The sequence below is a fragment of the Clostridium sp. CTA-5 genome (genome assembly GCF_054768135.1).
Genome location: NZ_BAAAAT010000014.1, coordinates 1 through 57671 on the forward strand (window position 1 = coordinate 1; position 57671 = coordinate 57671).

45 protein-coding genes, 2 tRNA genes and 1 other RNA gene (1 of these 48 running past the window's edge) are annotated in these 57671 nt (G+C 27.6%); 8 read left to right on the forward strand and 40 right to left on the reverse strand.

All coding sequences use genetic code 11. The features are described from left to right. Nucleotides 1–1011: 1011 nt before the first annotated feature. Nucleotides 1012–1512, forward strand: coding sequence for a PTS sugar transporter subunit IIA (locus ACYUET_RS17355; RefSeq protein ID WP_219781033.1), 501 nt, complete (start codon nucleotides 1012–1014; stop codon nucleotides 1510–1512). A gap of 463 nt (nucleotides 1513–1975) precedes the next feature. Here ACYUET_RS17355 and ACYUET_RS17360 read toward each other — a convergent pair whose 3' ends face one another. From ACYUET_RS17360 to ACYUET_RS17395, 8 genes are all read right to left on the reverse strand, one after another. After that, entirely contained in the window at nucleotides 1976–3625 is a 1650-nt protein-coding gene (locus tag ACYUET_RS17360) for a PTS transporter subunit EIIC (protein ID WP_460281728.1), read from the reverse strand. Nucleotides 3626–3871: 246 nt separating this feature from the next. Continuing rightward, entirely contained in the window at nucleotides 3872–4723 is an 852-nt protein-coding gene (locus tag ACYUET_RS17365) for a BglG family transcription antiterminator (protein ID WP_460281730.1), read from the reverse strand. Nucleotides 4724–4960: 237 nt separating this feature from the next. After that, complete coding sequence (locus tag ACYUET_RS17370) at nucleotides 4961–5908, reverse strand: GNAT family N-acetyltransferase (protein WP_460281732.1); 948 nt, start codon at nucleotides 5906–5908, stop codon at nucleotides 4961–4963. A 570-nt stretch (nucleotides 5909–6478) separates the two neighbouring features. Beyond that, nucleotides 6479–6883 (reverse strand): universal stress protein, encoded by a 405-nt coding sequence (locus ACYUET_RS17375; protein WP_460281734.1) that lies wholly within the window; start codon nucleotides 6881–6883, stop codon nucleotides 6479–6481. Between the two features lie 672 nt (nucleotides 6884–7555). Then, nucleotides 7556–7885, reverse strand: coding sequence for a hypothetical protein (locus ACYUET_RS17380; RefSeq protein ID WP_460281735.1), 330 nt, complete (start codon nucleotides 7883–7885; stop codon nucleotides 7556–7558). A gap of 410 nt (nucleotides 7886–8295) precedes the next feature. Further along, on the reverse strand, nucleotides 8296–10089 hold the full coding sequence (locus ACYUET_RS17385) for a flagellin N-terminal helical domain-containing protein (protein WP_460281737.1): 1794 nt from the start codon (nucleotides 10087–10089) through the stop codon (nucleotides 8296–8298). A gap of 243 nt (nucleotides 10090–10332) precedes the next feature. Further along, on the reverse strand, nucleotides 10333–10494 hold the full coding sequence (locus ACYUET_RS17390) for a carbon storage regulator (protein ID WP_460281738.1): 162 nt from the start codon (nucleotides 10492–10494) through the stop codon (nucleotides 10333–10335). Nucleotides 10495–11472: 978 nt separating this feature from the next. After that, nucleotides 11473–12231 (reverse strand): tRNA threonylcarbamoyladenosine dehydratase, encoded by a 759-nt coding sequence (locus tag ACYUET_RS17395; protein ID WP_460281740.1) that lies wholly within the window; start codon nucleotides 12229–12231, stop codon nucleotides 11473–11475. A gap of 361 nt (nucleotides 12232–12592) precedes the next feature. Here ACYUET_RS17395 and ACYUET_RS17400 point away from each other — a divergent pair, with 361 nt between their 5' ends. Then, nucleotides 12593–13285: a 5'-methylthioadenosine/adenosylhomocysteine nucleosidase gene (locus ACYUET_RS17400; RefSeq protein ID WP_460281742.1), complete on the forward strand. Its 693-nt coding sequence runs from the start codon at nucleotides 12593–12595 to the stop codon at nucleotides 13283–13285. 159 nt (nucleotides 13286–13444) lie between these two features. On the opposite strand, the gene ACYUET_RS17405 is transcribed toward ACYUET_RS17400, so the two are convergent. The 9 genes from ACYUET_RS17405 to ACYUET_RS17445 all read right to left on the reverse strand — a co-directional run bounded on the left by ACYUET_RS17405 (nucleotide 13445) and on the right by ACYUET_RS17445 (nucleotide 27388). After that, complete coding sequence (locus tag ACYUET_RS17405; RefSeq protein ID WP_460281743.1) at nucleotides 13445–14806, reverse strand: N-acetylmuramoyl-L-alanine amidase family protein; 1362 nt, start codon at nucleotides 14804–14806, stop codon at nucleotides 13445–13447. Continuing rightward, the gene (locus tag ACYUET_RS17410; protein WP_460281745.1) at nucleotides 14793–15968 is read right to left on the reverse strand and encodes a YibE/F family protein; all 1176 of its coding nucleotides are present in this window, start codon (nucleotides 15966–15968) and stop codon (nucleotides 14793–14795) included. The genes ACYUET_RS17405 and ACYUET_RS17410 overlap by 14 nt, the downstream gene beginning before the upstream one ends. Before the next feature lie 252 nt (nucleotides 15969–16220). Next, complete coding sequence (locus ACYUET_RS17415) at nucleotides 16221–21578, reverse strand: CehA/McbA family metallohydrolase (protein WP_460281746.1); 5358 nt, start codon at nucleotides 21576–21578, stop codon at nucleotides 16221–16223. Between the two features lie 365 nt (nucleotides 21579–21943). Continuing rightward, nucleotides 21944–22789 carry an ABC transporter permease gene (locus tag ACYUET_RS17420; RefSeq protein WP_460281748.1) on the reverse strand — a complete coding sequence of 282 codons (846 nt, stop codon included), beginning with the start codon at nucleotides 22787–22789 and terminating at the stop codon, nucleotides 21944–21946. Between the two features lie 191 nt (nucleotides 22790–22980). Further along, on the reverse strand, nucleotides 22981–23793 hold the full coding sequence (gene modA, locus ACYUET_RS17425) for a molybdate ABC transporter substrate-binding protein (protein WP_460281749.1): 813 nt from the start codon (nucleotides 23791–23793) through the stop codon (nucleotides 22981–22983). A gap of 249 nt (nucleotides 23794–24042) precedes the next feature. After that, nucleotides 24043–24474 (reverse strand): MOSC domain-containing protein, encoded by a 432-nt coding sequence (locus ACYUET_RS17430; RefSeq protein ID WP_460281809.1) that lies wholly within the window; start codon nucleotides 24472–24474, stop codon nucleotides 24043–24045. Nucleotides 24475–24608: 134 nt separating this feature from the next. Continuing rightward, entirely contained in the window at nucleotides 24609–25076 is a 468-nt protein-coding gene (gene moaC / locus ACYUET_RS17435; RefSeq protein WP_460281750.1) for a cyclic pyranopterin monophosphate synthase MoaC, read from the reverse strand. A gap of 2 nt (nucleotides 25077–25078) precedes the next feature. Then, on the reverse strand, nucleotides 25079–26035 hold the full coding sequence (gene moaA, locus ACYUET_RS17440; RefSeq protein ID WP_460281751.1) for a GTP 3',8-cyclase MoaA: 957 nt from the start codon (nucleotides 26033–26035) through the stop codon (nucleotides 25079–25081). 138 nt (nucleotides 26036–26173) lie between these two features. Beyond that, on the reverse strand, nucleotides 26174–27388 hold the full coding sequence (locus tag ACYUET_RS17445) for a molybdopterin molybdotransferase MoeA (protein ID WP_460281753.1): 1215 nt from the start codon (nucleotides 27386–27388) through the stop codon (nucleotides 26174–26176). A gap of 471 nt (nucleotides 27389–27859) precedes the next feature. On the opposite strand from ACYUET_RS17445, the gene ACYUET_RS17450 reads away from it, so the two are divergent. Both ACYUET_RS17450 and ACYUET_RS17455 read left to right on the forward strand, forming a co-directional pair. Further along, nucleotides 27860–28357, forward strand: coding sequence for a MogA/MoaB family molybdenum cofactor biosynthesis protein (locus tag ACYUET_RS17450; RefSeq protein ID WP_460281754.1), 498 nt, complete (start codon nucleotides 27860–27862; stop codon nucleotides 28355–28357). 290 nt (nucleotides 28358–28647) lie between these two features. Continuing rightward, entirely contained in the window at nucleotides 28648–29496 is an 849-nt protein-coding gene (locus tag ACYUET_RS17455) for a lysostaphin resistance A-like protein (RefSeq protein WP_460281755.1), read from the forward strand. A 168-nt stretch (nucleotides 29497–29664) separates the two neighbouring features. Here ACYUET_RS17455 and ACYUET_RS17460 read toward each other — a convergent pair whose 3' ends face one another. From ACYUET_RS17460 to dnaX, 14 genes are all read right to left on the reverse strand, one after another. Continuing rightward, complete coding sequence (locus ACYUET_RS17460; protein ID WP_460281756.1) at nucleotides 29665–30357, reverse strand: phosphoribosylanthranilate isomerase; 693 nt, start codon at nucleotides 30355–30357, stop codon at nucleotides 29665–29667. Between the two features lie 4 nt (nucleotides 30358–30361). After that, entirely contained in the window at nucleotides 30362–31300 is a 939-nt protein-coding gene (locus ACYUET_RS17465) for a carbohydrate kinase family protein (RefSeq protein WP_460281757.1), read from the reverse strand. A gap of 304 nt (nucleotides 31301–31604) precedes the next feature. Then, complete coding sequence (locus ACYUET_RS17470; RefSeq protein ID WP_460281758.1) at nucleotides 31605–32492, reverse strand: multicopper oxidase family protein; 888 nt, start codon at nucleotides 32490–32492, stop codon at nucleotides 31605–31607. A 380-nt stretch (nucleotides 32493–32872) separates the two neighbouring features. Beyond that, nucleotides 32873–34117 (reverse strand): DUF1015 domain-containing protein, encoded by a 1245-nt coding sequence (locus ACYUET_RS17475; protein ID WP_460281759.1) that lies wholly within the window; start codon nucleotides 34115–34117, stop codon nucleotides 32873–32875. A 248-nt stretch (nucleotides 34118–34365) separates the two neighbouring features. After that, nucleotides 34366–35274 (reverse strand): D-2-hydroxyacid dehydrogenase, encoded by a 909-nt coding sequence (locus tag ACYUET_RS17480; protein WP_460281760.1) that lies wholly within the window; start codon nucleotides 35272–35274, stop codon nucleotides 34366–34368. A gap of 179 nt (nucleotides 35275–35453) precedes the next feature. After that, nucleotides 35454–36527: a pyridoxal-phosphate-dependent aminotransferase family protein gene (locus ACYUET_RS17485; protein WP_460281761.1), complete on the reverse strand. Its 1074-nt coding sequence runs from the start codon at nucleotides 36525–36527 to the stop codon at nucleotides 35454–35456. Nucleotides 36528–37163: 636 nt separating this feature from the next. Continuing rightward, the gene (locus tag ACYUET_RS17490; protein ID WP_460281762.1) at nucleotides 37164–37349 is read right to left on the reverse strand and encodes a hypothetical protein; all 186 of its coding nucleotides are present in this window, start codon (nucleotides 37347–37349) and stop codon (nucleotides 37164–37166) included. Between the two features lie 166 nt (nucleotides 37350–37515). After that, a complete protein-coding gene (locus ACYUET_RS17495; protein ID WP_460281763.1) occupies nucleotides 37516–38742 on the reverse strand; it encodes an ABC transporter permease subunit in 1227 nt (408 codons plus the stop codon). Continuing rightward, nucleotides 38742–39656: an ABC transporter ATP-binding protein gene (locus ACYUET_RS17500; protein ID WP_460281765.1), complete on the reverse strand. Its 915-nt coding sequence runs from the start codon at nucleotides 39654–39656 to the stop codon at nucleotides 38742–38744. The genes ACYUET_RS17495 and ACYUET_RS17500 overlap by 1 nt, the downstream gene beginning before the upstream one ends. 471 nt (nucleotides 39657–40127) lie before the next feature. Beyond that, a complete protein-coding gene (locus ACYUET_RS17505) occupies nucleotides 40128–40376 on the reverse strand; it encodes a pro-sigmaK processing inhibitor BofA family protein (protein ID WP_460281766.1) in 249 nt (82 codons plus the stop codon). 21 nt (nucleotides 40377–40397) lie between these two features. Then, on the reverse strand, nucleotides 40398–40673 hold the full coding sequence (locus ACYUET_RS17510; protein ID WP_460281767.1) for a DUF2508 family protein: 276 nt from the start codon (nucleotides 40671–40673) through the stop codon (nucleotides 40398–40400). Between the two features lie 416 nt (nucleotides 40674–41089). Next, nucleotides 41090–41686 (reverse strand): recombination mediator RecR, encoded by a 597-nt coding sequence (gene recR / locus ACYUET_RS17515; RefSeq protein WP_460281768.1) that lies wholly within the window; start codon nucleotides 41684–41686, stop codon nucleotides 41090–41092. 214 nt (nucleotides 41687–41900) lie between these two features. Continuing rightward, nucleotides 41901–42242 (reverse strand): YbaB/EbfC family nucleoid-associated protein, encoded by a 342-nt coding sequence (locus ACYUET_RS17520; protein WP_460281769.1) that lies wholly within the window; start codon nucleotides 42240–42242, stop codon nucleotides 41901–41903. A gap of 160 nt (nucleotides 42243–42402) precedes the next feature. Then, entirely contained in the window at nucleotides 42403–44028 is a 1626-nt protein-coding gene (gene dnaX, locus ACYUET_RS17525; RefSeq protein WP_460281770.1) for a DNA polymerase III subunit gamma/tau, read from the reverse strand. Nucleotides 44029–44708: 680 nt separating this feature from the next. Here dnaX and ACYUET_RS17530 point away from each other — a divergent pair. Continuing rightward, on the forward strand, nucleotides 44709–45491 hold the full coding sequence (locus ACYUET_RS17530; protein WP_460281771.1) for a thymidylate synthase: 783 nt from the start codon (nucleotides 44709–44711) through the stop codon (nucleotides 45489–45491). Nucleotides 45492–45509: 18 nt separating this feature from the next. Continuing rightward, on the forward strand, nucleotides 45510–46001 hold the full coding sequence (locus tag ACYUET_RS17535) for a dihydrofolate reductase (protein ID WP_460281772.1): 492 nt from the start codon (nucleotides 45510–45512) through the stop codon (nucleotides 45999–46001). Between the two features lie 452 nt (nucleotides 46002–46453). Here ACYUET_RS17535 and ffs read toward each other — a convergent pair. After that, nucleotides 46454–46719: signal recognition particle sRNA large type (gene ffs, locus ACYUET_RS17540), an RNA gene on the reverse strand. Between the two features lie 736 nt (nucleotides 46720–47455). Next, nucleotides 47456–47545: transfer RNA gene (locus ACYUET_RS17545), tRNA-Ser, on the reverse strand. Nucleotides 47546–47983: 438 nt separating this feature from the next. On the opposite strand from ACYUET_RS17545, the gene ACYUET_RS17550 reads away from it, so the two are divergent. Continuing rightward, nucleotides 47984–49282, forward strand: coding sequence for a glycoside hydrolase family 18 protein (locus ACYUET_RS17550; RefSeq protein ID WP_460281773.1), 1299 nt, complete (start codon nucleotides 47984–47986; stop codon nucleotides 49280–49282). A gap of 154 nt (nucleotides 49283–49436) precedes the next feature. Here the strand turns inward: ACYUET_RS17550 and ACYUET_RS17555 are convergent, their stop codons facing one another. The 7 genes from ACYUET_RS17555 to ACYUET_RS17585 all read right to left on the reverse strand — a co-directional run bounded on the left by ACYUET_RS17555 (nucleotide 49437) and on the right by ACYUET_RS17585 (nucleotide 56729). After that, entirely contained in the window at nucleotides 49437–49970 is a 534-nt protein-coding gene (locus ACYUET_RS17555; protein WP_460281774.1) for a phosphatase PAP2 family protein, read from the reverse strand. 142 nt (nucleotides 49971–50112) lie between these two features. After that, complete coding sequence (locus ACYUET_RS17560) at nucleotides 50113–50562, reverse strand: nucleoside deaminase (protein WP_460281776.1); 450 nt, start codon at nucleotides 50560–50562, stop codon at nucleotides 50113–50115. A gap of 255 nt (nucleotides 50563–50817) precedes the next feature. Continuing rightward, on the reverse strand, nucleotides 50818–52074 hold the full coding sequence (locus tag ACYUET_RS17565) for an HlyC/CorC family transporter (protein WP_460281777.1): 1257 nt from the start codon (nucleotides 52072–52074) through the stop codon (nucleotides 50818–50820). A 262-nt stretch (nucleotides 52075–52336) separates the two neighbouring features. Next, entirely contained in the window at nucleotides 52337–52798 is a 462-nt protein-coding gene (locus ACYUET_RS17570) for a hypothetical protein (RefSeq protein ID WP_460281778.1), read from the reverse strand. Between the two features lie 425 nt (nucleotides 52799–53223). Next, nucleotides 53224–53298: transfer RNA gene (locus ACYUET_RS17575), tRNA-Arg, on the reverse strand. 352 nt (nucleotides 53299–53650) lie between these two features. Continuing rightward, nucleotides 53651–54325, reverse strand: coding sequence for a DUF6483 family protein (locus tag ACYUET_RS17580; protein ID WP_460281780.1), 675 nt, complete (start codon nucleotides 54323–54325; stop codon nucleotides 53651–53653). Beyond that, complete coding sequence (locus tag ACYUET_RS17585; RefSeq protein ID WP_460281782.1) at nucleotides 54312–56729, reverse strand: cation-translocating P-type ATPase; 2418 nt, start codon at nucleotides 56727–56729, stop codon at nucleotides 54312–54314. The genes ACYUET_RS17580 and ACYUET_RS17585 overlap by 14 nt, the downstream gene beginning before the upstream one ends. A 505-nt stretch (nucleotides 56730–57234) precedes the next feature. Here ACYUET_RS17585 and ACYUET_RS17590 point away from each other — a divergent pair. Next, nucleotides 57235–57671 carry the 5' portion of a lysophospholipid acyltransferase family protein gene (locus tag ACYUET_RS17590; protein ID WP_460281784.1) on the forward strand. The gene runs 289 nt beyond the window's last position, so 437 of the gene's 726 nt are visible here — the first part of the coding sequence; its start codon is at nucleotides 57235–57237; the stop codon falls past the right edge of the window.

The window sequence follows — 57671 nt, forward strand, 5'->3', positions numbered from 1 at the left end:
TCAAAAAGAATTGCTGGTTTACTTAAATGTATTTTATATATTCTGTTCAATTTTCAAAGACCATTTTCTTTCGCTTCAACTCTCGTTGTCAGCTTTTGTTTTAACTTGTCGCCCTCAAGCGACTTACTCAGTATATCACTTGTTTTTTTCAGTGTCAACAACTTTTTTTAAGAAATTTTAAACTCTGTTTTTCAGAAGTTTTTTCTAAGTTATTTCTGTCTCAGCGACGTGTTTTATCTTATCATATACTTAACTTATAATTCTTTATTTTTATATGATTTTTTAAGTTTAAACTCTAAATTCTATATTTTCCTCTTTTTTCCTTGATAATATTGCTATTGATACACTAGGCTTAGTATCCTTTATAATTACCGGTTTATAACTTATAAAGGCAATTATATTTTTAAATTTCTCTTCAAAAACACTATATTGAATACTAAAATTCTAACTTTTAACTTACCCTTTATCTTAAATAAGATGCATGAAATCAAATAATATACCAAAGAGAAATTATATATTCTATATTAGACAAGGAAACAAGTTATTCAATTAATAGCGAACTATTATCTAAATTTGCTGACGCAGTATAACACAAAATGGACGAGAATACTGGTCTATTATTTTTTGAATATGTCTAAAATCAAAACTCCTAAACTATAATTGATACTGACTATATTAAAAATTTAGTTGAAAATATAATTAATACCCACTATTTTTTCATAATATATTGATTATAGGCGTCAGCTTGATTGAAAATTTTCATTTTATTTATGATAACAATTAAATAACTGCTATAACATTATTGACAGCGAAATATATCGACTATATAATATTGTTATACGTGTTACTGTTAAATCAGGCATAAGTTTTATTTGAAAAGCTTATGCCTTTTTTTATATTTTAGAATAGAAACTATTCTTAAAGTTTTTGATTTAAGATCAGTAAACAACTTAATAATTTGTATATAGAAAGAAAGGATGTGAATTATCCTGTTTAGACAGGATATAAACTATGTTTGGATTTTTAAAAAAGAAAAAAGTTGAACCTAAAAATAATGATTGTAAATTAATAGCACCTATAACTGGTAAAACAATACCTCTATCTGAAGTACCAGATCCTGTTTTTGCTCAAAAAATGGCTGGTGATGGCCTAGCAATTAACCCTACTGATGATATTGTTGTTGCACCTGCTGATGGAGAATTAACTTTAGTATTTAATACAAAACATGCTTTTGCACTTACATTAGAAAATGGTGTAGAACTTTTAGTTCATATAGGTATTGATACTGTTTCACTAGGTGGAGAAGGATTTGAACAATTAGCGGAACAAGGAACTAAGGTTAAGGCTGGAACTCCTATAATTAAAATTAATAGAGATTTTATTACTGGAAAAGGTCTTTCTTTAACAACTCCTGTTTTAATAACAAACCCTGATATACTTTCTTCAATCAAACCTGTGGAAAATATAGATACTACAGCTGGAGATACTACAGTATTAGAATATACAATCTAATATATAGACGATTAGTATATGTGATGTGGCTCAAAATGATATTAATATCATTTTGAGTCATTTTATTTTTTAGACATGTTTTAAATAAACAACCTTCTTGGTAATAGATAACACTTATTTTTAACTCTTTACTTAGAAATTATTATCCATGAATATAGAACTATTATAAATACTATCTATTTAAATACGATTCATACACAAGACTAAAATTAAAAAAGTCACAAACATTTATTAAGTAAGATAAAGATATATAAAGTTACTTACTATAGAATCATTATTTTTTATATGCTGTATATATTGCAATTTAAATTCTACATTTATTTAAATTTTATATTTGATTGTAGAAATCATATTACAGCAATATATATAACTTTAATGATTCTATTTTTACATGAGCTATCTTGAATAAACAAAAAAAGTGAGCTACAAATAGCTCACTTTTTTCTAAATTTTTTATAAATCTTTATTTATTACCTAAGATATCGTTAATTGCATTTTTATATCCGTCTGCTTTAACACCGAATATAGCTTGTATTCCGTTACCTACTTCCATAACACCAGAAGCACCTAATGCTTTTAATTCTGGTTTATTTACCTTAGATTTGTCTTTAACTTCAACTCTAAGTCTTGTTATACAAGCATCAACACTTACTATATTTGTTTCTCCACCTAAAGCTTCAAGTACAGCTGGTGCTTTTTCAGCTATTTCACCTTTTGCGCCACCTTTTGCTTGGAAATCAGCCTTAGTGTATAATTTAGTTTCTTCTTCATCTTCGTCTCTACCAGGTGTTTTTAAGTTGAACTTCTTAATAACAAATAAGAATACGAAGTAGTAAACAACTGCATAGATTATTCCAACAATTATAAGTTTTATCCAGTTAGTTGGAACTCCTGCTCCTGCTGGAAGTAATCCAAATAATGTGAAGTCTATTAATCCACCAGAGAAAGTCATACCTATGAATACATTTAATATATCCATTAAGAAGAATGATAAACCTGCTAATAAACAGTGTATTCCATATAAAACTGGTGCAACAAATAAGAATGTAAATTCTAATGGTTCAGTTATACCTGTCAATAATGCTGTAACAGCTGCTGAGAATAATAATGATCCAACAACTTTTTTCTTACTAGGTGCTGCTGTTTTATACATTGCAAGTGCTGCCGCTGGTAAACCAAACATCATGAATGGGAATTTACCTGCCATAAATCTTGTTGTACCTGAAACTACTGTAGACATAGTTTCTGGTGAAGCACCTACTAAATCTGACATACTTGATAATTGTGCAAAGTAACCAGTATTAGCTCCTGCTATTGATTGCCATGATCCATTAACTAATACATGAGCATCAACAAATGATCCAAACCAGAATGGAGTATAGAATACATGGTGTAAACCAAATGGTATTAATGATCTTTCAATTACTCCAAATAAGAATGTTCCTAAAGGACCTGCATCTCTAACAAAGTTTGCTATATGTCCAATACCATTTTGAACAACTGGCCATGCGAATGCTAAAACGCCACCCACTAATGCCATTACTACTGAAGTAATAATTGGAACAAATCTTGCTCCTGAGAAGAATCCTATAATTTGTGGTAATTGAATTTCATGATATTTATTATGTAATATTGCTGTAACTATACCTGTTATAATACCGCCGAATACTGACATGTTTAATGTAAATATACCTAAATTAGTTGTAACATAAGTTGCATAATTTCCAATGTTATCTGGTGTAAGAACTCCTAATTGAGTTACACCTAAACCAAGTAATGTTGAAACAACTTTATTCATTACTAAAAATCCAAATACTGATGCTAGTGCTGCAGTACCTTTATCTTTGTTAGCTAATCCTACTGCAACTCCTACTGCAAATAATAATGGTAAGTTACCAAAAATAATATCTCCTATATTTTTCATTACAGTTAATAGTGCTGTAACAAATGGTATACTAATAAATGCTATTAATGGTTGATAAACAGATGGTGGATTGCTTAATCCTTTTATTCCTAATAATGCACCACCAAGACCAAGTAATATTCCTGCTATAGGTAATGCTGCAATTGGTAACATTATAGCTTTACCTATTCTTTGTAAATATTTAAGCATAAACTTATTCCTCCTACTTTATAAATAACCAAAATATAAATGGAATTAATTTAATTTAAGTCGGCCAACTTAAAAATTTCAAAATAAAAAAGACTTAGATATAAGCCCAGAAAAATTTATTATTAATCCTGTATAAATAATAAATTTTTCTTTGCCTATATTAAGTCTTGCCTGCATTACCAGTTACACCTTAATTTTATGGTTTTATAATAACATAAAAACATCTATTTGTAAAGGTTTAATTTCTTATTTTGTGGTTCCTTTAAATCTTTCAATATGAATTGTTAAAAATGCTACCTCATCACTCTTAACTTTTACCTTAAGTTCATTTTCAATAATTTCACAAACTTCTTCTGCTATAGAATATGAATGTCTATACGTCTTTTTAATTACTTTAGATAAGTCATTATGAATACATGAATTATCCATTATTCTTTGTATAGCAAATTTAATATGAGTACAAAATCTTGCATAATCTAAAGATTTTTTATCTATCTTTATGCCTAATCTATCTTCAACATGTTCAGCTATAGTACTGCTTAAAAATGTATTTTTAATTGTATTAGAAATCTTTCCATCATTTAGAGCCGAATGTATATGAAGTGCGATAAATGCTACTTCACCATCAGGTATCTCTACATTTGAATATTCTCCTACTCTTTGAGCAACTATTCTAGCTAATGCAAACTCTTTAGGATACAAAGTTTCTGTTTCAACTAAAAATGGATTTTCAATTACTTCTTTATTTTTTAATCTTTCAACTGAAAAATATAAGTGATCTATAAGTCCAACATGTATGTGTTCATTTAATTCATCATCTAATTGTTTAGATATTTCATAAATAGCTTCTTCACAAACTGCAAAGAAATCATCATTAATTTTTTTAACTATATTGTTAAGATTTTCTATATTTTGTTTGTTTTCTATAGTAAATACTTTATCTACTTCTGTACCCTTAGGTATAATTACATCAGCTTTCTTACCAAAGCCTATACCTTTAGCAAAAAGTATCTTTTCTTTTCCAGATGAATTAACTAAAACTATATTATTATTAAATACCTTTGATACTACTTCATTTTTATTAAGTATTACCGTCATCCTTTTTTCTCCTTCTAATATCTATACAGTTTATTATGATTTCTAAATTAATACAAACTATATATTTATTTTAAATTATAAATAAAGTTTTTAGTTATTCGATAATAAGCTTAAAGTTAACATTATTTATACTACCACTCATATTATTATTTGTATTATCTATAATAATATAAGTATTTCTTCACATATAAAAATTCTATCATACTTACACAAGACTTGTATATGCCATAATCAAAGTTATTTTCTATAAAATCCTTCTTTTAGAATATAATACGTTAAATGATCCTTCCATTTTCCATCTATTAGCAAGTATTTTTCATTTAATCCCAATTCTTTGAAGCCACTTTTCTTTAACACGCCCTTAGATCTTTCATTATCTACTAATGCAGATGCTTCAATTCTATGAAGTCCTTCCTCATCAAAAATATATTTAAGAAACATATTCACTGCCTCTTTCATATACCCTTTACCCTCTTCAGCTTTATCAATTGAATAGCCTAAAATACCACTTTTAAAAATCCCGCATACTATACTAGATAATTTTAACTTTCCAATGAATTTATCGTCTTTAAAAATCCCAACTTCAATACAAGAACCATTTAAAAATTGTCTATAGCTTTCATTTAAAAGGTTTCTCTGACATTCTAGTGTATAAAAATTATTATCCCTAGTAGGTTCAAATGGTGCTAAATGCTCTTTATTCCTTATATAATAATCTAATAAGTCTTCTGCATTACCAGGAGTTAAATTTCTTAATACTATATTATCTCCTTGTAACTCTATAAATGAAAATTTAGTCTTGTTATTATATTCTATACGTGTTATTCCAAATGATAGCTCATCTAAGTATTCACCATTATAATATTCATTTTGACTAAAAACACCTTCTAAAGTAAAACCTAAATCTAGAAATGGATTAACATCTATCCCCTCTGTGGCTTTAACATTAATCTTAAATATATTTAAATCCTTAAATACAGCTTTAAGAATAAGATTTAATGATTCTTTAAGTAGCTCATATTCATATGTTTTATAAAATTTAAGTTTTATATCACATTTCTTAATTAAATTATCTAACTCTAGTATATAAAATCTTCCTATTGTTATATCAGATTTATCTTTTATTATATACTCTGTTTGTGATAATTTATTTGCTTCTATTTTTACCTTAAAATTAGATTCCATCAATCGTTTCTCCTAATTCATATAATATTACTTATTATAAGGCATATAAACGAAAATAACGAGTCCAAAATGCCCTAATTATTTTTCCATTAGGCAAAGAAATAGATTAATCTTATAGCTCGCCTATTAGGCAAATCTACTGATGAGCAGAGAACCAAAATCTATGATTTTGTGTGAATCGCTTACTCAGCGAGCTTATGCGAGTCGAGCTTCCTATAATGGAAAATAGGCTTGTCAGATAGACTTGTTATTTTTTTGATTATGCCTAAACTATTCATTCAAAATAAAGTAGAGATTATTCCTATATAAAATAGCACTTACATCATATTAATGAAAGTGCTATCATATATTTATTATAATATTTTTATACAATCTTTTCCATTGTTAATATTCACTATTTTAATATAAAATCTAATACTTCAAATTATTACTTCTTCTAAATTTTTTATTCCTATAACTACTTTTCTATTGTAATCTTCTTTATAAATAATAGCTTGTTTGTTAATTTATCTTTATTATATGTTGCAATAATAATTATCCAATAAATTAAAAAACTATATAATTTTAGTATTACTCAGGCACAATCATAACAATACATTTAGTATGCTTTACAACAAAAGTTGCTACTGATCCTATCATTTTAGTTAATCCTCTTTTAGTTGATTTTGTCATTACTATAATATCAGTATCATCATCTCTCGATTTCTTTATAATTTCTTCTCCAGCATATCCAAAACTCAAATAAGTTTTAGGTGAATATTCTTTCATTCGCTTTGATGCTATATCTACTATTCTCTCCCCCAATTGTTTAGCATTTTCAAATTCATTGATTATCATCATTCCATTCATAAAAACTAATTCTTGTACATGCATTATTGTTATTTCAACTGTATCCTTTGGAAATAGTTCTTTTATAAATTCTAAAGACTTCATACTTCTTTCTGATCCATCAATTGGTACTAGTATTTTTTTCATAGTAAAGCAACCCCTTTTCCCTGATAACTCAATATATATTTAGGCACATGAAATAAAATAGTAAACCAAAGAGGCGTTGTATATTATGTGTCTAACAAGAAAACAAGTTCATTTAATAAAAAACTATTAGCTAAATTTGCTGACACAGTATGATGCAAAATATACGAGCATACAGATCTATTATTTTTGAAATGTGCCTTATATATCGTTACTATAAATATATTCAGCTATGGGCGGATTTATATTAAAAAATATCTACGTAACTTAGATTTTATCATCCTTTCAAACTTTAAAAATCCACTATGTATTAACTGAATGTTGATATTTTAGTATAAGAGCAAACTTACATTGGAATTTGCTTTTTAGAACTCTTAATGGAAATTTTTACATAAAAAAAGCCTAGTGCTACAAACACTAAGCTACTAATGAACTATTCAATAATATAATTTCTTTAATCTATTTCAAAATTTTCCTAACAATTTTTCTTTCTGACATATTGAAAACATCCCTTCTAATTTTTTATCATATACATTAATTTTTATTTATAAATTAATACGCTTCTTTATATAAGTTATGTATCTTAAGTTTCTAAATAATTTATACTTTCTTAGAAACCAATATTCTAAGAAAGTATAAAAAAGCACCCATAGCTACTAATTTAGCCATGAATGCTTATTCTAATATTCTTATATCCTCTATTCTTCTACTTTCTTCATCTAGTGCTTTAACCTGTTCTGCTAAATTATTTAGTTTGGTATTCAGTTCTTCCAATTCATCTGAACTAATATTTTTTCCCTTAGCTTTCTCTGCTAGTTGTTTCATTTGAAATAGCTTTTCCTCTATGATATCTAACATCCTCTGTCTGTACTTCACCCACATAAGTTCCTGCTTTAATTCTTGTTTTATCTCCTCTTTTTCTCTAAAACTATCATTTTTACGGTTGAATTTACTTGTTAAATGATATATTAGTCCTGAGTACAAAGTTAGTTTTTTCTTTTCCATAGCTATACAACTCCATTTAATAATTTAAGTACTTTAATTGTTAGTATTAACCAATTTAATGAAATATAATCATTTTAATGAATTGAGTTATTGTGATAATTTTTTTATCAATTTTTCCTATATTATAAAAAGAAGCCAGAGATTTTAACCCTGACTCCTTAATTAATATTTCAATAAAATAAGTTTATCAATTAATCCTTGCCTGTTTTTATAAGGAAACTCAGTTGACTGAGTAAGCGACTCACACAATTTTAGTTAAAACTAAAATCATTTTAAATAAAACTCGACTTCCTACGGTCATTGAGTAAGTTCGAATACTAAATTAAAAATTTAATCTTTAAAATGAAACTCGACTCGCTTTGCTCGCTGAGTAAGCGATTCGCACTAAATCAAAGATTTAGGCTCTCTGCTTATCTTAATAATTGAAGAACTCCTTCTGGTTGTGATTTAGCTTGCGCAAGCATAGCTTGTGAAGCTTGGCTAAGTATGTTGTTCTTTGAGAAGTTCATCATTTCTTTAGCCATATCTACGTCTCTAACTCTTGATTCTGCTGATTGTAAGTTTTCTGATGAAGTTCCTAAATTGTTAATTGTATGCTCTAATCTGTTTTGGAATGCACCAAGTTTTGATCTTTCACTTGATACATTTTCAATTGCGTTATTTATAACTTTTATTGCTGCTGTTGCATTCTTGTAATCTGAAACGTCAAGTGCAGCTTCTCTTGTTGTACTATCTGTTCCGTTTGTTACAGTATTTGTAGTTGTAAACTTAGCTCCTTCAGTAGCATCTTTTCCTGCTACTCCTGTTACTGATAAAGCTGCAGCTCTCATATCATTTATGTCTATCTTGAATCCTTGTCCTTGATTAGCTCCAACTTGTAGAGTTGCTTCAAATGATTTTTGTATTCCACCATCTGAAACTTCTATATTATTTCCTGCAGCTCCTGCTACTGAAGCGTTAATATTTAACTCATTTAAGTGTGTTGCACCACCTTGTTGTAATGTAACTCCATCAATTTTTGAACCTACTTGTTGAGCTATATTTTTAACAAGTTCTTCAACTTTTTCATCCTTACCTGATGTTTGAGTTGTTGCTAAAGCAGTGCTTATATTAACTCCTATAGCATTTCCTGTATAAGCCCCATCATTTGAATTATAGAATTCAATTTGTTGCCCATTAATAGTCATTCCAGTTCCAACTAATTTTTTAATATTGACATCTGTGTCAGCTCCTGCAGCACCTGTTAAATTTTTAAAACTTACTACCTTACTAGCAGCTCCTGCTGGATTATTAGCTCCTGTATCAGCAGCTCCAGTTACTTTTAATGTTGCTGTTCCTGATGTTGCTCCTGCTGTTCCTGCTGAAATATTACCTGCAGCACCTTTAAAATCACCTGTACTTAAAGCTTGTATTTCGAAATCACCTGCAGCTGCTCCAGCTACTACTTTAAAATTACCCTTTAAAGTAGTATTTTTTTCTATCATTGCATTCATAGCATCAATAATAGCAGCTGCATCTGAAGTTGCTGATCCTGAGTTGGTTCCAATAGTAGCGGCATTAGCTGTAACTGTTGAAGCATCTAGTTTAGAAGTAGTAGTTCCTATAGTAGTATTTTTTGAAAATGTCATTGTTAAAGTTTGTCCATTAATTGTATACGCTAAAGTATCATTATCTACTGCAGCTGTTGCTATTGTAGACTTTTGAACTGCTTCAGTTGTTGTTGCATCTGTTCCGTTTGCTAATTTTCCAGCTGTAACTAATCCTGTATTATTAAGATTAGTTTGTCCGTCACCTTTTAATAATGACTTAGTATTGAATTCAGTAGTATTACCGATTCTGTTTATTTCTGATGATAATTGGTTCATTTCTTTTTGTATTTCTTTTCTATCAACTCCAACATTTGTATCATTAGATGCTTGAGTTGCTAATTCTTTCATTCTTTGAAGAATTGAGTGAGTTTCATTTAAAGAACCTTCAGCTGTTTGTAACATAGAAATTCCATCTTGTGAGTTTCTTGTAGCTTGGTCTAATCCTCTAATTTGACCTCTCATTTTTTCTGAGATTGCAAGACCTGCTGCATCATCTCCAGCTCTATTAATTCTTAAACCTGAAGATAACTTTTCCATAGCCTTTCCTGATTTAGTCACATTTCCCATCATCATTCTGTGAGCATTCATTGCGTTCATATTGTGATTGATTATCATAATAAAATACCTCCTTGAATTTTAAAGTGGACATCCTTTTCCACCGTAATTTAATTTTTTGTATTTATAGAAATCCTTACGGATTGCTAACTCAGTTCAGACTAGGGGAACTGATTATTTTTATTTTTTTGTAATAAAAAAGGAGCGACTTTCTTTAGAACATTAGCCTCCTGCTAATCTCTAAAGAAAATCGCTCCTCCTGAGCTTGTACAATTATTAAATTTTATATAAAATAGAAAAGCATTATTTATTTATACTTTCGTATACTTCGCCTCTTACAACTTTAATTTCTCTTGGTGCATCAATAGCAAGTCTTAAATTTCCTTCTTCACTTCTTATTACTGCAACCTTAATCTTATCGTCTATTACAATATATTCTCCTGGTTTACGTCCTAATACTAACACGTAGCAGTCCCCCTAACGCTTGTCATATAAATAAAAAAAAGGAGAAACAATCCCTTATTCCTTCTTAGCTTCCTGCTAATTAAATAAGGTTTTTGCTCCTCCTGAGTGCTTTATTATTGTATTCTTTACAATTTTTAAGCTAATATTTAAAGTAAAATAACATCCTGTTATTTTTAAAGACAAGCCTCTTCCTGAGACTATAAAATTCTTCCTGAATTATCCTATGTTTTTATTATCGTAACAACAATTATTTACTTTATAGTTAATTAAAAATTTTTTTAATTTTTTACTAAGTAAGAGCATAAATATATATTTTTGTAAAAATTTTATATAAAATATAATTTTCACTACTAATTATAGCATATTTATGTTAATTTTCAATAAAATTCTAATTGAAAACTTAGTAACTACAACAATTTATACTTATGCACAAAATCCACAACATATTGTGGATAACTTTTATATCTCCTCAATATATTGTGGATTTTCTCAGTTTCAGCCGAATATTTATACTATGTTTTGTAAAATATTCTCTATATCTAGACTTTTTTGTAATACAAGCTCTATTTTTTTGCTTAAAGTTCCTTAATTTCTCAAATTAGAATTCGAAAGTGAGAATCCAAATTTTATATTTGATTCTTCAAACTTTTATAGAGAAAATATTATATATATTGATATTTATGATAAGTGCGTACTGGCATTGGAATTTGTTTTTTATAATCTCCTAATGAAGATTTGTACAATTAATTGCTTGTCATCAATCTTTGATTGGGAGCATGCATTAATTGGACTAATCTTTATTTTTGGAGTTATTAAGTGAGAATGCAAAAGTGAAAATCCAAATTTTATATTTGGTTATTTGAACTTTCACAGAGTGCATTTCACATTTGGTTTTTCGAACTTACTCAGCGAATGTATATGAGTCGAGTTTCCTATTTCAATTCTGTCCAGTGAGCTTTATCTAAATATCAATATAATTTATTTAATCTCTAAAATGTCTCTAATTACTTCTCCACCAATTATCATTCCAGCTACTGGTGGTACGAATGAGATACTTCCTGGTATTTGTCTTTTTTCTGCACACTTTTTAGTTCCTCCAGTGCATACACAACCAGTTTTACAAGTAACAACATCTTCAACTTGAGGTTTTCTAGGTATTTCTTCTGAATATACTACCTTTAATTTATCTATTCCCCTTTTACGAAGTTCATGTCTCATAACTTTTGCTAAAGGACATACTTTTGTTTTAAATACATCTGTTACTTTAAATTGTGTTGGATCTAATTTATTACCAGTACCCATAGAACTCATTATTTTTATATTATTCTTATAACAATGTTCCACAAGACCTAACTTTGCAGTAACAGTATCTATTGCATCAACGACATAATCAGTATCATCTGGAATCAATTCTTTAATATTATCTAATGTTACAAATACTTGATGAGTAATTACATTACAATTCTTATTTATAGAAAGAATCCTTTCCTTCATTACCTCAACCTTAGATTTGCTTATAGTATTGTACGTAGCATGTATTTGTCTATTCAAATTAGTTAAACATACAGTATCATCATCTATTAATACTAAGTTCCCAACACCTGCTCTAGCTAATGCTTCAACAGTAAAACTTCCTACTCCACCAACACCAAAAATAACTACCTTACTTTTTCTTAATTTATCTAATCCATCTTTACCAATTAAAAGTTCTGTTCTTGATAAGGAATGTTGTAGCATATAAAATTCCCTCCTATATATATGTATATTATTTTATCTATATTTTAATTAAACTTTTTAAAACATAAGCTTATTTCAAATTATTATATCATAGTTTTTTTATCAACATTATAAGATACATAAAAGAAAATAACAAGTTTAAGATGAGATGTATATTAACTTATTATTTTTGTGAATGTACCTAAAGAGACTATTAATATTATAAACATTAATTTATAATATTAATTATATTTATATATTGAATTTATTCTGTATTTTAAACTAATCTTTTCTTTAATGTATCTAAAACTATCATTAGGATAATATTAAAAATATAGCGTAAATATAATATCAAATTTTACTTAGGAGGATTTTTAAGATCATGACTATTGGAATAATTGCTGCTATGGCAGAAGAATTAGAAATATTATTAAAAGATTTATCACTTGAAGAAAAAAAGACAAAGGCTAACATGACTTTTCATAAAGGAAGTTTAGCCGGTAAGAATGTTGTAGCTGTTGTTTGTGGTATTGGTAAAGTAAATTCAGCTGTATGTACACAAATATTAATCTCTGAATACGGTGTTGATAAAATAATAAATGTTGGTGTTGCTGGTGGAATAGGTAAAGATATATACCCTGGTGATATTGTTGTTGCTGAAAATTTAGTACAACATGATATGGATACTTCAGTATTTGGAGATAAAATTGGTCAAATTCCAAGACTTGATACATTTGATTTCAAATGTGATAAAGATATGGTTGCTGCTGCAAAAAAAGCTTGTGAAGAAATCACTGAATTAAATAGCTTTACAGGAAGAATTGTTTCTGGAGATCAGTTTGTTGCAAATTTAGAAAAAATACAATGGCTTGAAAAGGAATTTGGAGCTATTTCTTGTGAAATGGAAGGAGCTAGTATTGCTCAAGTATGTTACTTAAATTCAATTCCTTTTGTTGTTATTAGATCTATATCTGATAATGCTAACAATGGAGCTCATATAGATTATGAAAAATTTATTCCTATTGCAGTTAAAAATTCAACTAGAATATTAAATAAAATGATTGAAATTCTATAATTCTTTTTAAAAATAGAGGATTATCTAAAATCTTTTTATAAATTTTAGATAGCCCTCTATTTTTTTAATCTTTTAAGTAAATGTTGATATTGTATCAATATGAGAGAATTGGTATTAAAATAATTTTATATACAATAGTCAACTCTACTTTATATATAATTATTTTCTTAAATCAAAATTATTGGTAAATTCAACTTCGCAAGAACCTGTTCCGTCACTATTTTGTTTTGCTTCATGAATTCTTACAAGTTTTAATTTTGAAACTTCTCCATTTGCCCATCTATAATTTAATCCATTGAATTCTAATGTTTTTATATTTCCCGGGCAATAAGTAGTTGCTACATATGCACTATCTTTACTTTCATGTCCATATACTACATAAGTTCCTGGTAAGAAATCTTCATTATTTGTTAAGGTTAATTTATAAGAATTATTTACATTTTCAACCTTTGCATTAATATTAGCTAAATCTAAATTCATCTCTTTATTACTTAAAACTTGCATTTTAGGAGATGTTATTTTTGCTGAATTTCCTTTTTTAGGAGTAATTTTTGAAATAATATAATTATTTTCGTTCATTTCTCCTAATATATCTGTTATACGAATACTACATTGTGAACCATTTTTACTATCAACCTTGTCCCATTTTATAATATCTATTATTTTATTATTTTCATTATATATTTCACAATTGATATTATATTCAGTATTAGTATCTATATTATAATCAAATGAAATATCATTATTTTTTATATTTAACTTAGACATAACTTCTTTTGACTCTGATGAACCTGAGTTATTATGATGTTTTTTTGAACCACTTGATGAAGATGATTTAGAACTATCAGTATCCGTAGATTTTATATTGTCTTTTGCATCTCCATTATTATTTTCTGGTTTATTTATTGCTTCTCCTGATTGAGTAAATGATTTAGTAGGAGTTGGTGTTTTATCCCCAACACATTCACCAGTTGGTGAGAAATTATAAACCTCTCCATTAATCATAACATTTCCTGTTTGCATTGATCCAGTTTCTGATAATGAATATACTTTATTTTCAACTTCAACAACACCTGTTTGCATTGCTCCATTTGAAGCTGTATAGTACCAAGTTCCGTTATCATTTACCCATCCTGTTGTCATTTCTCCGCTTGACGATGTGTAGTACCAAGTCCCATTGTCATTTACCCAGCCTGTCTTCATCTCTCCATTTTCAGATGAGTAATACCATTTTCCATTATCATTTATCCAACCTGTTTTCATCTCCCCACTTGGTGTTGTATAATACCATTTTCCATTATCATTTATCCAGCCTGTTTGCATATTTCCTGATTCATTAAACTTATACCATTTTCCATCAATCACTTTCCACCCAGTAGCTAAGCTATCACCTTCTTCATATCTCCAATTATTATTTGAATCTTGTTTCCATGCTGCTGATACACCCATTGGTGATGTAGAAATAATCACAGCCATTGCCACAACTGTTGCTGCAATTTTCTTTAACTTAACGCTTTTCATTATAAAATCTACTCCCTTCATTTTTACGTTTACTTAAATATGAAGCAATTAAAGCAGTCACAGGTACTGTTAATATGATTCCTGTAGTTCCTGCTAAACCTTGTATTAATTCTGTTCCTACTATATCTAAATTAAGTAACCTATTTGCACTCATATTAGAACAGTAGATTAATATTAATATATTTAATGAGCCTCCTGCAAAAGCTAAAATCAATGTATTCGCCATTGTTCCTATTATATCTTTACCTATATTCATTCCACTTTTAAATAAATCGCTTTTAGACATATTTTCATTTAATAAATGTATTTCAAATATTGATGAAGATATTGACATAGCTACATCCATTACAGCACCTAAAGCTGATATTAATATTCCTGCAAACATTATTCCTTTTACTTTAAGACCAGTATTTTCAGATATATACATTATGCTTTCTGCATCTGACATATTTATTCCTGAAAGGTTTCCCCAAATTCCAAATGCATAAGCAAGAATTCCAGATATTATTACCCCTATTAAAGTTCCAAATATCGCTGAAAGACTTTTTTTATTTATTCCCGCAACTAAAATTAATGTAATTGCCGTACTTATAGCTACTACTATAATTGATGCCCATATAGGACTTATTCCCCTTAGCATAAGAGGTAACATTAAATATATAACGCAAACTATTGTAAAAATTAACGATACTATTGCCTTTAAACCTCTAAATCCTCCAACAAAAAGTATTGTCATTAAAAATAACACTCCCATTGTTATAATTACTTGACTTCTTTTAAAGCTAGATATTGAAATATCGTTTATTTCTCCGTCTTTAAGATAGAATGCTACAATAACCTTGCTATCTTGTTTGACTTTTGTATTATACAATCTGCTTATATTATTAGTTACATTAAACTCCTTATTTTTATAGGGACCGTCTAAAACCTTTAACTTTATCTGTTGATATCCTAATTCTATATCATCTATATACTTGTCCTTTTGAAGTTTTTCTTTATCTATTCCTACTACTTCTGCTTTATAATACTTTACTCCTCGATTTAATTTATCCTCTACAAAACCACCATTAAATATTAACTTTGATGAGAATATAATTATTAATCCTAAAAGTATTGTAACTACTATAAATCCAATATCACTTTTATACTTTTTAATCTCCACAGCAAACGCTCCTTATTTTTACATAAAGGATATCCCAAAACATATCTTTATCATTAATATATTTTAATTAACTATTTATATTGAAATTTAGTTAAAATCTAACTAATATTACACTAAACTTTACGCTATGATATTAATACGTTTTCAGAAAATGGACTTATTATTAGATATCCTTTATGTCATAGTATATTTCTTAATTCTTTAGTTATAATTGATATAACTAATTCCTTAAATCAGTGTGTATTAAAAAATCTATCTCTTTCTTGTCCAGTTAGTATTTTCCCAATGCTTAGTTACTGTCTTGTCTTCTTCAGCTTTTTCTTCTGATGCTAATCTTATTTCACCAGTATTTCTAACTCTTAATCTTCCGCCTTCTGGATCCCATGATGCTAATCCAATTGCTGATACTTCATCTCCAACTTTAATTTTTGAATCCCATTTTCCTTTAACTTTTTCATTAATTCCATCCCATATATATCCTTCAACATATACTCTTGATATGCCTGTACCGTCATCAATATATAAGTTTTGATCGTTCATATCTACAACTTTACCTTGTACCTTAACAAGTTTTCCACCATTAATAGGTAACATACTGTCTCCTGTTAAAAGTTTAGTTGGTTCTACTTTTGTAATATCTTCATCTATTAATTTAACATTCTTAGCTTCAATATTATTCACTTTAGTTCCTGAATTTCTATCTGCTAATGCAAGCTCTAATTCTCCTTGATAATCATCAATTGTTCCTGTTATTCTAACTTTTTGACCAACTTTTAATTTAGTGCTAGATACACCAAATATACAAGCTCCTCCAGTTTCATCTTGAATATAAACAACTTCAAAGAATGAATTTTTAGGTTCTACTGCTTCAGACTGAGAAGTTACATATCCTTCAACTGTAACTGTTTGTCCGTATAAATCTGGTTTTCCATCTTTATTACTATCTTTTCTAATATCCCCTAATTTAACTACTTTAACTTCTTCAGATGGCATCATCCAATTAACAATATTGTTTGTAATTTTTATATTAGAATATTTTTCTCCATTAGTACCATCAATCTCAAAATCGGAGAAGAAAGTATTTCCTGAAACAACTATTTTTGCACCATTGCTTAATTGTTCCACACCAAGTGTATTTACCTCCCCTTTAGGAACTGGTACATTATCTCCATCACCATCTGCATCTTTGGTTTCAGTAGTCTCAAATCCCTTTACTAAGAAGTCAACACCCTCTTGATTTGCACCTTTTGCAAGAATTATTGAAGCCCCATTATAAAAACTATATTGGTCCTTACCATTTTCAACACCATTAGTTAATTTATAATTTGGTGAATCATAATTAGTTAAATATAATCTATATTCTTGTCCACCATTATTAGTATTATCAATTACTTCATCATCATTTACTCTTAACTTAGTTCCTATAGCTTCTAATACAGAATTCATTTGAATATTATTGCTGTATTCACCTTTTCCATCTTTATAGTCTGCTCTAGTTGATACTATTACATTTCCACCATTTTCTACATATCTCTTTATAGCTTGTATTTCACTATCTTCAAATTTACTTGCCTTCAATCCTGCAGTATTATTGTCCTTGCTTTGTGGATTTGTAAGAACTAGTATCTTAACATCTTTTAAAGTTTCATCAGTTATTTTATCTTTATTTACTATTGTTAATCCATTTTTCTCTGTTAATAAACTCTTAAATGCTGTATACTTTCCAGCATAATCTCCTGTTATATATTGATTATAATGATATCCATCAATTAATATCTTTTGAACTTTTTCAGGATTTACAATCTTTACTTTAGCACTAGTAGTAAATGATTTTTCTCCTTTCTCTAATTTAACACTTGCTTTTGCGTATAAAGTATATTCACCTTCTTGTTCTGCTTTCCAATTAAACTTAACATTTTCTGTTTTAGTACTTGCTACATTTTCAACAACTTTTTCACCTATTTTATTAGAATCATTTATCTCATTTTTAAAGAATTCAAATTTAATATCTTTAACTTCATTTTCGCTATTGTTAAAGAATCCAACATTGAATTCTACATTTTCACCTGGTAAGGTCATATCAGTATCTACTGTTGCATTTGATAAACCAACATTTATAGCATCTCCAACCCAAACTGGTGCAGTAACTGCTATATCTTTATCTTCTTCTACAACCTTAACATAATAATAGCTATACTCTGGATTTAAAGTAAATTCCCAATTAACATCATTAGAATTAAAAGTTTTAGAATCAACTTCTACTCCACCATTAGCTATTATTGAAACTTTCTTTATCTTATCAGTAGGATCATTTGCATTTATTTTAAAGTTAAGTTTATCAACATTTCCTAGAGAACTTCCCATAACTTCATCATTTATTGTATAATCTATTGTCATATCAGTATCTTCTGAAGCATATACTCTCTTTTCTCTAAGAGCATCATATATAGATTCTCTTGAATTATCATCAGCAATAATTACAGTTCTTGCATTATTAGATGTATACCAATTACCTTTATGGTTGTCTTGGTTATTAGTTGGAGCAATATGCCATCCCTTATCTAATGCTCTAGTATAGTATTCATAACTTGGGAAATATCCTGACCCTCTTATTGGACCTTCACCATTTCCTACTTCGATTAAGTTTACATATTTATCTGCACCTTCACTATAAAAACCAAAGTCAGCAAAATCACCAAAAGTCTTACCTGGGTGATTTAATTGAGATATTGATTGAGGTTGCGTTTGGATAGTTTTATAGTAATTTGCTAAATCCATCGCTTTGTTAGTTCTTGTCTCAAATCCTGGCGTATTAAAAGTATTTATATGACCCCAACCACCAGTAGAACCTGACCATGTCATTTCATATCCATAAATAGCAGTAAAATTTTCATCTTTATCATATTCATCAGCTATTTTATGAGCATTTACCCATTTTTCACTTTTTGAACCATCTGCAAGATTTGCTGATGTATCATTATCAAACCAGTTTGAGTGGTCTGTTACTGCATAATAATCCGCGCCATTTTTCTTTACCCATTTATAAGCCTCATCTAATGAACCTTTTCCATCTGAAATATCAGTATGTGCATGAAGTTGTCCAAATAAATGTTTCATATCTCCACTGGCTGCTACTCTAAATGACCATTCTTTAGTTGTTATATTACCTAAGTTGTCACTGACTTCTACTTTTACTTTATGAGCGCCAGATTTTAATTTTTCAGTTGGGGTGTATTCAACAGATGTTTCTGTTATTTTTGAATTTGAGGTTACATCTTTGTCATCTACAAATACTTTAATAGAATCTTTATTTATACTTCCTTCTGATTTAAATGAAACTTTTATCGGAGTAAGCGTTTCCATATCAACTCTAGAATTTTCTGCTGGTTGTAAATCATAAAAGTCTATAGGTTTAAAGTCACCATTAACAACTCTTATAGAATAAATATCTGTCTTAGCTTCCTTCTCTCCAGACTTAGCTGATATATAATATTCTAGTCCTTGTAGATCTAATTTTTCTTTAACTATAGTAGCTGTATATTTTCCATTTTCCCCTTTAGTCATCTCTAACTTAGTGAATGCTTCTGCACCTTTAACTCTATAATTTAATTCCATATTATTAGCTTCACCTGCAACTGTTTCTGCTTCTATTACTAAATCTTTATTCTTATCTGTCATTTCAATTGCCTTATGATTAATTGAAAATTCAGGTGCCTTTGTAAAACTACATGATCCTCCATATATTTGTGCAGTATCCTTATATTGTCCCATTGTACCTTCTACAGTTACAGTATCTCCTGTATTTAATCCGGTATTTTTGGGTAAATAATATATATCTAAATCATTATTTTCTTGTGATAGTTTTACTACTGTTTTTTTCTTTCCATTTTCTGTTGTTTCACTTATATTTATAACTGCATTTTCTATCTTAACGTACTTAGATGCATACTTACCTGTATTTAACTCAGTGATTGTCAAAACTTCTGGTTCAAGTTTTTCATTTTGTTTAATAACTTCTACTTTAGTTACTTGTAATTGTTCTAAATTATTAAATGAATCTCTTGTACCTGTAACCTTAACTAAATCCCCTTTCTTTATATCTTTAAATGGGACTTTACTAACTTTATTTGAAATTGCTATTCCACCTGTTTCATCTTGAATATGCAATGTAAAACCTCTATCATTAAAGGAAACAACTCCACACACTGTAGCTTCCTTACCAACATCTAAGCTTCTTGCATCTTTTATGTTTATTTCACTAATAACTTTATCTGTAACTTCTACAGAATAAGTAGGTGTTTTTGCTTCCTTTTCTCCACAGTTAGCCGATATATAATATTCAATTCCTTTTAAATCCAACTTTTCTTTAGCTATAGTAGCTATATATTTTCCATCTTCCCCCTTAAGCATATCTAATTTGGTAAATCCTTCTGAACCTTTAACTCTATAATTTAATTCTATGTTACTAGCTTCACCTGCAACAGTTTCTGCCTTTATTACTAAATCTTCGTTCTTATTGGCTTTATCAATACCCCTATGACTAATTGAAAATTCTGTTGGCTCTTCTTTAATAAACTTACATGATGCACCATATATTTGTGCAGTATCCTTATATTGTCCCATTGTACCTTCTACAGTTACAGTATCTCCTGTATTTAATCCGGTATTTTTAGGTAAATAATATATATCTAAATTATTATTTTCTTGTGATAGTTTTACTACTGTTTTTTTCTTTCCATTTTCTGTTGTTTCACTTATATTTATAACTGCATTTTCTATCTTAACGTACTTAGATGCATACTTACCTGTATTTAACTGAGCGATTGTTAAAACTTCTGGTTCAAGTTCTTGATTTTGTTTAATGACTTCTACTTTAGTTACCTGTAATTGTTCTAAATTATTAAATGAATCTCTTGTACCTGTAACTTTAACTAAATCCCCCTTCTTTATATCATTTAAAGGGACTTTACTAGTTTTATTTGAAATTGCTATTCCACCTGTTTCATCTTGAATATGCAATGTAAAACCTCTATCATTAAAAGAAATAACACCACACACTGTAGCTTCTTTACCAACATCTAAACCTCTTGCATCCTCAATGCTTATAGCATCACTAACTGCATCTTTAACTTCTTCCTTAACCTCTTGTTCTATATCTTCATTAGTCTTATCTTCTGGAACCTCAATTGGTTTTTCTGTTATATCACCTACAGGTTTTTCTTCTGATATATTGTCTTTTGGTCTTTCTAAATTTTCAACTTTTTTCTCTGAATTATCTTTGTTGTCATTTTCATTCGAAGTTACATTGGTATCATTTTTTCCGTCTACTTTAGTTTCATCTTTTATTGTCGTATCATTTTTAGACTCTTCTTTATTTACTATTTCCTCTTTACCCGCGTTAACTTCCTCTGTGTTAACGGTTTCATTTTTAACAACAGTAGTACTATCAGTAGTTATATCCTGTTTACTTTCATCTTGTTTACCATCATTTAGCATAGAATCTACTATATTGTCTAAAGCAAATGTACTTTGACTAGGTAATACAACTGAAGTACTCAAAACTGACACCGAAATTAGTAAAGCAATTATTTTTTTGTTTTTCTTTATCATTATTTCCCCTCCCACCACTTGTAAAATATTTACTTTTACATATTATAGTTTACCATACAATATATGTAATTAAAATCTTTATTTAGAACTTTTAAACAATTCATCTATTTAACATTAATCCTTGTTATTTTTTGTAAAATAATTAAATATAATATATGATAATTAATATTCTCTAAACTAGATTGATTTAATTTAAATAAAATACTAATATACTTTGAATTTAAATATTTATATAATTACAAAAAAAGAAGAAATAAAATGGAATTTCATTTTATTTCTTCTTTTTATTTATCATAAGATATAATCTTCTAATGTATATTAGTGAATTTATTACACTTTTTTATTAAAAATATATACTAATTAAATCAATCTTTATCTCTCAATAAAATTCTAATAATTAAAATCATAATGAAAGATAAAACATATAAAATACCTGCAAATGCTGTTGCCATTCTAATATCTGTTTGCATATATGTATATATTTGAAGTGGAATGGTTCTTGTTTTATTCATAACATTTCCTGCAAACATTAAAGTAGCACCAAATTCTCCTAATGCTCTTACCCAACATAGTATAAGTGCAGATATTATCGTTTTTTTCAGCATAGGTATTATTATCTTTATATTAGTTCTGATTTTACTTGCACCCAGTACATAGCTTACTTCAAAAATTTCTTTAGGTACATCCTCTATAGAATTTTTTAAAAACTTTATATAAAGTGAAGAAGATACAAATAGTTGAGATATTATTACTGCTATTGGTGTAAATGTAATACTATATCCTAATCTTGAAAATATTTTGCCTATAAATCCATTGTCTCCAAATGCTAAAAGTAACCCTATACCTACTACTGCTGGTGGTAACACTATTGGAAGTTCAACTAAAATATCTACAATTTTAGTAATTTTATTTTTAGATACTTTAGATAAATAAAAAGCTGTAGGCGTTCCAAACACAAATGTTAATAATACTGATATTGATGAAGTTTTCATACTTAGCTTTAAACAATAAATATTATCTACATTTCTAATAGTTTCTAATAATTTTGTTATTCCTGAATATTTAATTAACCCTATTACAGGCACTATTAAGAAACATACATATAAAAATATTAATATTAAAAATATATAATTTGAGATTTTCAGATTTTTAAATATTTTACACTTTTGTTTTTCTACAATATATCTTTCTCTACAATTGCTTTCTATCATAAATTTCTCCTAAATATAATATAAGTCAAAAAATAACAAGTTAATATACTAGTACATTTGTATATGTAGCTTAACTTGTTATTTTCTTTCCTAAACTTAACTCTATCTAATGCATTAAAATCTATCGTCTATGTTTTAAAATAGTATTGATATTATATATATTAACATTCATTAAAAACATAGTTAATTTGTTAATCCACTTTAAATCCATATTTTTTTAATATTTCTTTACCCTTATCGCTTGTTAAATAATCAATAAATTCTTTAGCAGCTTCACTATTTTCAGATTTATTAATTGAACCTATAGGATATTGTACTTTTAAATTTTCAAATTCCTTTAACTCTATAATATCTAAGTCTTGTTTATTATTTTCATTTATGTCAGTTTTATAAACTATACCTATATCGCCTTCACCTAAAGCAACCTTACTTACAACACTCTTTACATCTAATTCATGGCTTTTTATATTATTCATTATATTTGTATAAGTATCTTGACTTATTTTTTTATCTGATAATTGATTATCTAAAGCTTTATGAAAATAATTACCTACTGGTACAGATTTATCTCCAGCTATTATTTTAACCTCAGGTTTAGATAAATCTTCAAATTTATCTATAACAACATTACTCTTCTTATTCTTACATAATACAAGATTGTTTTCTGCAAATATAACACTTTCTGAAACATAGTCCCCTTCTTTTAGCTTGTCCATATACTTAGTATTAGCAGATGCAAATACATCAGCTTTAGTTCCTTGTTCAATTGATGTAACTAATGATTGACTTCCAGCAAAATTAAATACAGCATCGATATTTTTATCACTCTTTATTTCTTTTCCTACTTCATTAAAACATTCTGTAAGACTCGCTGCTGCAAATACAGTTACTGATTTTTCCTTAGGTTTTTGAGCACCACATCCATTTAAACCAAATGAAAACATACCAATCATCATACAAATACATATATTTTTTATACTTTTCTTTGTTACTATTTTATTCATCTATTATTCCCCCTACCTAATATATATAACTATGTTTTAACATAACATTAATATTATCGTATAAGGGTGAACTGGCATTGGAATTTGTTTTCTATAATCTCCTAATGAATATTTGTACAATTAATTGCTTGTCAGCAATCTTTGATTGGGAACATGCATTAATTGGACTAATATTTATTTTTGGAGTTATGAAAACAAATTCCTCTGTCCATGAGCTTTATACTATAATATTAATATTCATTTAAAATATTATAAAACTACTATTTTATCCCCTGGCTTTATTATTCCACCCTTAATTATTTTTGTAAATATCCCTTCTCTTGGCATAACACAATCACCAACTAGTTTTTTTATTTGGCATCCTTTGTGACACTCTTTTCCTATCTGTGTTACCTCTTGCAACGTTTCCCCTATTTTCAACCTTGTTCCAACAGGTAATTCAAAAAGTACTATTCCTTCTGTAGTTATATTCTCCGCAAAATTTCCATATGTAAGATCTTTCGCTCCTAAACTATTCATTTTTTCTATGCTTTCTTTTGCTAACAAGCTTACTTGTCTATGCCATTTTCCTGCATGTGCATCATTTTCTAATCCAAAATCCTCTATAAATACCCCCTTTTCTATAGGTTTCTTTATAACACCTTTTGTACTACTGATATTAACAGCAACAACTTTCCCCACTATACTCATAAAATTACTCCCCCTTAAGTTCATTAAACTTTTTATTGATAGCTATGTTTTATTCATCTGTCCATGAGCTTCATACTACAATGTTACTGATATTCTAAAACATATCCTTATTAGTAAAAATTTTATTATTTCTTAATATAATCCCCACTTTTTCCACCAGTCTTTTTTATAAGAGTTATATTACCTATTTCCATTCCCTTATCTACAGCTTTACACATATCATATATTGTGAGTGCTGCTGTAGAAACTGCTGTTAGCGCTTCCATTTCAACTCCTGTTTTACCTACAGTTGATACTTCTGCTTGTATTTTAATTTCATCTTCTAAGACTTCAAATTTAATGTCAGCTCCAGTTATAAAAATGTTATGGCACATAGGTATTAAGTCTGAAGTTCTTTTAACCCCCATAATCCCTGCTACTTGAGCAACTGATAGTACATCACCCTTTTTAATTTTCCCATTTTTTATTAAATCTACAGTTTCTTTTTTGAGTTTTATACTGCCTGTTGCTATCGCAACTCTATTTGTGTTATTCTTTTCATTAACATTTACCATGTGAGCTCGTCCATCTTCATTAAAATGTGTAAATTCCATAATTACCCTCCTATAGCTGTCATAGTTCTATTTATATAATTACCTTGTTCTAAATTATGTTCTTTAGGTTTATTTTTTACTATTTCAACAATTGCATTATCTATATTCTCACCATTTCTTAAAACTTTTCCTATATCTATCTCATCATCTGAGTGAAGACAAGTTTTAACTTTTCCATCTGCAGTTAATCTAAGCCTATTGCAATTCTCACAAAACTTACATGAAATAGGATTTATAATTCCAACTCTTCCTTTTCCATTAGGTAACTTATAATATTTTGCTGGTGATGACTTATCCTCATTCTCTATTTTTATCAATTCTTTATTCTTTTCCAAAACAATATCATTTGATAAGTATCTATTTAACGCCCAATATTTAAGCTCTCCTATAGGCATCAGTTCTATAAATCTAACATCTATTTCATTATTCTTAGTTAAATTAATAAAATCCTCAATCTCATCTTCATTAAAATCTTTAATTAAAACTACATTTAACTTTATAGGAGTAAGTCCTGCCTTTTTGGCTTCCTCTATTCCTTCTAAAACTTTATTAAGCTCTCCACCATTTGTTATTTCTCTATACTTGCTTTCATTCAGTGTATCTAAACTTATATTAACTCTATTAAGTCCAGCTTCTTTTAAATTTTTCGCATATTCCTTTAAAAGTAGACCATTAGTTGTCATTGCTAAATCTTTTACACCTTGAATTTTAGATATTCCTTTTATTAAACTTAATACCCCTTTTCTAACCAGAGGTTCTCCCCCTGTTATACGAATCTTATCTATTCCCTTATTTACAAAAGATTCAGCTATTTTAAGAAATTCTTCTATTCTCAAAATATCCTTATGATTACACTTATTTATTCCTTTTTCAGGCATACAATATTTACATCTCAAATTACAAAGTTCAGTAACAGATATTCTTAAATAATTTATCCTTCTTCCATATGAATCCATCATCTAGCATTACCCCTCTGCTGTAAAATAGCTGTCTCAAAATATTTAGGCACATGAAATAAAATAATAGATCAAAGAGGCGTTTATACCTAATATAAACTTTTTAATATACTACATTAATTTTGAGACAATACCTCTTTATTATTTTCTAAATATAAATTTCCCATTAAGTACTTGTCCCGCTTTCACTTCTCCAATTTCTTTAGGGACAATAACCACGCCATTAGCTCTACTCATAGTCATTAGATGATTAGAGCACTGTGATCCTACTTTATATGCACAATAATTTCTATCTACCTTTTTTATTTCAACATAAACATATTTCTCTCTACCCACTTCATCATGAAAATCATACATTAATTTAACAGGGAATTCTTCTGAATCAGAATTATCTTTTCCCATCATTTTTTCAATACTTGGTTTTACAAGTTTTTGAAACGTTGTTATTAATGATGATGGATTTCCTGGAAGTGCAAAAAATAGTTTTTCTTTAAAAGTAGCGAATGTTACTGGTTTTCCTGGCTTAATTGCGATCTTAGAAAACTTAATATCAGCCTCTATTTCTTTTAAAATATCTTTAACAAAATCATAATCCCCAACAGATGCTCCTCCTGAGGTAATAACAATATCTGCATTTTCTAAAGCATACTTCATTTTTTCTTTTAAAGTTTCTTTATCATCAGAAACAATACCTAAAGATAAAACTTCTGCATTTAAACCTGTTACTAATGCTTTTAATGAATATTCATTACTATTTCTTATTTGTCCCTTTTCAATATTTGAATTTATATCAACAAGTTCATCTCCAGTAATAATTAATGCCACAGTTGGACTTTTGTATACGTTAACACCACTGTATCCAAGCGATGCTAATGCTCCTATTTCTACTGGTCTTATAACACAATTTTTTTTAATTGCTAAATCACCTATTTTAATTTCTTCACCAAATTTAATTATATTGTTATCCTTTTCTATTTCTTCAAAAATTAAAAGATTATTATCTTCAATTTCAACATCTTCAATTTTTACAACTGCATCTGCTCCTTTAGGTACTGGTGTCCCAGTCATTATTTTATAAGCTTCTCCATTTTTTAAAGTATCTTCAATAAAATCTCCTGCTTTTATAACACCTTTTATCTTAAGTTTGCAGATATTTTCTCTGCTACAGTTAGATGTTTCACTACTTTTTATAGCATATCCATCCTTTGATGATTTATTAAATGGTGGTAAATTATCCTTAGAGTATATATCTTCTGCTAAAACTCTATTAACACTATCTAGTAACTCTCTATTTTCTACTCCAAGTATTTTTGTTTCTTTATTAATTATATTTAGTGCATCTTCTATACTAATCATTTGAAATTCCTTTCTTATAAATATTAAAAAATAAAATTATATTTCTTAATAAGCTATTTATCTACTTAATACTTATTTATAATACACATATCGCTATATAATTTCTTATATGTATAATATTCAATCTATTTTATTGAATTCCTTCTATTTAGTTCCATAAATTCTTCTTATTATACATTTTTTCAATTTAATGTTTAATTTATGACTTCTTTAGTTGTAAAATAGTTATAAGTTATATATAAGTTCCAATAAAGTTTGTTCATTAAGGTAGAATCAAAAAATAACAGATCCATTCGCTAGTTTAGTGAAGAACTTATATAGAAAATTTATGATATATATGCTGCTAACTAGATAGTATTAATTTAAAGATATAATTTTCTATAAAAATTATATAAAAGATTATAAATGTATCAACTTAATTAGAACATATATATTAAATATTTAATAAAATTTTTGATAGGAGATGCGATTATGATAAAAACGGCTATACTTACTATGAGTGATAAAGGACATGTTGGTGAACGTAAAGATATTACAGGTCCAACTATTGAAAATATTCTTCCAAAAGATAAATATTCTATAACTTATTACAAGGTACTACCCGATGATATAGATTTGATAAGTAAAGAGTTAATTTATCTTTGTGATGATTTAAAAGTTAACTTAATTCTTACAAATGGAGGTACTGGATTTTCTAAAAGAGATGTAACCCCTGAAGCAACATTGAAAGTATCTGAAAAATTAGTTCCTGGATTTGGTGAAGCAATGAGAGCTGCCTCTTTAAAAATAACACCTAAAGCTATGTTATCAAGAGGTATTTCTGGTATAAGAAATGAAACATTAATTATCAATTTACCTGGTAGTCCTAAAGGTGCTACTGAAAATTTAGAAGTAATTTTAGATGCTATTCCTCATGGTATTGATATACTAACAGGAAATGCAACTGAATGTGCAACACCTAAAAAATAATCTTCTAACTATATGTTAATTTAATTCTTATTACATATGCTGTAACTAACTCAAATGGTAAAAAAATTCTTGTTTTACTATTTGATTGTTTACAGCATAATTTAATTTTTTAATATTAAGGCATATTCAAAAAAATAATAGACCAGTATGCTCATCTATTATTTTATTTCATGCGCCTAATATTGCATTCTTAGATTTATTTTTAATAAATTTTTAAATTTAATTCTATTTAAACATAGTTTTATTAAATGTATAATATTAAATAAACTATTAAAATTAGGAGAATAACTATGAACTTTTCAAAGCTTAATTTCTTTAAACCAATAACCAATTTAGAATACGATAAAATTTCTTTTTATAAATCTGGCTTTTTCAAAGGTCTATTAATTGTACTTTTCTTCTTTATAATAAACGGTATAATTTCTATCCCTGTATTTATGTTAGATGAACTTAACGGCGGTATTTATTCATTAATAAAAATAATTTTATCTATAGTAGTTACATCAATATCAATACTTATAATGAATAAAATATTTTCTTATCCCACTAACACACAAAATAATAAATATAAATTTTCAAAAAGAAATTTTATATTTATAGCTTTATTAATTTTAGGATATAGAATATTTTTTGATGGTAACTTATCTTACTTAATAGATTTAATTCCTGAACCGGAATTTTTAAAAGATTTTGAAGAATCTTTTAATCTTGATCCAATATATATGGCCTTCGCAGTTATAATAATAGCTCCTTTACAGGAAGAATTTCTAAATAGAGGAATAATACTTAATGGATTACTAAAAAAATACTCAAATAAAGTAGCTTTAATCATTTCAGCTTTAATATTTGCTATAATGCATTTAAATTTTCAACAAGGAATTAATGCTTTTATATTAGGTTTATTTTTTGGTTATATTTATATAAAAACTAAATCCATCTACTTGACTATATTCGCTCACTTTTGTAATAACCTATTGGTATTTCCATTAGATGTGCTTAATTTAATTCCTATTAATATAATAATTAAATGTATACTATTTACTTTAGTAGGTGGAATATTAATGTTTTATGGATTTAAATATATGAACTTAAAGTCATTTAACTGGGCAAATTATAGAGAACAAGATTCTGTTAGCTAATTTTATATTTATAGTTTCTTATACTATTCATGGGTTTTAAACATAAAAAGAGCATAAAACCGAGATCTAAAAACTCTTTAAAAGTTCTATTATCTCACTTTTATGCTCTATCTTCTTTTCTATTTTTCTTCTATATTTTTAATTCTATACGTCGTAAAATATCACATTCTATAATCCTAATTCTTCAGCAACCTTATCTGCTCTTTCACAAAATTCTTTTACTTTTGGAATATCTTTTTCCATTACACCATCATTGTATTTATAGCTTGTCTTAGTTAAAGAGTCTACACCATAAGGTCTAACCTCTTTGATACATTCTTCTACATTATCTGGTCCTAATCCACCAGCAATAATCACAGGTATATTTACTGATCTTACAATCTCAGCATCAATGTTCCAATCATGAGTCATGCCACTTGCTCCAATACCTGTATCTGCTGCAAGACCTGAATCTGTTAATATATAATCACAGAAATTTGCATATTCTTTTGCACGTTCTACAGCTTCAGGTCCATCTACAAGAATAGCCTGCATCAATTCAACACCTGGACATTCTTTATGTAATCTTTCAGCAAAAGCTGCATCGGCTGTATATTCCATGCCTGCAATATGCAGAATATCGGGTTTTACTCTATTTGCAACAAAAATCATTTCATCTGGGTCTTTATTTAACATAATAGCTACACATTTGACACCACGTTTTTTTGCCTCATTGAAAATACGGTCTACAACATCAAATGGAACACGGTGAGCTGGCACACCTCCACTTTGCATAGGTACTAAACCAATATGGTCTGCACCTGCATCCATAGTTGCAACACTTTCATTGTAGTTTACTAAAGAATAAATTTGTTTTTTCATATCTTTACACCCCTTTTAAAAATTTCTTTGATCTTTCTATTACATTTTTACTATTTAAATTTGAAGATACTGACTGAGCAACTTCTACAGTTAAACTAGCTGCTGCCTGAGTAAAAATTCCTACTTTTCTTAATGATATTGTATTTTTATACTGAAAGCTTGCCCATATTATAGTTGCCATACTGCAATCACCAGCTCCATTTACACTCACTATATGTGAAGTTAAAGTTGGAATACACTCCTCTTCTCCTTCTCTTGAACACAAGATTCCCTTTGCACCTAAAGATATAAAAACATTTTTTATTCCTTTCTTCAATAAAACTTTAGCTGCTTCTTTAGCACTTTCAGCATCAACAATTTTTATTCCTGATAAGGCACTTGCTTCTAATTTATTGGGTTTAAAAGTATTAATCTTGTTTAGAACGTTTTCAAATCTATTTACTTTAGCAATAGAGACTGGATCTGCAAAAATTGGTACAGTACAATTATTTGCAAGCCACTCAATAGACTCTTTAGGAATATTTCCATCAATCACACAAATAGATGCTTTGTTAATAAAATTTATACGTCTCTTTAAGAATTCTGGAGTAATATTTTCTATAATTTTCATATCATTAACTGCTGTAACCATCTCTCCTTGGTCATCTGTTATATATAAATAAGTTGAACTTTTTGTATTAAAAATACATTGAGCATAATCTAAGTGAATATCATGCTTATTACATTCTGATGATATAAATTTTCCAAAATAATCATCCCCATAAACGGTTATTAAGTATGTAGGGACATCTAACTTAGCTAAGTTTTGAGCAATATTATGTCCCACTCCACCAACGGTCATTTGAATATCTCCAATGTTTGAATCTTTTTCCCGATATATATCTTTAGCTAATCCTACTATATCTAAATTCAATCCGCCTATTACTGTTACATAATTATCCATTAGCAGTCAGTACCTCCTTAACTTTATGAATAAACTATAACATAAAATCTTTAATTTTTAAAACATTTATTTACATATAAAGAATTTATTTACTGGACTTTCTCCTTAAATTTATAAAATATATATTCAACTTTTTCATTTCTTATTTAATATTTATAGTATGTAATAATAAAAAAAACAAGCAGTTAAGAATATATTACTATTTCTAACTGCTTATTAATTTATCTTAATAGAAAACCTGTATATTGTATTTAAAAACCTAAAAGTAATTTATATAAATTAATAATATTAATAAGAATTTAACCTATCTGTAAATGATAGTTGTAAACATACCACCAGTATATTTTGTCATATTATTACTCATATGATGTGGAATATGACAATGAAATGGCCATATTCCTGGATTATTAGCCAAAAACTCAACATCCCAAGTCTCCCCAGATGCTACATTAATAGTGTTTCTTTTCATTCTATTTTGTGGATGTATCATGTTACCGTCAACAGCAGATACCACAAATTGATGACCATGAATATGAATAGGATGACCATCATTCATGGAATTAGCTAATCTTATCTTAACTACTTCACCGCATTTTACCTCCAATGGAATTGTAAAAGGAAAACATCTACCATTCATCGTAAAAAAGTTAAAATTATGTTCATTCGGATCTATTTTATATTTACCTGGTTTTACCTCTCCCATTGGTAATCCTTCAACTTTAAATTCCTGAAGCATTATAAAGTAGTCTTTATCTATATTTAAATCATAAGGATTTTGAATTATCAATCCACCCTCTAATCCCATCATTTGTTGCTTATGGGAAATATAATGGGTATGATACATATGAGTTCCTGGTGGATTGGTTATTTTAAATCTATAATCAAAAAAACTACCTGGTTCAATCTTAGGTGATGGTTGAACATCTGGTACTCCATCCATTACATTTGGTATATCTAACCCATGCCAGTGAACACTAGTTGGTTCAGGTAATTTATTATATACCCTAAAATTCACATAGTCGCCTGGAAAAACCTTGATAGTTGGCCCTGGTGTAGTTCCGTTATACCCCCAAGCCTTAATAAATAATCCAGGAAGAAGTTCTCTTTCCACCTCTTCCGCTACAAGTTCAAAATATTTAACTCCATTTATCTCCTTATAATTTAAATCAGGAATATCTGGTGTTATAATCATTAAATAATTCCCCCAAAATGCTTATTCTATCCTATTATTTTATGCTTCACCAATAGCTTAGTGACATCCAACCTAAATAAACAATACTTTTTAAGATATATTAAGCAATGTCTATGGTTTTATTAATACAACTAGTTAAAGAGTGTATCATAGTTAAATCTATTAAAAAAGGTCATATGAAAAGGAATAAGATTTATCAATATCCTATTTCAATACTCTCTCAAGCATTGAAAATAAATACTCTATCTTATCCCTATAATTATTTTTCTATTTAAATTCCAATATAAAAATCAAACTTCTCGATTCTTTTTTCTTGTTCTTATGCCTTAAAATCTTCAATCTTTTTTATAATGTAGTCAAAGATTTTTATGGGAGGACACTTATCTTAATTTATGCACAAACAAACCACTTCTTAATTTTGGTTCAAACCAAGTTGATTTTGGTGGCATTACTTCTCCAATATCTGCAACATCCATAATATCACATACTTCAGTTGGATACATAGAAAAGGCCACTTTCATATCTTTATTTACTCTTCTTTCAAGCTCTTTAATTCCCCTAATTCCACCTATAAAATCAATTCTATCAGATGTTCTAACATCCTCTATTCCCAAAATAGGTGTTAATATATTATTTTGGAGTATTGCTACATCAAGACTATCTATTGGATCATCAGCATTATATATACCCTCTTTTGCCTCCAACAGGTACCATTTATTTTCTAAATACATTCCAAATGTATGCTTTTTATTAGGCTTGATTATTTCATTATTTGGTGATTCAGATATAATAAATCTCTCCTGAATTTTTTCTATTAATTCACCCATACTTAATCCATTTAAATCCCTAACCACTCTATTATAGTCCATTACCATTAAATCATTGTCTGGAAAAGCAACTGCTAAAAAATAATTAAACTCTTCTTCTCCTGTATAATTTGGATTACTTTCTCTTCTTTTTAATCCAACCTTTACAGCAGATGCTGATCTATGATGTCCATCTGCAATATAAAAATTCTTTACTTCTTTAAATAATTCAACTATTTCATTAATAATTATTTCATTATCTATAACCCAGACAATGTGAGTTATTCCATCATCAGCCATAAAATTATATACTGGGTCTTTTTGTGTCCATGCTTTTATTACTTCTGATGCTATATTATTTTCTTTATAGGTTAAAAAAATCGGTCCAGTATTTGCGTCACAATAATCAACATGATTTATTCTATCTTTTTCTTTGTCTGCTCTAGTAAATTCATGCTTTTTTATTATATTGTTTAAATAATCATCAATTGATGCACAAAATACTATTCCTGTTTGAGCTCTGCCATTCATTATTTGTCTATAAATATAAAGATATGGTTTTTCATCTTGAATATATTCTTTATCTTTAATCATCCTATTAAGATTTTCCTTAGCCTTTTCATAAACCATTTTGTCGTGTATATCTATTGAAGGATCTAAATCTACTTCTGCTCTATCAACATGTAAAAAAGAATATTTATTTCCCTCTACCATCACTCTTGCTTCTTCACTATCCATAACATCATAAGGAAGAGCTGCTATTTTTGACGCTAATTCTTTAACTGGTCTGATCCCCTTAAAAGGTCTAACTACAGCCATCACTATTCCCCCTAAAAATTAATTTATTATTCTTATATGTTATATATTTTAAAGTGCATAAAAATAATAATTTGAATATGCACCTAATATACTTTAATTATGTTTTAATGTATTAAAAATCAGTGAAAGATTTTACTTCCACTGATTTGATATATAAATTTATTATAATACTAATTTTTTACAATTAATAGTCTTAAAACAATAATTTACTTTTTCTTTAAATCATTCTTTAAACTTTAATTGTTCTTTTATAACTTAAAGAAATCTTTAATAATTTCAACCACTTCATCACCAATTCTGCTTTGTGCTTCTTTAGTTGCTGCCCCTATATGTGGTGTTACACTAACATTTGGATGATTAATTAACTTCTCATTTTTAGTTGGTTCTTCTTCAAATACATCAATTCCAGCTCCTGCAATAACCCCATTATCAAGTGCTTCTAATAATGCAGCTTCATCAACAACCTTGCCTCTTGCGCAGTTAATTATATATGATGTATTTTTCATTAATTTTAATTCTCTTATTCCTATTAATGAACCATTTTCTTTATCATATGGAACATGTAAAGATAAAAAATCAGATTCCTTAAGCACTTCATCTAGATCTAAAAATTTATAGTCTAAGTCATCATGTTTTCCTTCTATTGTATAATATATTACATTCATGCCTAAAGCTGTTGCCTTTTTAGCTAAAGATTGTCCTATTCTACCCATTCCAACAATTCCAAGAGTTTTTCCTGATAACTCGATACCTTCATATTTTTTCTTATTCCACTCATTATTTCTCATAGTGAAATTAGATATTCCTATAAATCTTGCTAGACTAAACATATGAGCTAAAGCAAGTTCTGCAACTGAATCTGAACTAGCTGATGGTGTATTATTTATAGATAATCCATTATTCATCGCATAAGGTACATCTATATTATCTATACCAACCCCTGCTCTTATAATTAACTTTAAATTTCCGCCTTTTTCTGCATCAATAACCTCAGCTGTAACCTTAGTTGCTGATCTAATAACTAATGCATCAAATTCCTTTAATTTTTCCCCTAATATTTCTTGTTGAAAATGTTCATTAACAATCTCTATCCCCAAATTTTCTAAAGCATCTATTGATTTCTTTTGCAAACCATCGTTTGTTAATACCCTAATCATATATAAAAAAGCCCCCTTAAATTACTTATTGCTATTTCTTATCATAAAAAATTAAAATTGCTTTCCTTTACAGAATATTCAAATCAATATTAAGATTATAGTATAAGAGCGAATTGGCATTAGAATTCAATCCTATCCATGAGCTTTATACTATAATATCAATTATATCTTAAAATATACTATAGCCCCAAAATATCCTCTATATTTTTAAGTAGCTCATTTACATCTTCTACAGTACAATCTGCCATATGAGCTATTCTAAATGTTTTATCCTTTAAACTACCATATCCATTAGATAATTGAAATCCTCTCTTACCGAGTTCTTTGTTTAGTTCCCCAACATCAATCCCTCTTGTATTTGATATAGTTGTTAGAGTGTTTGATAAATAATTTTCATCTGGAAAAATATCAAAATATTTTTTAGCCCATTCTCTAACAATCTTAGCCATTTCAATATGTCTAGCAAATCTATTTTCTAAGCCCTCTTTATTGATTATATTATCAAGTTGATAATCTAGTGCAAACATATGTGAAAGTGACGGAGTTGATGGATATTGATAATCTTTCTTTTGAATATACTTATATAATTGTAATAAATCTAAATAATATCCTCTATTAGGTACTTTTTCTGCTCTTTCTTTTGCTTTCTCTGAGAAAGTACATACTGATAATCCTGGAGGTAAACCAAGTGCTTTTTGTGATGATGTAATACAAATGTCGATTCCCCATTTATCAACTTCTATTTTAGTTCCAGCTGCTGAACTTACTGTATCAACTATAAATACAACATCTGGATACTTTTTTACTACTTCACCAATTCTATCAACTGGATTCATTACTCCTGTTGAAGTTTCATTATGAGTTACTGCAACCAAATCATATTTACCAGTTTTTAAAGCTTTATCTACTTCTTCTGGATCTATAGCTTTTCCCATTTCTACTTCAAATAAATCAGCTTGTACATTATTGCTAATAGCCATTTCATACCATCTTTTTCCGAATGCCCCAACCGAAAATACAGCTGCCCTCTTAGCTGTGCAAGATCGTATTGCCCCTTCCATAAGCCCACTTCCTGAAGTTGTAGAAAGTAATATTTCATTCTTTGTATAAAATAACTTTCTTAAATTATCACTTATTCTTCTTTGCAAAGCTGAAGCATCTTTGCTTCTATGCCCTATCATTGGCGTAGCCATTTTTTCAAGTACATCTTCACGTACCTCAACCGGTCCTGGAATAAATAATTTTTTATGCATTTAAAAAATCCCCCCATTATTTAATACTTATTGCCTATTGCTTACTTTTTGGTTATGTTTTAAGACAATATTGATATATATACTAAGATATAAACTTTTACTTAAAACATAACTTTTTTACTTATAAGTTATTGTACATTTTACTACTTATCTTATTGTAATTCAATACTTTATTGTATTAAATTAGAATTTTTTTTATTGATTTTATATTTTATTATTCTTTTTATTAATAAATTACATTAAAATATTATATTTTTATATTAATATAATATAACCTTTACATATTTCTTCTTTAAACATATATTATATATTTTAAAATTCACTTCATAAAACTATAATATTCTCTAAAAATCTATAATGTTCTTATTATCTATTTTCTTTCACATACTTATTTAGGCACAGAAAACAAAATAATAGATCAAAGAGGTGTTGTATATTTTGTGTTAAACAAAGAGATAAATTTAATAATAGCGATCCATTGGTTAAATTTGCTAACTCAGTATCACACAAAATAGATGATCATACTGGTCTATTATTTTTTTGAATGTACCTTATATAAAAATTCCCCCATAATATTTTATATAAATATTATGAGGGAACTTTACTAAGAATATGAATAAAAATAACGATTCTAATTTAATCTCTCTCATATTCCTCATCAAAATACAATACTGATTCTGTTTCTCTACAATATTTAACACAAATACATTGTGCTAATTTTCTTGGACATCTATAGCATAAACATGTCAAATCTTTTGAATCACATTTTCCATTCTTTGCTTCCGGACAATCACTACAATTAACTCCATTTCCAGCTGGCATAAAATCATTTCCTTTCTACTGCTTTATATTGATTATTAAATACAATACTTATTTTAAATACTTTTTTATATTTTTTAAATCTATATTAATAACTTTTATTATATAGCAGTACAAACATTGTTACAAACCTAAAAATACTTAATATCCAACTTTAAAAATAGATTTATTAAATAAGTATATCTTTCTTTTTAAATACAACATGTGCAATGATATAACTAATTATTGTAGTAACACACATTACTATAATTGCATTTACAGGGGTTAAATTTACATTATTATAGCTATATGCTATATCCCCAGTAATTACTGAATTTACTTGACCATAATTTAAGAAAACAAAGTGCGCAAATTTCTTTAAAAATGCAAACATTTGAAATGCTACTGTTCCAGCTACTGCAACTATAATTGCTATAGTTGTTGATACAGTACTGCTCTTGAATAATGTAGATATTAAAAATATAAATGCACAACAAGTTATCATAAATAATATTTGTAATAATAATGATTTAATTACAAAATCATTAAATGTAGCAAAGTGTCCACTTCCAGCCACATGCATTAAGTCTGGATTGCCACCTCTGCTTGCTGCATTAGAAAAATCTAATGCATATCTAACGCCAAGAGTTTTAGGATAATTTCCTGCATCAAATCCTTTTACAAGTCCCATTCCTAAAAATGCTAAACATTCAACTGACATAATCATTGTAACTACCGTAATAGTAACTGCTATAAATTTAGATAATAATACTTTTCCTCTTGATATAGGTTGTACTAATAAGAATTTTAATGTTGGTGGTGTACATTCCCCTGATACAATATCACTCATAAATACAGATATTCCAACTACCAATAAAACTGCACCTAAAATTCCAATTATTGTATCCATATAATTGTAAGCATTAAATTCATATCCATGTAAAGGCTTAATATTATTTTCCTTTAAATATTTAAGTTCATTTAATTGTTCTGTAATTGCTGATTTATTTGATTCTGAAAGATTTTTATTATTTAATGATTCTTCATAAGATTTAATACTTTCATCTAAATCTATCTTCCATTGATCAGCACTTACACCATTTTTTATTTGATCTTTATATTTAACTTCTTCCTCTTCATAAGCTTTTAAACTTTCTTTAAAATTAATTAAATCTGCTTTATCTTCAGGTTTTGTACTTTCTTCAAGATTTTTAATAGATTCTTTTGCATGTTTAATATTTTGATCAACTTGTTCTAATCTATATTGTGGCGAATTATATTTTTCCATATCCTTTTCTCTACTGTAAAGACCATACATACCCACACCAATAAATAAAACAAATAATCCAAATACAATCCATGTTTTAGTTCTTTTTAAAATTTTTATAAGTTCATTCTTTATTAATAAAAATAACATTATTTAATTCCTCCTTCCATAAGCTCCATATATCTTTCTTCCAATCCCTGTCTATTTTTATAAAACTCACATATATCGATATTTTCGCTTACTAACTTTTTAATTAACTTAGAGGACATACTTTTTTCTAATAATATATTTATTTCTTTGCCTTCTAATTTACTTTCAATTACATATGGTATATTTTTAATCACTTTAAGTACCATATCTTTATCTGTACTACTAATTAATGTTACACTATCTTTATCTGTACTAATGTTTTGTCCTTTTATTTCTTCTATTGATTGTATAAGACCATTATTTATAAATGCAACTCTATCACATAAATTTTGTACTTCACTTAAAATATGAGAAGATATAAAAACAGCCATGCCTTTTTCTTTAGCAGCTTTTTTTATTACTGCTCTAAACTCTAATATTCCCGATGGATCAAGTCCATTAGTTGGCTCATCTAATATAAGTAATTTAGGATTCCCTATTAATGCTGCTGCAAGTCCAAGCCTTTGTTTCATACCTAATGAATATTTACCTACCTTGTCATTAATTCTTTCTTCAAGACCAACCAGTTTTACTAATTCATTTACTTGCTTAATTGATGCCTTTCTAATTCTTGCAATTTGAACTAAATTTTCTTTTCCTGATAAATATTTATAAAGTTCTGGATTTTCAACTACTGCTCCAACATCTTTTAACGCTTTTTCTCTTTCTTTAATTAAATTGTGTCCACATATTACTATATCTCCACGTGTTTGAGTTATAAGCCCAACTAACATCCTTATAGTAGTTGTTTTTCCTGCTCCATTCGGGCCTAGAAATCCAAATATTTCACCTTCCTTTACTGAAAGATCTATACCCTTTATTATCGCTCTCTTCCCCAATGTTTTGTGTACATTTTTTATTTCTAAAACATTCATAGCTCTTCCTCCTAAACTTAATACACACGAAAGAAAATAATAGATAAGCAATACTAAACTATTATTTTTTCAATGTGTTTAACTATGAATAAAGTATAACCATAATAACTTAATAAATAATTATATAAATTCTTAAAATTTATTAATTATTCTTAATTTTTATACAAAAACTAATCTTATTTAATAAATTTAAATAAGATAAAAAAGTGGCTACATCACGCTTAATGGAGAATTAAGATATAGAGCTCTACAAGATTTTTAAAATATATTTTATTGAAAATCCTTTTAGATTTTTATACTACATTGTAAATTTTTCAAAATATATTACATATTTTAAAATGTAAATAAAATAGAGCCTGTACTATTAAATAACTTTAAATAAGTTATCTTAAATATCAGACTCTATTTATATTAATTATTAAATTATATATTTCATACTAAATTATAAATATATATTTATAATTTATACACTTATAAAAACACTTGTATTATAGCCAAAGCTATCACTCCTGGTATTCCTAAAAAACCTGCAATCAAAGCTGTAATTGGATTAATAGGCAAAGTAAAATTAAAATTTACTCCAACTAAATTTACTACATACAATATGACAACTCCTAGAATTCCATTTAGAATCACTTTTAATGGCCATTTTAATAATTTAACTATTAGAAATAATAATACTATTCCTATTAATCCATATATTAAATATTGTTCACTCACATTTAGTCCCCCGTCTCATAATTATTTTTCTGAAATATTTTTTTGTAATATATAATTATGGCTTACACTGAGTCCTCTTGCTTTTGCTAGACATAATAAATATTCATATCTTTTTTTAGCTACCTCTTCTGCAAAAATTGCTACTTCAACCAATTTAGAATCATTAACATTATTAAACATACTTCTAGCAGCATCCATTTCTGATTTTGCCTCTTCCATCTGTTCAATAAGTTTATAATTTAAATCTTCGCCATCTATATTTTTCATCAAATATTCCAATATTTTTATTTTATTCATATACTCACCTCCAAACATCCTACTATATTAATATCCATATATTGGGTTGAGTATACTTATTTTATGTTTTATGTTTTTATTTTAAGCATATGAAAAAAATAATAAATCAAAGATGCGATGTATATTTTGTGTCAGACTAGAAGCTAAGGCTTTATAATAGTGCGCTATTAAGTGAGACTTAATGACGAAGTATGACATAAAATAGACAAACATACTGGTATATTATTTTTTTGAATGTGCCTTATAAGTGGTAACACTTTTTTATTGACCTCATATATTATTATCATAAGAAGCTTTTCACTCATATCAAACAAAAAAAGTTCTAACTCCCATCTATATAACACCTTTTTCAGGAACCCAGTTACATACATTGGGTTCCTTTTTTATTCTTTAGAAAATCATTTTTTGAATGTGCCTTATATTTCTTTTCTGCCTTCCATTGCTTTGGACAATGTTACTTCATCAGCATATTCTAAATCTCCACCAACTGGAATTCCTGCTGCAATTCTAGTTACTTTTACATCAAGAGGTTTTAAAACTTTTGCTATATACATAGCAGTTGCTTCTCCCTCTATGTTAGGATTAGTTGCTAAAATTACTTCTTTTATATCTGCGCTCATTCTTGCAACAAGTTCTCTTATCTTAATATCTTGCGGGCCTCTTCCTTGCATAGGAGATATATTTCCATGTAACACATGATATAATCCATTATATTCCTTAACCTTTTCCATCGTCATAATATCTTTAGGTTGTTCTACTACACATATTATTCCTTTATCTCTACTAGGATTTGAACAGACTGGACAAGGATCAGAATCAGTAAAATTCCCACATACTGAGCAGTATTTAATTGTTCCTTTTGCTTTAACCAAAGCAGTTGCAAATTCCCTTACTTCATCATCTGGGAGATTTAAAATATGTAGAGTTAATCTTTGAGCAGTCTTTTTTCCTATGCTTGGCAACTTTGCAAATTCTTCTATCAACTTTTCTATTGCTACGGGATAAAATTCCATTTCACATTACTCCTTAAATCAAATAATTTGAACTAAAATATCAACACTCACTAAAAACATAAATAATATATAAGTTCAAATAAATTTTATTCGTTTATATAAATTTTTGATTAACTACATTATTATTTTTTATATAATTTCTAAAGTTAAAAGCATACAGCTCGAAGGAGTCTCCCTCTGTTCTGTATGCTTTAAATTGCTTAGGCTTTATTTATTAAAATAATCCACCTGGCATTCCGCCTGTTAATTTGCCCATTTTGCTACTAGTTTCTTCTTCTGCTTTTCTTAATGCTTCATTAATTGCAGTAAGTACTAAATCTTCAAGCATTTCTACATCATCTGGATCTACAACTTCAGGCTTTATATTAATTGATTTCACTTCTTTTTTACCAGTAACAGTTACTGAAACAGCACCACCACCAACTGATGATTCAAATTCTTTTACTTCAAGCTCTTTTTGCATATCTTCCATTTGTTTTTGAAGCTTTTGCGCTTGTTTCATAAGATTATTCATATTTCCTCCCCCGAAACCACCAGGGAATCCTCCTCTTGCCATACAAATCCTCCTCTTAATAAATTTCTAATCTTTATTATAAAACATTTTCTTACTGTTTACTATATAAAATATACTACTTATATAAAAGATAGTTATAATTATCTAAAATATCCTCCTTTTACATAAGTAAGTCTACTAGAATTTAAGAATATATTAAATTCTATTCATCTAATACTTCAAACGGTACTCCATCTAATCTCTGTTTTAACATATCTTCTTTACTTAAATTAGTAGATTTAGAATTTTTAATATCATATCTCACTACTATTTTGTCTTTTAATACATCAGAAAATACTTGATTAACAAGTTTTTTGTATTCTTGTTTTTCTAATCTATTTTTATTAAATGCATAAGATTCTTCATACATTAATGTAACAATTCCATTTTCAAATTTACATGGTTTTGCAGTTACAATTGATGCATAAACGACCATAGCTCTCCTTGCCTTAAATGCTTCTAAAATTTCTGACCAAGCTCTTTTAATATTGTCTATTGTTAATGTTGATCCACTATTTACTTCAATATCCTCTTCTTCAGATTTATTCTCCTCTTTTACTTTCTCTTTAATAGAAGCTTTATATTCTAAATTTTCTTCTTTTGTTACTGATTCTGTTTGAGAGGCTACTTTAATCTTTCCACTTTTTAAATTTTCTTCTAATTTATTTATTCTTGCAAGCATTACTTCACTTGAAGTATCATACTCTATTTTACACATTTTTATTATACTAAGCTCTAAGTATAATCTGCTTTGTTTACTTACTTTTGCATTAGTTTCGCTTTCCTGAAGAATTCTGATTGCTCTCATTATTTCTTCAACTCTAATTCTTTTTCCTTGTTCTTTAATCATATCAATATTTTCTAAAGACATATCTAAAATTTCTTCTGGTTTGTTTGAAACCTTAACCATTAATAAATTTCTAAAATGTTCTATTAAATCTTTAATAAATAAATACATATCTTTGCCTGAATAAACAAGCTTATCAACTATAACCATAGATTTTTCAATATCTTTATCTATCACTGCATTAGTTATATCAAATAAATATTGATTAGTCACAAGGCCAAGTATACTTATTAAATCTTCATATTTAATATCATTATCTCCCATTGCAATTGCTTGATCTAGTATACTCAAAGAATCTCTCATCGCCCCGTCTGCAACTCTAGCAATTAAGTCTAAACTCTTATCATCAACAAGTACTCCTTGAGCCTTTGTTATTTTTCTTAATCTAGCTGAAATTTCTTGTTGATTTATCCTCTTAAAATCAAATCGTTGACACCTAGATAATATAGTTATAGGAAGCTTTTGAGGATCTGTTGTCGCTAATATAAATATTACATTGCTTGGGGGTTCTTCTAATGTCTTTAAAAATGCATTAACAGCCCCCGCCGATAACATATGAACCTCATCTAGTATATATATTTTATATTTTCCCTCTTGAGGTGGATATTTAGTATCATCTATAATATCCCTAATTCTATCTATACCATTATTAGATGCAGCATCTAATTCTGTAACATCAATTGCTAACCCATCATTTATTTTTTTACACATTTCACATTCATTACAAGGCTCTCCATCTTTTGAATCAAGGCAATTTAATGCTTTTGCCATTACTTTAGCTGTTGATGTTTTTCCTGTTCCTCTTGTTCCACAAAAAAGATATGCATGTGCAATTCTATCATTTAAAATTTCATTTTTTAATGTTGTGGTAATATGTTCTTGCCCAACCACATCACTAAATGTCTTTGGTCTCCATTCTCTATATAAAGCTGTATATCCCAAAGGCTTTCTCCACCTTTCTATTTTCCCTTAAGGCAAATGAACTAAAATAATAGATCAAATAAACGAGCATACTGGTCTATTATTTTTTTGAATGTGCCTAAGTCTTATATTTATTATACACTAATAACTAATTAAATAAATTATAAAAATAATTATATAATATGAACAATAAAGTTTTACAAAATTAAAAAATTATCTATGCTAACACTAAATATATAGCTTCAATTAAACTTTTTTATTTATTTTCTATAAAAATTAAATAAAAACTTATAAATATATTATGTTAATTAGAACATATATATAAATTCCAATAAAGTTTGTTCATTAATATAAACATTAAAGTATTTATAAATAATATTACTGACCACTATAGTGAGGGACTTATATAGAAAATTTATAATATATATACTTCTAACTAGATATTATTAATTGATCTTTTTATAAATATGTAAGCTTATAATAAATGTTTATCTATGATAAAATATTTAAGAAATATTAAAGCATCGTAAAACAAATAATTACTCAAAAATTCGTAGTATTTTTTGAACTAGTCAAGGAAGTAAATGCAGTTACTGCTATTAGCTATATTGGGTGACACAGTATAGTACACAAAAACAAGAACACTGACTAGTTATTTATTTAGAGATGCCTAAAATACAAATAGGAGGAAAAAATTTTTTATGAGTTTATATGATGATAAATATTTAGCTATAGCTAGTGATATTCTTGAAAATGGATATTACGATAATAATAGAACTGGGGTATCAACTTATAAATTACCTCATCAAATAATGCAATTTAATTTAGAAAAAGAATTTCCTATATTAACAACAAAGTTTGTTGCTTTTAAAACTTCTATAAAAGAAATCTTGTGGATAATGCAAAAACAAAGTAATAATATTAAAGATTTAGATGGACATATTTGGGATGAATGGGCTAATGAAGATGGTTCTATAGGTAAAGCTTATGGATATCAAGTAAAAAAATATCACCAAATTGATAATCTTATAAAATCACTAAAAGAAAACCCACAAGATAGAAGGATGATGGTCAATATATGGAACTGGGAAGACCTACCTGAAATGAACCTAGCTCCATGTTGTTTCTTAAGCATGTGGGATGTTACAGACGGCAGACTTAATTGTATGTTAATTCAACGTTCTGGCGATCTACCACTTGGAGTTCCATTTAATACTACTCAATATGCAGTATTAACACATTTAATAGCACAAGTTACAGGATTAAAACCTGGTTTATTTACTCATGTAATAAATAATGCACATATTTATGAAAATCAAATTGAAGGAATGAAACTTCAATTATCAAGAAAAAATGAAGCTTATGATGCACCAAAACTTTGGATAAACCCTAAAGTAAAAGATTTTTATGATTTTACTCCTGATGATATTAAATTAGAAGATTATAATTATCATCCATCAATAAAAATGCCTGTATCAGTTTAAAAAAGGAGAGATATAAATATGATATCTTTAATTGTAGCAATAGCTAAAAATAATATTATTGGAAATGATAATAAATTAATATGGCATATTTCAGATGATTTAAAAAGATTTAAAGAGATTACTACTGGGAAAACAATGATTATGGGAAGAAAAACTTTTGAATCTCTTCCTGGAATCTTACCGAATAGAAAACATGTAATTTTAACCAGAGATAAAAATTTTAATGTTAACTCTGATTCAGTAACAGTTTTTAATGATTTTAATGATTTAATAGAAAAGTATTCTAAATGTGAAGAAGAAGTATTTGTAATTGGTGGTGGAGAAATATACAAACAAATGCTACCATATGCAGATAAATTATATTTAACTAAAATAAACAAAGATTTTTCTGGAGATACTTACTTTCCTGAATTTAATGAAGATGATTTTGAAGTAGAATATAAATCTGACACTTTACTTGATGAAAAAAGTAACTTAGAATATACTTTTATAAATTTAAAAAGGATATAAATAATAGTCTATGTTTTAAAATAATATTGATATTATAGTATAAGCGAACTGGCATTGGAATTTGCTTTTTAGAACTCTTAATGAAGATTTGTCCAATTAATTGCTTGTCAACAATCTTTGATTGGGAACATGCATTAATTGGACTAATCTTTATTTTAGAGTTCTTAAGTGAGAGTCAAAATTTTATATTTTGTTTCTCGAACTTACTGGACGAATGTACATGAGTCAAGTTTCCTATTTCAACTCTGTCCATGAGTTTTATACTATAATATCAACTCTTACTTAAAACATAGACTATTTATATTACGAAATAAGAAAATGAGGAAATTTTATTAATAAAATTTCCTCATTTTCTTATCCTATTGTTTTTGTCCTATATCGTTAATCCTATTGAAGAGTAACCCATTTAATAATCAAAAAAAAATCCTTCATTGTGAAGGTTTATAAATAAACCGTGCACCTCACGTTGATAAAAATCCCCTATACGTTACCTCTGCAGTTAGCTCAGACCAGATTGATCCACGGCACATGCAGTGTGCACTTATCGCTGCTTCCTTCCGGATCTGACGAGGTTCATGCGCTTACATTGCGTGGGACCCAGTCATCAACACCACTTACAAAGGTCAGACTATAAAGAATTAATACCTAAGCGAGGAATTCAATCCTGCTATAGCGGATTGCAGGTTACAGGGCACCGCTGACTCCCCATCTAGCACGGCAATGGTGGTATGAAGAGGATTCGAACCTCAATAAATATTTTTCTTTATAACCAAAGAAAAACTTACGTCTCCCTTAGACGTCAAACCATATTAAATCATTACACATTTTAGATACTTTTAAATAATAACATATAAGCTTTTCAAATTCAAGGCTATTCTAATAATAAGATTTTATAAAATAAAAGTTTATTTGGATTATCACGTTTTTATTTACATATATACTATTATTTATACAACTAAAATATATATATTCTAATTGAATTATTTAATTAGATTTTTTTGTTTAATTTATATAAAAAATTATAAATATACTAGACTCTACTCATTTACAAAAATATATTAAAAATTTTTTATAACAATTAAATTTAATAAATAAATTTATTCGATCTTATATATTAATAATTTTATCAACAGTTTTGAAAAGTTTTTTAATAAATCTGTTGATAACTTTTATTATATCTTTAAATTATGTGGATAATTTTTTAATTTTAATCACAAATTAATTTAAGTAATATAAATTTTATTCTTTAATTGTGTTTCTAATTCTATAAATTATATTTTTAATTAAATAATAAATTTTAATTTTACACTATATTCTAAAATATTAATATTTATTTAAAACATATTAGATTTTTCTTATATATTTAAGAACAAAAAAACACGTCTGCAATTTATTCCGATCACAAACATGTTAAGAATTCTTATAAGAATCACTGTATTAATCAATTAATATTCTGGCGGAGAAAAGGGGATTTGAACCCCTGATAGAGTTGCCCCTATACACGCTTTCCAGGCGTGCTCCTTCGACCTCTCGGACATTTCTCCATAAAAGCATTACATAATGCTTTTTTATAATATCATATAAAAATCTTTAATTCAACTCAATGTTTAACCCTTTTTCTTTTATCTATGTAACATAACTATTTTGAATTAATAATTTCTTATTAAATATTACTGATATTGTATTTTAATGATTGATACTGCTCTAAACTAAAATATCAATAATAAATACTATTTTTCTAAATTAAAATAATTTATCGTTAACATTTCATGAAAACCACTGCTATAAAAATACAGATTAAGCAACACTTATCTCTTTAACATAACAGATATGTAAAGTTTCTTTACATATATTTCCTTATTTAACTGTATATGTTATCATTAAATAAAGATAGTAAAACGACATAAAGCTACAGAGGCTATTCATAAATTAGTACATATTTTTACTTAAGTAAAAATATAAAATATTAAGGGGTGGTAAACATGAAAAAAACTTTAAGTATTTTACTTTCTCTACTACTTATAGCAGGTTGTATTACTTCAAATACTGTAATAGCTAACGCTTCTAGTAATTCTAGTAAAAGAGTAGTTACTTATTTTCCAAGCTGGGGAGTATATCAAGCAGGACAACAGCATATTACTGTTGATAAAATTCCATGGGACAAGGTTACACATGTTAACCATGCATTTTTTGAAATAACTAGTGATTTTAAAATTCAAACTACTGACAGTTATGCTGACTTTGAAAATACTAATTTCCCTCATGCACCAAAAGCCGATTGGAATAAGTATCCAAACACAGGATATCCAGAAGGTACAGTATTTGGTCACTTTGGTGAATACAAATATTATAAATCAAAATATCCAAATGTAAAAATTTTAATATCTGTTGGAGGATGGACAAGAAGTAACATGTTCCATGAAGCAGCCTCTACAGAACAAAATAGAAAGACATTGGCTAATAGTATGGTAGATGTTATGAAACAATATCCATTTATCGATGGAATAGATGTAGATTGGGAATATCCAACAGAAACTAGAGCTTCTGAAGACCAATATGATAGAGGTTGCGTTGGTGGCCCAGAGGATAAGCATAATTTTACTCTATTATTAAAAACTATTAGAGAAACATTTAATGAAAATAATATGAAAGATAAACTTTTAACAGTAGCTGTATCAGCTGGTGCTTCAAAAATAAAAAATACTGAACCAGACCAGTATGCTCAATATGTAGATTATATTGGAGTAATGACTTATGATTTTGCTGGTGGATGGGACAAGGTTACAGGACACCTTGCTTGTTTATATCTTAATCCTAATGATACTACAAGACCAAACTTTGATATGGATGATGCGATGAAACTATTTAGGGATACTTATAATGTTCCAAGTAACAAACTTTTAGCAGGTTCTCCTTTATATTCAAGGGGATGGGCAAACGTTCAACCTGGACCTAATGGAGATGGCTTATTTCAACCTGGAGATTCAAATTTTAAAGGAAATTTAGGAGATGGTGGTCAATATTCTTGGTATGATATAAAAAATATAGAAAATGCTCAAGGTTGGGTAAAATATAGAGATCCTATAGCCAAAACTCCTTATTTATACAATGCTAACACTAAACAATTTTTAACATATGAAGATAAAACATCATTGAAAGAAAGAATTAATTATATAAATGATAATAATTATGGTGGTTTAATAGTTTGGGACTGTAGTGGAGATGATGTTAAAAACGGATGGCCAATGCACACTCAAATGTATAATGATTTAATAAAATAATAGCAATTGATTTATTAAAAATTTTAGTCTTATATAGAGTAAATTTTCCTCTATATAAGACCTATTTTTTTGCTATATTTTAAGTGACACAAATACATCTGTCCATAAGCTTTATAGCACTATATAAATGTTATTTTAAAATATAGCATATGTTTTAATAACTTTCTAATTTTCTATTAACTATTTTATAGATAATAGAACTAAAAATTATTCCTAATACACATCCAACTAACACATCTGAAGGATAATGTACATATAAATACATTCTTGAAAAACCTATTAATGCTGCTAATATAAAAGCTGCAATCCCAAATTTCTTATTCGCTTTACTAATTATTGTTGCTGCTGCAAAAGAAGACATCGTATGCCCAGATGGAAATGAAAAACCTGTTGGCGCTTTTATAAGTAATTCTATTCCTTCAGTAATATTAAAGGGTCTTTCTCTAGCAACTAAAGGTTTTATAGTAATATCACCTATTAATGCACATATAATTAGTGTTGGTATCATTATTAAGCCATATTTTCTATACTTCTTGGTTATTATAAATATTATTGCTATTATAATCCACACAAGTCCACCATTCCCGAGTGACGTTATAGCAGGAATTATCTTATCCATTATAGGATTACGTAAATTCTCCTGTATAAAATTTAATATTCTATCATCAAATGCTTGAATAAATTGCATGCAAGCCTCCTTATCCAATATATTTTGCTTACTATTAAAAATAAACATTTCTAAATATTTGTTTGAACTCCAGATATATATCTTAAATTAAAATTTATTTATACTAAAAATTCTTAATATAGATTTAAAATCCAACCTACATTTAAAATTTAATAGTATTCCTCTTTTGATCAAAAAATTTAGTTAGTAATTCAGAACACTCTTTATCATAAAGCCAATTAACACTCACAAAATAATTTAATGAGACACTATCTATGAGATTTACTACTGAGCCACATGCTCCCATATCTTTATTAAATGTACCTATATGCAGTTTAGAAATTCTACTTTGAGCAATTGCACTAGCACACATAGGACAAGGTTCTAAGGTAACATACATTTCACATCCTGTTAATCTCCAATCCCCTATATATTGAGAAGCTTGTTTAATTGCTAAAATTTCTGCATGTGCCGTTATGTCTTTTAAGTTTTCTTTTAAATTATGAGCCTTAGCTATAACAATTCCATCCATTACAATAACTGCACCCACTGGTACCTCACCCTTAGACATTGCCAATTTGGCCTCTTGTTTAGCAACTTCTAAAAACTCCATTGCATTGCTCCTTTCATATCTAGTAAATTAAATACACTAAAAAAGTCATATATCTAACTTTTTATTTTTCACCTATCATAATAAAAAATTAAGAAAATTACTTTTTATAATTATACACTACAATGCAGATTCTTATAAATAAACTCTTCATATTTTATAAAAGTCCATAATTTAAAACTCATTCATATATAAAGAATAGGTTGTCCAAAAATCAAAATTTAATTTTTATTTTTGAACAACCTTTGTATATTAAAGTTAAGATACTTCTTTTGTAAATATTCTAACTTTCTTTATTCTATTTTTATCTATATCTTCAACAATAAATTTCATATTGTTAACTTTTATCTCTTCTTTTTCTTCTGGCATCCTTCCAAGTTCACCAATAACCAAACCTCCAACAGAATCAAATTCTTCTGATTCCATATCTATGCCTATTAAATCACCAATATCATGAAGTCTTACACTGCCATCTACTATATATTCATTATCTTTAATTACTTCAATTGACCTTTTTTCTTCATCATATTCATCCTCAATCTCTCCAACAATTTCTTCTACCAAGTCCTCTATTGTAACTATTCCAACGGTTCCACCATATTCATCTAATACAACTGCAATATGATTTCTTGTCTTTTTCATTTCTTTAAATAGTTCTATAATCTTTTTAAACTCAAATGTATAAAAAGGTTCTCTTATATATTTAGTAATATTAAAGTCCTCTTTAGGATTTTCAATCATTACAAGATCCTTGACATTTAACACTCCAATAACATCATCTATCGTTTGATTATATACCGGTATTCTTGAAAATTGTTCTTCTTTTATAACTTTTAATACATCATAATAAGTTGCTTCAGAATCAACTGCAACAACATCAACTCTTTGAACCATAACATCTTTTACTTGAAGATCAGCAAAATCAAAAACATTAAAAATCATTTCTTTTTCAACATCTTCTAAGACACCCTCTTCTTCACTTACACCTACCATTGTCTTTAATTCTTCTTCTGTAATAAATGGTTCACTTGCCTTAGGATCTCCACCTAAAATCTTTATAAAAAATGAAGAAATAGCGCTAAACATAAAAACAAAAGGTTTAAATATCATTACTACAAGCTTTACTGGCTTACTAACCTTTAAAGCAACATGTTCTGCTCTTTGCTTTGCAATAGACTTTGGAGTTATTTCACCAAATATTAAAACTAATATAGTCATAATTGCTGTAGCTACACCAACTCCAGTTGGTCCAAATATATGAGTTGCAAGCACAGTAGCAAGAGCTGATGCCGCGATATTTGCAATATTATTTCCAATTAATATTGTTCCTAATAATTTATTAGGATCCTCAGTAAGCTTTTCCACTAATTTAGCTCCTGGTACCCCTTCCTCAATCATATGCCTTATTCTAATTTTGTTTAATGACATTAATGCTGTTTCAGACATTGAAAAAAATGCTGAAAGCATAAGTAGTATTATTAATATTACTATCTCCCACGTATAACTAGGGTCCAAAAAAAATCACTCTCCTAATGACTTATTAAATATTTTTTGTTTTTAATACTTGAAAATTCTAAGTGCTAATCAAATTTAATTTTGATTCCAAATCCACTAATATTTTACTTAACATTATAACATATTCTTATTAAAAGAAATATATTATCTTAATCTAAAAAACATCAGTAATATTAATTAGAATACTTATAATTACTCTAAATTAATATTATTGATGTTTTTTATCACTTTTTAAAATTAACTGAAATAATAAAAAAATCTCTTATTTAACAAAATATATATTCACTAACTTTGACAATTCATCATTTAATGCTAATTGAACTATCTTACCATTATTTAATTCGAAATTATACTTTTGTAAATTATCTATACTAGTATTATAAAATTTTCTTATTCTTTTATTATTTGATTCTCCACCTCTTACCATATAAGCTTGTCTTAAACAATGCTTGTCTATTTTTATAGCAATCTTTCTTCTACTCATATTAAAAATTCTAGTTACACTTAATGTTCTATCAAAAAATTCATATTCATAATCAACATAACTAAACATGCTTATTAAAAATAACGCTATTCCTAAAATTATTAACGCTACTGTTATAAGTATAGAAATAAATATCATAAACAATGCTAGTATAAAAACAACTATAGAAACTTTTTTAGCAACCTCACTAGCTTTATATGATTTATTTGAGGGAATAAACTGTTCTGCAAATATATCCATATAAAATCCTTCCTTTCCCAACCCTTTTTATCTTTATGTTATATTACTCTTTATTTACCAAAATATTCTAAATACTAATAAACAGTATTAATAATATTCTTATTTTTTAAGTTGTATATAGCTAATATTTTAATAATTATCTTTTAATTTAAAATCAAAAAAAATCTTACCTCATATTAAAATCTAATTATTACTAAATTTGTATAACATAAACTTTTTTTTACAATTCTATTTTAATTGATTTATCTAAAAATTTCATTATAAATTTTAATTAAACCATTCTCTTATATTCTAATTCTATAATAAATATATTACATTTAAGATTTTTACATTATATTTATTATTTAAAATATAGCGTATTGAATATTTAGACAATAAAAATACAATAAAGCCACAATTATTATAATCAATAATTGTGGCTTTATTGGTATCCCCAGTAGGAATCGAACCTACATCTGTCCCTTAGGAGGGGACTGTTCTATCCATTTAACTATGAGGACACATGTTTGTTGAAATTACATAATAAATTGTATTATACTTGCTATTTATTGTCAAGTAAACCATGTCCTTATCTATTTAACACTATGTTTTCAGTAAATGTTGATATTATGTATAAAAGCCAAGTGGCATTGGAATTTGCTTTTTAGAACTCTTAAGTGAAAGTCAAAATTTTATATTTTGTTACTTGAACTTACTCAGTGAATGTATATGAGTCGAGTTTCCTTTTAGTCTTACAATTACTTGCTTGTCATCAATCTTTGATTGGGAACATGCATTAATTGGACTAAACTTTATTTTAGAGTTCTTAAAGTAAATTCCTCTGTCCATAAGCGTTATATCATAATATCAACACTATTTTAAAACATTCCTATTATCTAATAACTTTTTAAGTTCTAAATAACTATCTTCTACTTCTTCTATTGGAAGATTTCCTTTTATTAAAATCTCTCTACTCTTTTGTTTAAGTCTAGTATAAAACTCTATTCCTTCTTGTATGATATTTTTATCATTATTACTTTTTTCAACCATATAAAATATCATATCTTCTGCCTTATCGAATTTTTCAATTAACTCATAAAGTTTTATTACTCTCTTATCATCTTCTAAAGGAAGGTCATAATTACTCAATACATCTAAAAGCATTAAAATATCTTCATTATATTTTTTAGTTTCAATGTCTTCTTCTTCATAAGCTTGATAAAATGCTTGTAATGACTTTTGATAGTAGATTACCATCTTATTATCATCTTTTTCTTTTGAGCAAACAATCCCTTGAAGTTGCAATAATTCTCCTAGCGCTATATATTTCCAAACATTAAAATAGCTATCTCTACTTATTATGTCTTTAATACTGTTAAATGATAATGTATCTATAGTGTCTATTTCTAATCCTACTAAAGTTTTTAATTGCTTATTTATTACATGTTTAGCACTTTCAAAGTCATGATTTAAAATTTCCTTATTTACCTCTTCTTTTACTAAATCTAAGCTATGCTCCATTTCTTTCATATAATCATTTTTTAACACCCTTATCACCCCTACAAATTATCTTATACCTATGCTTAAATTTATTATTAATCTTTTTTCTTACAAAATCCACTATTTTAGTTATTAATGGCCCTGATGCCACTATTACAGCTAAAGAAATAACCCAATGTCTTAATTTAATTACTTCTAATGTAAATATCCATCTTCCTATAGGAGTTATGAATGCTAATGTTACTATTCCAAACATAACTATACCTAACCCTAATTTAAACTTTGTTAATGGTCTAGAAACCTTAAGTAAAATAACCATACTAGTTCCAGCAAGCATTAACAATGCTAATGTTCTGCTATATTCTATAGAAGCTCCAATCTTACGTGAAATCATAAATGTCAGTGTTGTAAATAATGCTAAAAATATTCCATTTGGAATACTTACTGTTAATATTCTTTGTAAAAACCCTCTTTTAACAGCACCACGACTAGGTAGTAAAGCTAAAAAGAATGCTGGAATACCTATTGCACAACTTCCCACTAATGACATTTGTATTGGTAAAACTGGGAATGGTAAGAAAAGTATTGAAAATACAAAAGCTAAAATTATTGAATATACTGTTTTTGATAAAAATAATTCTGCAACTATTTCTAAATTATTAATTTGTTTTCTTCCTTCTTCAACGACCTTAGGTAATGCTGAGAAGTCCGATTTTAATAATACTAGTTGTGCTACTGCCTTTGTAGCGTCAGATCCATTTGCCATAGCTATACCACAATCTGATTCTTTTAATGCAAGTACATCATTAACACCATCACCAGTCATAGCAACTGTATGGTCCATTTTTTGTAATGCCTTTACTATTCTTCTTTTTTGATGTGGTGTTACTCTTCCAAATACAGTGTTTTCTTCAATAACTTTTGTAAATTCTTCTTCATTTTCAGGTAAAGTTCTAGCATCTATAGTTTTATCCCATCCATGAACACCAGCTCTTTGTGCAACTGTTGATACTGTTACTGGATTATCTCCTGATATTATTTTAACTTCTACATCTTGTTCATGGAAATATTTTAAAACCTTTGGTGCCTGTTCTCTTATTATATCTTCTATTAAAACTAATGCTGCTGCAGTTATCTTACCTGATAACTTTTCACTCAATTCATTATTTTCAAGCTTTGCTAAAAGCAAAACTCTTCTTCCTTTTTTGGCTTCATTATCTACAATTTCTTTTATTTCATTATATGAATCATTTAATATTATTTCAGGCGCTCCAAGTACCCAACTCCCTGCCTTATCAAAAGTTATTCCTCCCCATTTCCTTTTAGAAGAAAATGCTATGCTCTTTAAACATTTTAAATCTGAAGGATTCTCTTTATATTTTTCTAATATAGCTTTTTGAGTAGCATTTTTACTTGGGAGATTATGTGCTAATGCAGATAATATATTATTAATTTCATCTGCATCTATATCTCCAATACTTTTAACATCTACTAAATTTAAATTTCCCTCTGTTAAAGTTCCTGTTTTATCTAAGCATAAAACATCAACTCTTGCTAAAACTTCAGTAGCACATAATTCTTGAACTAAAGTATCATATTTAGATAACTTTATTATTGCTACTATAAAGGTAGCACTAGTTAATAACACTAAGCCTTCTGGTACCATACCTATAATTCCTGAAACAGTACCTATTGCTGCCTCTTGCCATGTTATATCCTTTACCATAAGTTGAGTTACTGTTAATAAAATAGATAAAGGAATTATTATCCATATTATAACTCTAAAGATTTTATTTATAGAATTTTGTAGTTCTGAGTTTATTAACTTAAATTTTCTAGCTTCATCAGCAAGTTTTGCTGCATAAGTTTCTTTACCAACACTAGTTACCTGTGCATATGCATCTCCAGCCACAACAAAACTTCCAGATAGTAGTTTATCATTATCATTCTTTACAATAGAATCAGATTCCCCTGTAAGCATGGATTCATCTACTTCTAATCCGGATTGAGATATAATCTTTGCATCTGCCAATATCTGAGAACCAGTTTCTAAATATAATATGTCATCTAAAACAATATTTTCTAATGGGATCTTTTTTAAAGTTCCATTTCTAATTACATTAGCATACGGTTCACTTATAACTGATAATTTCTCCAATGTTTGTTTTGCTCTAAGTTCCTGTACTATACCTATTAAAGTATTAACTAATATTACCCCTGCAAATATTGCATTTTTGGGTGAACCTGCTATTACAACTACAATAGCTAATATAATATTTATTGCATTAAAACTAGTAAATAAATTTGCTCTAATTATTTGCCATAAAGTTCTAGAAGGTACTTTTGGTATGTAATTTACTTTGCCGGATTTAATTCTTTCTCTTACTTCTTCATCACGAAGCCCTATTATGTCTCTATTTATTATCGTATTCTCTAGTTCAATATTTTCCATTTAATCACTCCACATATTAACTAAATTATGTTTTTATTTTTAACATATAAATTTTACAACAAAATTCTTAAGTTAATATTAATTATATATTTTTTTATTATACTTTTCCTTAAATTAATTTTAAATTTTAAAAAAATGTTTAAAAATCTTTGTTTTAATTTGAAATATTTTAAAACAGCATTGATATTGTAGTATAAGGGCGAACTGGCATTGGAATTTGCTTTTTAGAACTCTTAATAAAGATTTGTACAATTAATTGCTTGTCATGAATCTTTGATTGGGAGCATGCGTTAATTGGACTAAGCTTTATTTTAGAGTTCTTAAAGTGAATTCATCTGTCCATGAGCTTTATACTACAATATCAACATTCACTTAAAACATAATGTTTAATTTGGCTATGTTTTTATTTCTCATTTTATTAAGTATTTGCCCACTATCTTTTAAATAATACATTTTTATAATATACTATTTTTATAAGTCATTAAAATTAAGGATGTGTAATTATATGATAAGAACTATAATATTCTATTTTAGTGTTATTATAAGTCTATTATTTCTTTCCTTATTCGGAATAGAAATTAAATTCTTAGAAAAAAAAGGTGATACTAAAAAAAGAGCTGAATTTATTCATAAGACAACCACTAGATGGGCTAAATTTGTTATGAAATTAAGTGGTGCACGAGTTAATATAATTGGAATAGAAAATATACCAAAGAATCAAACAGTATTGTTTGTATCTAATCATCAAAGCAATTTTGATATTCCATTATTAATGTCATCTATTGACGTTCCAAAAGGCTTTATTGCAAAGAAGGAATTAGAATCTTGGCCATTTATTAGTACTTGGATGAAATATTTAAATTGTATATTTATGGATAGAAAAAATTTAAGAAAATCCGCTCAGTCAATAGTTGAAGGTATTAAATTATTAAAAAGTGGATA

Excerpts from the sequence above, each read along its gene's own strand:
- ACYUET_RS17355 (WP_219781033.1), top strand. The coding sequence starts at position 1,012 with ATGTTTGGATTTTTAAAAAAGAAAAAAGTTGAACCTAAAAATAATGAT.
- ACYUET_RS17360 (WP_460281728.1), bottom strand. The coding sequence starts at position 3,625 with ATGCTTAAATATTTACAAAGAATAGGTAAAGCTATAATGTTACCAATT.
- ACYUET_RS17365 (WP_460281730.1), bottom strand. The coding sequence starts at position 4,723 with ATGACGGTAATACTTAATAAAAATGAAGTAGTATCAAAGGTATTTAAT.
- ACYUET_RS17370 (WP_460281732.1), bottom strand. The coding sequence starts at position 5,908 with ATGGAATCTAATTTTAAGGTAAAAATAGAAGCAAATAAATTATCACAA.
- ACYUET_RS17375 (WP_460281734.1), bottom strand. The coding sequence starts at position 6,883 with ATGAAAAAAATACTAGTACCAATTGATGGATCAGAAAGAAGTATGAAG.
- ACYUET_RS17380 (WP_460281735.1), bottom strand. The coding sequence starts at position 7,885 with ATGGAAAAGAAAAAACTAACTTTGTACTCAGGACTAATATATCATTTA.
- ACYUET_RS17385 (WP_460281737.1), bottom strand. The coding sequence starts at position 10,089 with ATGATAATCAATCACAATATGAACGCAATGAATGCTCACAGAATGATG.
- ACYUET_RS17395 (WP_460281740.1), bottom strand. The coding sequence starts at position 12,231 with ATGCTACAACATTCCTTATCAAGAACAGAACTTTTAATTGGTAAAGAT.
- ACYUET_RS17400 (WP_460281742.1), top strand. The coding sequence starts at position 12,593 with ATGACTATTGGAATAATTGCTGCTATGGCAGAAGAATTAGAAATATTA.
- ACYUET_RS17405 (WP_460281743.1), bottom strand. The coding sequence starts at position 14,806 with ATGAAAAGCGTTAAGTTAAAGAAAATTGCAGCAACAGTTGTGGCAATG.
- ACYUET_RS17415 (WP_460281746.1), bottom strand. The coding sequence starts at position 21,578 with ATGATAAAGAAAAACAAAAAAATAATTGCTTTACTAATTTCGGTGTCA.
- ACYUET_RS17420 (WP_460281748.1), bottom strand. The coding sequence starts at position 22,789 with ATGATAGAAAGCAATTGTAGAGAAAGATATATTGTAGAAAAACAAAAG.
- modA (WP_460281749.1), bottom strand. The coding sequence starts at position 23,793 with ATGAATAAAATAGTAACAAAGAAAAGTATAAAAAATATATGTATTTGT.
- moaC (WP_460281750.1), bottom strand. The coding sequence starts at position 25,076 with ATGGAATTTACACATTTTAATGAAGATGGACGAGCTCACATGGTAAAT.
- moaA (WP_460281751.1), bottom strand. The coding sequence starts at position 26,035 with ATGATGGATTCATATGGAAGAAGGATAAATTATTTAAGAATATCTGTT.
- ACYUET_RS17445 (WP_460281753.1), bottom strand. The coding sequence starts at position 27,388 with ATGATTAGTATAGAAGATGCACTAAATATAATTAATAAAGAAACAAAA.
- ACYUET_RS17450 (WP_460281754.1), top strand. The coding sequence starts at position 27,860 with ATGATAAAAACGGCTATACTTACTATGAGTGATAAAGGACATGTTGGT.
- ACYUET_RS17455 (WP_460281755.1), top strand. The coding sequence starts at position 28,648 with ATGAACTTTTCAAAGCTTAATTTCTTTAAACCAATAACCAATTTAGAA.
- ACYUET_RS17460 (WP_460281756.1), bottom strand. The coding sequence starts at position 30,357 with ATGAAAAAACAAATTTATTCTTTAGTAAACTACAATGAAAGTGTTGCA.
- ACYUET_RS17465 (WP_460281757.1), bottom strand. The coding sequence starts at position 31,300 with ATGGATAATTATGTAACAGTAATAGGCGGATTGAATTTAGATATAGTA.
- ACYUET_RS17470 (WP_460281758.1), bottom strand. The coding sequence starts at position 32,492 with ATGATTATAACACCAGATATTCCTGATTTAAATTATAAGGAGATAAAT.
- ACYUET_RS17475 (WP_460281759.1), bottom strand. The coding sequence starts at position 34,117 with ATGGCTGTAGTTAGACCTTTTAAGGGGATCAGACCAGTTAAAGAATTA.
- ACYUET_RS17480 (WP_460281760.1), bottom strand. The coding sequence starts at position 35,274 with ATGATTAGGGTATTAACAAACGATGGTTTGCAAAAGAAATCAATAGAT.
- ACYUET_RS17485 (WP_460281761.1), bottom strand. The coding sequence starts at position 36,527 with ATGCATAAAAAATTATTTATTCCAGGACCGGTTGAGGTACGTGAAGAT.
- ACYUET_RS17490 (WP_460281762.1), bottom strand. The coding sequence starts at position 37,349 with ATGCCAGCTGGAAATGGAGTTAATTGTAGTGATTGTCCGGAAGCAAAG.
- ACYUET_RS17495 (WP_460281763.1), bottom strand. The coding sequence starts at position 38,742 with ATGTTATTTTTATTAATAAAGAATGAACTTATAAAAATTTTAAAAAGA.
- ACYUET_RS17500 (WP_460281765.1), bottom strand. The coding sequence starts at position 39,656 with ATGAATGTTTTAGAAATAAAAAATGTACACAAAACATTGGGGAAGAGA.
- ACYUET_RS17510 (WP_460281767.1), bottom strand. The coding sequence starts at position 40,673 with ATGAATAAAATAAAAATATTGGAATATTTGATGAAAAATATAGATGGC.
- recR (WP_460281768.1), bottom strand. The coding sequence starts at position 41,686 with ATGGAATTTTATCCCGTAGCAATAGAAAAGTTGATAGAAGAATTTGCA.
- ACYUET_RS17520 (WP_460281769.1), bottom strand. The coding sequence starts at position 42,242 with ATGGCAAGAGGAGGATTCCCTGGTGGTTTCGGGGGAGGAAATATGAAT.
- ACYUET_RS17530 (WP_460281771.1), top strand. The coding sequence starts at position 44,709 with ATGAGTTTATATGATGATAAATATTTAGCTATAGCTAGTGATATTCTT.
- ACYUET_RS17535 (WP_460281772.1), top strand. The coding sequence starts at position 45,510 with ATGATATCTTTAATTGTAGCAATAGCTAAAAATAATATTATTGGAAAT.
- ACYUET_RS17550 (WP_460281773.1), top strand. The coding sequence starts at position 47,984 with ATGAAAAAAACTTTAAGTATTTTACTTTCTCTACTACTTATAGCAGGT.
- ACYUET_RS17555 (WP_460281774.1), bottom strand. The coding sequence starts at position 49,970 with ATGCAATTTATTCAAGCATTTGATGATAGAATATTAAATTTTATACAG.
- ACYUET_RS17560 (WP_460281776.1), bottom strand. The coding sequence starts at position 50,562 with ATGGAGTTTTTAGAAGTTGCTAAACAAGAGGCCAAATTGGCAATGTCT.
- ACYUET_RS17570 (WP_460281778.1), bottom strand. The coding sequence starts at position 52,798 with ATGGATATATTTGCAGAACAGTTTATTCCCTCAAATAAATCATATAAA.
- ACYUET_RS17585 (WP_460281782.1), bottom strand. The coding sequence starts at position 56,729 with ATGGAAAATATTGAACTAGAGAATACGATAATAAATAGAGACATAATA.